56 protein-coding genes, 1 tRNA gene, 2 pseudogenes and 2 riboswitches (1 of these 61 only partly in view) are annotated in these 52593 nt (G+C 70.2%); of the genes and pseudogenes, 21 read left to right on the forward strand and 38 right to left on the reverse strand.

Annotated elements, in window-relative coordinates; translation table 11 throughout:
- Positions 1 to 1971, forward strand: partial view of a DUF3427 domain-containing protein gene (locus ACWFR1_RS16370; RefSeq protein WP_453551409.1) — the 3' portion only. It extends 1167 nt beyond the left edge of the window; 1971 of the gene's 3138 nt are visible here — the last part of the coding sequence; the start codon falls outside the window, past its left edge; the stop codon is at positions 1969 to 1971.
- Between the two features lie 25 nt (positions 1972 to 1996).
- Here ACWFR1_RS16370 and ACWFR1_RS16375 read toward each other — a convergent pair whose 3' ends face one another.
- Positions 1997 to 2785 (reverse strand): hypothetical protein, encoded by a 789-nt coding sequence (locus tag ACWFR1_RS16375; RefSeq protein WP_453551411.1) that lies wholly within the window; start codon positions 2783 to 2785, stop codon positions 1997 to 1999.
- Between the two features lie 198 nt (positions 2786 to 2983).
- Here ACWFR1_RS16375 and ACWFR1_RS16380 point away from each other — a divergent pair, with 198 nt between their 5' ends.
- A complete protein-coding gene (locus tag ACWFR1_RS16380; RefSeq protein ID WP_453551414.1) occupies positions 2984 to 4750 on the forward strand; it encodes a DUF262 domain-containing protein in 1767 nt (588 codons plus the stop codon).
- A 62-nt stretch (positions 4751 to 4812) separates the two neighbouring features.
- Entirely contained in the window at positions 4813 to 5115 is a 303-nt protein-coding gene (locus tag ACWFR1_RS16385) for a hypothetical protein (RefSeq protein ID WP_453551415.1), read from the forward strand.
- A gap of 75 nt (positions 5116 to 5190) precedes the next feature.
- On the opposite strand, the gene ACWFR1_RS16390 is transcribed toward ACWFR1_RS16385, so the two are convergent.
- The 4 genes from ACWFR1_RS16390 to ACWFR1_RS16405 all read right to left on the reverse strand — a co-directional run bounded on the left by ACWFR1_RS16390 (position 5191) and on the right by ACWFR1_RS16405 (position 9275).
- Positions 5191 to 6459: a DUF445 domain-containing protein gene (locus ACWFR1_RS16390; RefSeq protein WP_453551418.1), complete on the reverse strand. Its 1269-nt coding sequence runs from the start codon at positions 6457 to 6459 to the stop codon at positions 5191 to 5193.
- Between the two features lie 22 nt (positions 6460 to 6481).
- Positions 6482 to 7510 (reverse strand): ABC transporter ATP-binding protein, encoded by a 1029-nt coding sequence (locus tag ACWFR1_RS16395; protein ID WP_453551419.1) that lies wholly within the window; start codon positions 7508 to 7510, stop codon positions 6482 to 6484.
- Between the two features lie 9 nt (positions 7511 to 7519).
- Positions 7520 to 8356 (reverse strand): ABC transporter permease, encoded by an 837-nt coding sequence (locus ACWFR1_RS16400; protein WP_453551421.1) that lies wholly within the window; start codon positions 8354 to 8356, stop codon positions 7520 to 7522.
- 115 nt (positions 8357 to 8471) lie between these two features.
- Positions 8472 to 9275, reverse strand: a complete 804-nt coding sequence (locus tag ACWFR1_RS16405; RefSeq protein WP_453551532.1) for an ABC transporter permease — start codon at positions 9273 to 9275, stop codon at positions 8472 to 8474.
- A gap of 172 nt (positions 9276 to 9447) precedes the next feature.
- Here ACWFR1_RS16405 and ACWFR1_RS16410 point away from each other — a divergent pair, with 172 nt between their 5' ends.
- Positions 9448 to 11607, forward strand: a complete 2160-nt coding sequence (locus ACWFR1_RS16410) for a transglycosylase domain-containing protein (RefSeq protein ID WP_453551423.1) — start codon at positions 9448 to 9450, stop codon at positions 11605 to 11607.
- On the opposite strand, the gene ACWFR1_RS16415 is transcribed toward ACWFR1_RS16410, so the two are convergent.
- The 3 genes from ACWFR1_RS16415 to ACWFR1_RS16425 all read right to left on the reverse strand — a co-directional run bounded on the left by ACWFR1_RS16415 (position 11601) and on the right by ACWFR1_RS16425 (position 12778).
- Complete coding sequence (locus ACWFR1_RS16415) at positions 11601 to 11921, reverse strand: DMT family transporter (protein ID WP_028811654.1); 321 nt, start codon at positions 11919 to 11921, stop codon at positions 11601 to 11603. The two genes, ACWFR1_RS16410 and ACWFR1_RS16415, sit on opposite strands and share 7 nt — an antisense overlap.
- A gap of 33 nt (positions 11922 to 11954) precedes the next feature.
- A riboswitch (guanidine-III (ykkC-III) riboswitch) is annotated at positions 11955 to 12023 on the reverse strand.
- A 49-nt stretch (positions 12024 to 12072) separates the two neighbouring features.
- Positions 12073 to 12411, reverse strand: coding sequence for a GroES family chaperonin (locus ACWFR1_RS16420; RefSeq protein WP_317595701.1), 339 nt, complete (start codon positions 12409 to 12411; stop codon positions 12073 to 12075).
- A gap of 46 nt (positions 12412 to 12457) precedes the next feature.
- A complete protein-coding gene (locus ACWFR1_RS16425; protein WP_453551425.1) occupies positions 12458 to 12778 on the reverse strand; it encodes a DUF3618 domain-containing protein in 321 nt (106 codons plus the stop codon).
- A gap of 137 nt (positions 12779 to 12915) precedes the next feature.
- On the opposite strand from ACWFR1_RS16425, the gene bcp reads away from it, so the two are divergent.
- The 3 genes from bcp (at position 12916) to ACWFR1_RS16440 (ending at position 14015) form a co-directional block, all read left to right on the forward strand.
- Positions 12916 to 13383: a thioredoxin-dependent thiol peroxidase gene (bcp, locus tag ACWFR1_RS16430; protein ID WP_453551427.1), complete on the forward strand. Its 468-nt coding sequence runs from the start codon at positions 12916 to 12918 to the stop codon at positions 13381 to 13383.
- A gap of 181 nt (positions 13384 to 13564) precedes the next feature.
- Complete coding sequence (locus ACWFR1_RS16435; RefSeq protein ID WP_453551430.1) at positions 13565 to 13882, forward strand: hypothetical protein; 318 nt, start codon at positions 13565 to 13567, stop codon at positions 13880 to 13882.
- Positions 13883 to 13928: 46 nt separating this feature from the next.
- Positions 13929 to 14015: transfer RNA gene (locus ACWFR1_RS16440), tRNA-Leu, on the forward strand.
- Between the two features lie 59 nt (positions 14016 to 14074).
- Here the strand turns inward: ACWFR1_RS16440 and rdgB are convergent.
- The 4 genes from rdgB to ACWFR1_RS16460 form a co-directional block, all read right to left on the reverse strand.
- Positions 14075 to 14677: an RdgB/HAM1 family non-canonical purine NTP pyrophosphatase gene (gene rdgB, locus ACWFR1_RS16445; RefSeq protein WP_453551432.1), complete on the reverse strand. Its 603-nt coding sequence runs from the start codon at positions 14675 to 14677 to the stop codon at positions 14075 to 14077.
- Between the two features lie 31 nt (positions 14678 to 14708).
- Positions 14709 to 15065, reverse strand: a complete 357-nt coding sequence (locus tag ACWFR1_RS16450) for a hypothetical protein (RefSeq protein WP_453551534.1) — start codon at positions 15063 to 15065, stop codon at positions 14709 to 14711.
- 106 nt (positions 15066 to 15171) lie between these two features.
- Positions 15172 to 15903 carry a ribonuclease PH gene (gene rph / locus ACWFR1_RS16455; RefSeq protein WP_453551434.1) on the reverse strand — a complete coding sequence of 244 codons (732 nt, stop codon included), beginning with the start codon at positions 15901 to 15903 and terminating at the stop codon, positions 15172 to 15174.
- A gap of 106 nt (positions 15904 to 16009) precedes the next feature.
- Positions 16010 to 16282, reverse strand: coding sequence for a glucose PTS transporter subunit EIIB (locus ACWFR1_RS16460; protein WP_453551537.1), 273 nt, complete (start codon positions 16280 to 16282; stop codon positions 16010 to 16012).
- Positions 16283 to 16478: 196 nt separating this feature from the next.
- On the opposite strand from ACWFR1_RS16460, the gene ACWFR1_RS16465 reads away from it, so the two are divergent.
- The gene (locus ACWFR1_RS16465) at positions 16479 to 17777 is read left to right on the forward strand and encodes a PTS transporter subunit EIIC (RefSeq protein ID WP_453551436.1); all 1299 of its coding nucleotides are present in this window, start codon (positions 16479 to 16481) and stop codon (positions 17775 to 17777) included.
- Between the two features lie 298 nt (positions 17778 to 18075).
- Positions 18076 to 19329: a PTS transporter subunit EIIC gene (locus tag ACWFR1_RS16470; RefSeq protein WP_453551439.1), complete on the forward strand. Its 1254-nt coding sequence runs from the start codon at positions 18076 to 18078 to the stop codon at positions 19327 to 19329.
- A gap of 93 nt (positions 19330 to 19422) precedes the next feature.
- Here the strand turns inward: ACWFR1_RS16470 and ACWFR1_RS16475 are convergent, their stop codons facing one another.
- Entirely contained in the window at positions 19423 to 20175 is a 753-nt protein-coding gene (locus ACWFR1_RS16475; protein ID WP_453551441.1) for an MBL fold metallo-hydrolase, read from the reverse strand.
- A gap of 203 nt (positions 20176 to 20378) precedes the next feature.
- On the opposite strand from ACWFR1_RS16475, the gene ACWFR1_RS16480 reads away from it, so the two are divergent.
- On the forward strand, positions 20379 to 20888 hold the full coding sequence (locus ACWFR1_RS16480) for a type II toxin-antitoxin system PemK/MazF family toxin (protein WP_453551443.1): 510 nt from the start codon (positions 20379 to 20381) through the stop codon (positions 20886 to 20888).
- A gap of 52 nt (positions 20889 to 20940) precedes the next feature.
- Here the strand turns inward: ACWFR1_RS16480 and ACWFR1_RS16485 are convergent, their stop codons facing one another.
- The 7 genes from ACWFR1_RS16485 to ACWFR1_RS16515 form a co-directional block, all read right to left on the reverse strand.
- Positions 20941 to 21891: a PLP-dependent cysteine synthase family protein gene (locus ACWFR1_RS16485; RefSeq protein ID WP_453551446.1), complete on the reverse strand. Its 951-nt coding sequence runs from the start codon at positions 21889 to 21891 to the stop codon at positions 20941 to 20943.
- A gap of 5 nt (positions 21892 to 21896) precedes the next feature.
- Positions 21897 to 22175, reverse strand: coding sequence for a MoaD/ThiS family protein (locus tag ACWFR1_RS16490; protein ID WP_453551448.1), 279 nt, complete (start codon positions 22173 to 22175; stop codon positions 21897 to 21899).
- A gap of 100 nt (positions 22176 to 22275) precedes the next feature.
- Positions 22276 to 22392 (reverse strand): putative leader peptide, encoded by a 117-nt coding sequence (locus ACWFR1_RS16495; RefSeq protein ID WP_453551451.1) that lies wholly within the window; start codon positions 22390 to 22392, stop codon positions 22276 to 22278.
- Positions 22393 to 22436: 44 nt separating this feature from the next.
- Positions 22437 to 23222: an ABC transporter ATP-binding protein gene (locus ACWFR1_RS16500; protein WP_453551453.1), complete on the reverse strand. Its 786-nt coding sequence runs from the start codon at positions 23220 to 23222 to the stop codon at positions 22437 to 22439.
- Positions 23219 to 24280: a FecCD family ABC transporter permease gene (locus tag ACWFR1_RS16505; RefSeq protein WP_453551456.1), complete on the reverse strand. Its 1062-nt coding sequence runs from the start codon at positions 24278 to 24280 to the stop codon at positions 23219 to 23221. Before ACWFR1_RS16505 ends, ACWFR1_RS16500 begins: the two co-directional genes overlap by 4 nt.
- The gene (locus ACWFR1_RS16510; RefSeq protein WP_453551459.1) at positions 24277 to 25248 is read right to left on the reverse strand and encodes an ABC transporter substrate-binding protein; all 972 of its coding nucleotides are present in this window, start codon (positions 25246 to 25248) and stop codon (positions 24277 to 24279) included. Before ACWFR1_RS16510 ends, ACWFR1_RS16505 begins: the two co-directional genes overlap by 4 nt.
- Before the next feature lie 60 nt (positions 25249 to 25308).
- A riboswitch (cobalamin riboswitch) is annotated at positions 25309 to 25407 on the reverse strand.
- Between the two features lie 64 nt (positions 25408 to 25471).
- Positions 25472 to 25708 carry a hypothetical protein gene (locus ACWFR1_RS16515; RefSeq protein ID WP_453551540.1) on the reverse strand — a complete coding sequence of 79 codons (237 nt, stop codon included), beginning with the start codon at positions 25706 to 25708 and terminating at the stop codon, positions 25472 to 25474.
- Here ACWFR1_RS16515 and ACWFR1_RS16520 point away from each other — a divergent pair.
- The gene (locus tag ACWFR1_RS16520) at positions 25651 to 26031 is read left to right on the forward strand and encodes a helix-turn-helix domain-containing protein (RefSeq protein WP_453551461.1); all 381 of its coding nucleotides are present in this window, start codon (positions 25651 to 25653) and stop codon (positions 26029 to 26031) included. The genes ACWFR1_RS16515 and ACWFR1_RS16520 overlap by 58 nt on opposite strands.
- Here ACWFR1_RS16520 and ACWFR1_RS16525 read toward each other — a convergent pair.
- The 4 genes from ACWFR1_RS16525 to clpS form a co-directional block, all read right to left on the reverse strand.
- On the reverse strand, positions 26028 to 26450 hold the full coding sequence (locus ACWFR1_RS16525) for a Mov34/MPN/PAD-1 family protein (RefSeq protein ID WP_453551462.1): 423 nt from the start codon (positions 26448 to 26450) through the stop codon (positions 26028 to 26030). The two genes, ACWFR1_RS16520 and ACWFR1_RS16525, sit on opposite strands and share 4 nt — an antisense overlap.
- A gap of 76 nt (positions 26451 to 26526) precedes the next feature.
- On the reverse strand, positions 26527 to 27963 hold the full coding sequence (locus ACWFR1_RS16530) for an amino acid permease (protein ID WP_453551465.1): 1437 nt from the start codon (positions 27961 to 27963) through the stop codon (positions 26527 to 26529).
- 341 nt (positions 27964 to 28304) lie between these two features.
- Complete coding sequence (locus ACWFR1_RS16535; RefSeq protein WP_453551467.1) at positions 28305 to 28886, reverse strand: DUF2017 domain-containing protein; 582 nt, start codon at positions 28884 to 28886, stop codon at positions 28305 to 28307.
- Positions 28886 to 29191 (reverse strand): ATP-dependent Clp protease adapter ClpS, encoded by a 306-nt coding sequence (clpS, locus tag ACWFR1_RS16540; RefSeq protein ID WP_024756388.1) that lies wholly within the window; start codon positions 29189 to 29191, stop codon positions 28886 to 28888. The genes ACWFR1_RS16535 and clpS overlap by 1 nt, the downstream gene beginning before the upstream one ends.
- 101 nt (positions 29192 to 29292) lie before the next feature.
- Here clpS and ACWFR1_RS16545 point away from each other — a divergent pair, with 101 nt between their 5' ends.
- Together ACWFR1_RS16545 and ACWFR1_RS16550 are read left to right on the forward strand one after the other, a co-directional pair.
- On the forward strand, positions 29293 to 30621 hold the full coding sequence (locus tag ACWFR1_RS16545; RefSeq protein ID WP_453551469.1) for a nicotinate phosphoribosyltransferase: 1329 nt from the start codon (positions 29293 to 29295) through the stop codon (positions 30619 to 30621).
- A gap of 87 nt (positions 30622 to 30708) precedes the next feature.
- Positions 30709 to 31305, forward strand: coding sequence for an isochorismatase family protein (locus tag ACWFR1_RS16550; RefSeq protein WP_453551472.1), 597 nt, complete (start codon positions 30709 to 30711; stop codon positions 31303 to 31305).
- Positions 31306 to 31315: 10 nt separating this feature from the next.
- On the opposite strand, the gene ACWFR1_RS16555 is transcribed toward ACWFR1_RS16550, so the two are convergent.
- Together ACWFR1_RS16555 and ACWFR1_RS16560 are read right to left on the reverse strand one after the other, a co-directional pair.
- Positions 31316 to 31627: a hypothetical protein gene (locus ACWFR1_RS16555; protein WP_024756391.1), complete on the reverse strand. Its 312-nt coding sequence runs from the start codon at positions 31625 to 31627 to the stop codon at positions 31316 to 31318.
- 122 nt (positions 31628 to 31749) lie between these two features.
- On the reverse strand, positions 31750 to 34158 hold the full coding sequence (locus tag ACWFR1_RS16560) for an immune inhibitor A domain-containing protein (RefSeq protein ID WP_453551476.1): 2409 nt from the start codon (positions 34156 to 34158) through the stop codon (positions 31750 to 31752).
- Positions 34159 to 34489: 331 nt separating this feature from the next.
- Here ACWFR1_RS16560 and ACWFR1_RS16565 point away from each other — a divergent pair, with 331 nt between their 5' ends.
- On the forward strand, positions 34490 to 34807 hold the full coding sequence (locus ACWFR1_RS16565) for a hypothetical protein (protein WP_453551479.1): 318 nt from the start codon (positions 34490 to 34492) through the stop codon (positions 34805 to 34807).
- Between the two features lie 45 nt (positions 34808 to 34852).
- On the opposite strand, the gene ACWFR1_RS16570 is transcribed toward ACWFR1_RS16565, so the two are convergent.
- Both ACWFR1_RS16570 and ACWFR1_RS16575 read right to left on the reverse strand, forming a co-directional pair.
- Positions 34853 to 35596, reverse strand: a complete 744-nt coding sequence (locus tag ACWFR1_RS16570; RefSeq protein WP_453551482.1) for an RDD family protein — start codon at positions 35594 to 35596, stop codon at positions 34853 to 34855.
- A gap of 92 nt (positions 35597 to 35688) precedes the next feature.
- Positions 35689 to 37329: an RDD family protein gene (locus tag ACWFR1_RS16575; protein WP_453551484.1), complete on the reverse strand. Its 1641-nt coding sequence runs from the start codon at positions 37327 to 37329 to the stop codon at positions 35689 to 35691.
- Between the two features lie 307 nt (positions 37330 to 37636).
- Between ACWFR1_RS16575 and ACWFR1_RS16580 the strand changes: the two genes are divergently transcribed.
- A complete protein-coding gene (locus tag ACWFR1_RS16580; protein ID WP_453551486.1) occupies positions 37637 to 38128 on the forward strand; it encodes an SsgA family sporulation/cell division regulator in 492 nt (163 codons plus the stop codon).
- 8 nt (positions 38129 to 38136) lie between these two features.
- On the opposite strand, the pseudogene ACWFR1_RS16585 reads toward ACWFR1_RS16580, so the two are convergent.
- A pseudogene (locus ACWFR1_RS16585) lies at positions 38137 to 38434 on the reverse strand (FAD-binding oxidoreductase); the annotation flags it as partial.
- Between the two features lie 380 nt (positions 38435 to 38814).
- Here ACWFR1_RS16585 and ACWFR1_RS16590 point away from each other — a divergent pair.
- A complete protein-coding gene (locus ACWFR1_RS16590; RefSeq protein ID WP_453551488.1) occupies positions 38815 to 40257 on the forward strand; it encodes a tetratricopeptide repeat protein in 1443 nt (480 codons plus the stop codon).
- Positions 40258 to 40299: 42 nt separating this feature from the next.
- On the opposite strand, the gene hppD is transcribed toward ACWFR1_RS16590, so the two are convergent.
- Positions 40300 to 41445, reverse strand: coding sequence for a 4-hydroxyphenylpyruvate dioxygenase (gene hppD, locus ACWFR1_RS16595; protein ID WP_453551491.1), 1146 nt, complete (start codon positions 41443 to 41445; stop codon positions 40300 to 40302).
- 121 nt (positions 41446 to 41566) lie between these two features.
- Here hppD and ACWFR1_RS16600 point away from each other — a divergent pair, with 121 nt between their 5' ends.
- The 4 genes from ACWFR1_RS16600 to ACWFR1_RS16615 all read left to right on the forward strand — a co-directional run bounded on the left by ACWFR1_RS16600 (position 41567) and on the right by ACWFR1_RS16615 (position 44389).
- Positions 41567 to 42034, forward strand: coding sequence for an Lrp/AsnC family transcriptional regulator (locus tag ACWFR1_RS16600; RefSeq protein ID WP_453551494.1), 468 nt, complete (start codon positions 41567 to 41569; stop codon positions 42032 to 42034).
- A 168-nt stretch (positions 42035 to 42202) separates the two neighbouring features.
- A complete protein-coding gene (locus tag ACWFR1_RS16605; protein ID WP_453551497.1) occupies positions 42203 to 42784 on the forward strand; it encodes an ArsR/SmtB family transcription factor in 582 nt (193 codons plus the stop codon).
- Positions 42785 to 42803: 19 nt separating this feature from the next.
- Complete coding sequence (locus ACWFR1_RS16610; protein ID WP_453551499.1) at positions 42804 to 43007, forward strand: hypothetical protein; 204 nt, start codon at positions 42804 to 42806, stop codon at positions 43005 to 43007.
- Positions 43004 to 44389, forward strand: a complete 1386-nt coding sequence (locus ACWFR1_RS16615) for an MFS transporter (RefSeq protein ID WP_453551502.1) — start codon at positions 43004 to 43006, stop codon at positions 44387 to 44389. The genes ACWFR1_RS16610 and ACWFR1_RS16615 overlap by 4 nt, the downstream gene beginning before the upstream one ends.
- Here ACWFR1_RS16615 and ACWFR1_RS16620 read toward each other — a convergent pair.
- Positions 44322 to 45116, reverse strand: coding sequence for a S16 family serine protease (locus ACWFR1_RS16620; RefSeq protein ID WP_453551504.1), 795 nt, complete (start codon positions 45114 to 45116; stop codon positions 44322 to 44324). The two genes, ACWFR1_RS16615 and ACWFR1_RS16620, sit on opposite strands and share 68 nt — an antisense overlap.
- 581 nt (positions 45117 to 45697) lie before the next feature.
- Here ACWFR1_RS16620 and ACWFR1_RS16625 point away from each other — a divergent pair.
- Complete coding sequence (locus ACWFR1_RS16625; protein WP_453551506.1) at positions 45698 to 46057, forward strand: ArsR/SmtB family transcription factor; 360 nt, start codon at positions 45698 to 45700, stop codon at positions 46055 to 46057.
- Between the two features lie 81 nt (positions 46058 to 46138).
- Here the strand turns inward: ACWFR1_RS16625 and ACWFR1_RS16630 are convergent, their stop codons facing one another.
- The 7 genes and pseudogenes from ACWFR1_RS16630 to ACWFR1_RS16660 form a co-directional block, all read right to left on the reverse strand.
- Positions 46139 to 46780, reverse strand: coding sequence for an IclR family transcriptional regulator (locus ACWFR1_RS16630; protein WP_017237054.1), 642 nt, complete (start codon positions 46778 to 46780; stop codon positions 46139 to 46141).
- Positions 46781 to 47206: 426 nt separating this feature from the next.
- A complete protein-coding gene (locus tag ACWFR1_RS16635; RefSeq protein WP_453551509.1) occupies positions 47207 to 48997 on the reverse strand; it encodes a DEAD/DEAH box helicase in 1791 nt (596 codons plus the stop codon).
- Positions 48998 to 49101: 104 nt separating this feature from the next.
- On the reverse strand, positions 49102 to 49494 hold the full coding sequence (locus ACWFR1_RS16640; protein WP_453551511.1) for a type II toxin-antitoxin system death-on-curing family toxin: 393 nt from the start codon (positions 49492 to 49494) through the stop codon (positions 49102 to 49104).
- Positions 49491 to 49691 (reverse strand): CopG family transcriptional regulator, encoded by a 201-nt coding sequence (locus ACWFR1_RS16645; RefSeq protein ID WP_453551514.1) that lies wholly within the window; start codon positions 49689 to 49691, stop codon positions 49491 to 49493. The genes ACWFR1_RS16640 and ACWFR1_RS16645 overlap by 4 nt, the downstream gene beginning before the upstream one ends.
- A gap of 43 nt (positions 49692 to 49734) precedes the next feature.
- Complete coding sequence (locus ACWFR1_RS16650) at positions 49735 to 51222, reverse strand: MFS transporter (protein WP_453551517.1); 1488 nt, start codon at positions 51220 to 51222, stop codon at positions 49735 to 49737.
- Positions 51223 to 51475: 253 nt separating this feature from the next.
- The gene (locus ACWFR1_RS16655) at positions 51476 to 52261 is read right to left on the reverse strand and encodes an ABC transporter permease (RefSeq protein WP_453551519.1); all 786 of its coding nucleotides are present in this window, start codon (positions 52259 to 52261) and stop codon (positions 51476 to 51478) included.
- Positions 52258 to 52593: pseudogene (locus ACWFR1_RS16660) on the reverse strand (ABC transporter); the annotation flags it as partial. The gene ACWFR1_RS16655 and the pseudogene ACWFR1_RS16660, both read right to left, overlap by 4 nt.

Raw genomic sequence — 52593 nt, forward strand, 5'->3', positions numbered from 1 at the left:
CGCACGTACCAGGACGTGCTCGTGGACGCGAACTTCGGCGAGGAGCTCCACAGCGGTACCGCACCTACGGAGTGGCGGCACGTCTTCGCGAGCGTGCAGTCTCTGAATCCGCAGCGGCTGGAGCAGCTATCTCCGGACCAGTTCGACGTCATCGTCATCGATGAGTTCCATCACGGTGTCTCCGCGACCTACCGGAAGATCATTGACCACTTCCGCCCGCTGGAGTTCCTGGGGCTCACAGCGACGCCGGAGCGCATGGACGGCCGCAACGTCCAGGACGAGTTCCTCGACGGCCGTGTCGCAGCCGAAATGCGGCTGTGGGAAGCGTTGGAGAACGACCTACTGAGCCCGTTCCACTACTTCGGGATCACCGACAACACCGACATGAGCGCGGTGACCTGGAAGCGCGGGGGCTACGACTCATCGGCTCTCAGCGAGCTCTTCACCGGCAATGACGCCCGGGCACGCCTCGTCCTTCAGGCCGTCCAGGACAAGGTGGCAAACCCGGGAGCCATGCGCGCGCTCGGCTTCTGCGTCTCCGTAGCCCACGCCATGTTCATGGCGGAGTTCTTCCGTCGCGCTGGCCTCAAGGCTGTCGCCCTCTCGGGTGAGACCCCCCGGGAGGAACGGAAGACCGCCCTCGCTGCCCTTCGCGCCGGCGACCTCCAAGTGATCTTCTCTGTTGACCTCTTCAACGAGGGTCTGGACATCCCGGACGTCGACACGCTCCTCATGTTGCGCCCGACGTCCAGCGCCACGGTCTTCCTCCAGCAGTTGGGCCGGGGCCTGCGTCGCACGGAGAACAAGGCAGTGCTCACCGTGCTGGACTTCATCGGGCAGCACCGGAAGGAGTTCCGTTTCGAAGAGCAGTTCCGCGCCCTGACGAACCTGACGCGCAACCGCCTGCTCGCGAGCATTGAGCACGACTTCCCCCAGCTTCCCTCTGGCTGCCAGATCATCCTTGAGTCCAAGGCCAAGGACCTGATCATCAACAACATCCGCAGCCAGATCAGCGTCAACGTCACGCAGCTCGCGCAGGAGGTGAGGCGCTACGGCACCCCCGACCTCGCGGACTACCTGCACGAGAGCGGTCGCGAACTGAAGGAGATCTACCGCGGCAACGGCAACTCCTGGACGGGGCTGCTCCGTCGCTCCGGGCTCCTGCCGAAGGGCGCTCCGGAGGGCGAGGAGTCGCTCCTCAAGCGCGTCTCGGCTTTCCACCACTCTGACGATCCTGAGCGGATCGCCGCCTACTCCAAGATCGTCGAGGACGACGCTCCTCGTTACAGCGAACTGAACGAGCGCGATCAAGCCTTCGCGCGCATGCTCTACTTCTCGCTCTGGCCGCTCAGCGGTTTCACCAGCTACGAAGAGGGCCTGGAGTCTCTCCGCCCGCAGCAGGACTTCCGGAACGAACTCCGTCAGGTACTGGCGCACGCACTGGACCGGCTCGACCACGTCCCGATCAGCCTGAGTGGATCGCTCGCCGGCCTCCCCTTGACCGTCCACGCCTCGTACAGCCGTGAGGAAATCCTCCCCGCCTTGGGTCAAGCGCACGTACACCAAGACCTCCCCGGCCACTTCCGGGAGGGCGTGAAGTGGTGCGAGAACATCACGACAGATGCTCTGTTCATCACCCTCGAGAAGGACGAGAAGGACTTCTCACCGCAGACTCGCTATCACGACTACGCCTTGAACGAGTTCCGCTTCCACTGGGAGTCCCAGAACCGGACCTCGGACACCTCAGCAACGGGACGCCGCTACCAGCGACACAAGGAAGAAGGATCCCACGTCCTCCTCTTCGTGCGCCGCTACAAGAAGACCGATATCGGCGGACCCCAGCCTTGGCTCCTCCTCGGCCCGGCCGAGTACGTGACGCACAAGGGCAGCAAGCCGATGGGGATCACTTGGCAGCTGCGCCATGAGATCCCCGCCGACGTGTGGACGTACTCAACGATCGCAGCAGGCTGACACGGCACCCTACGGGGTCGAGCGCCTATCCCGCCGACCCCGTCACGCTCTCGACGACCTGGGTGATCTCCTGGACTACTCCCGAGCCCGCATCAAGCGCCGTTTGTAGCTGCGTCGCGCCCGTGGCGAACAGGGCCGACGCCGCAACAAATGTCACGAACCCACGCCGCCATCTTCCGCCGTTCTGCGGGTCCTGACCGGTCAGCGCCGTGGATGCCTGCGCAATCGATCCGATGACCGAGGTGGCCTCACGGGAGATCCGAGCAGTGCCGAACAGGAAGGCATTGTCGATCAGCCACAGGAGATGCCGAATCTGCGCTGCGATCTCCTCTCGCAAGGAGGGCGCCAGCTCTCCGTCCGGCGTCTGCGCCAGGAGTTCGAGCCAAGATCCGCAACTATCCCTCAGAGTCTCCAGGTTCGACCCCACGGGAGCGGAACAGGTGCCCCCCAGTGCGCTCTGGAGGAGATCGGCCGCCGACGCCAGGTGGTCGAGTGTTTCCTGTGTCACCAACACGCGGGCCGGCCGCCCCGGGTCCGCCCAGTTGAGGTCCGGCTGGACAACGGCCGTCCACCACTGCGGAAAGTAGCGCGAATACCGATACTGCTGAGTCTCGGGAAGCGCATGAACCTGTTGGATGGTCTCCGCAAGAAGGCCCGCGACCTCGGCATGTCGACGAGCGAATTCAGACGAACCCCACTCCACGCCGAGGGCTTCAGCCCATCCGCTCCGGAAGTTTTGTGCCCCCGACTCCCACACCTGCACAAGAATATCGTGCAAACCATGGGCACTCGTCCTGGGAATCCGCGTCTCCATCCCCCACCCTCACAGCTTGGCCAGCAAGAAGAAACGAAGCTATCAGACCCCCGTGGCGCCAGCGGACGCTTCGATCTCACATAAGCCTATTCGGTATCAATCGGCATAAACTACGCACTTCTTGACGTAGTTGACTCAACCAGCAATGCCAGTGCCACCCACCGAGATAACCTCTGGCGAGACTCGGGAAGGAACAGCATGGCCATCATCAAGAACGCCGCCCGCCAGACGCTCGGCCAGCTCATCGGAGCCAATAACCCGCCGGTCGAGGTGCCGGACGACAGTCAGCGCCAATACGCGTGGGGAAAGCGCGAAGTGGACACGTACTGGGCCGACATTCAGAAGTTCATGCGGGCACGCCGGACAGGTAGCCAAGCTTCCTCCGAGTACTTCATCGGTCCCATCGTCACCATTACAGACGACAAGATCACCACCCGGGCTCTTCTCGATGGCCAGCAGCGGCTGACTACGTCCACCATCCTGATCGCAGCGATCAGAGACACACTTGGCACCATGGCCTCGACCGAGGCTCGCGTGATAGCGAACAACCTACAACGCGACTACATAGCGCGCCGCGACGGCCGCCACTCGGACCCTCAGTACTTCCTCACGCTTTCTCTCTTTGATCGAGATTTCTTCAAGGACTACATCCAAAGCTGGAACGAGGCCACGGGCAGACTCACTCTGACGGAACAGTCCACTCGCCCTTCGCACAAACTCATCCAGGACTCCTACCTGGCCTTCAAGGGGCACATCACCAACGCCTTGGAACACGTCCATTCCGAGGAGGAACGCCTCGATTGGCTGGACGAGCTGGCAGAGTGCCTCGTGAAGGGATTGGTATTCGTCGAGGTCCAGACCCCCACGTCGAGCGACGCCAACGAGGTCTTTGAAACCATCAACTCCCGAGGCAAAGACCTTTCGACCGTCGACCTTGTTCGCAATTTCCTCATGGAGAAGAGCCGAAACGACGAAGAGAAAGAGAGGGTGAACAACGCCTGGCGTTCCCTTCTCGACGGTTTCGAGCGACGCGAGGACATCGAAAAGTTCCTGCGACACTTCTGGGTTGCGCGACACGGCGACGTGCGCTCACACAGCCTGTACACAACCATTCGAAAAGAACTCACCAAGCGGTTCGATTCGGTGACTCCCCGCTACGAAGTGCGTACCTTTGCCGCGGAGCTCCAGAACGCCTCAGGTCGATACATCGAGCTGATCACATCCGGCACGGGGGTCGAATCGCTCGACAGCCTTCTGGACGAGGTGCGGAGCCTCAGCGCCGATGCGGCCTACCCGCTGCTTCTTGCCGTCTCCGAGAAGACCCCTTACGACGAGATGGTCCGAGTGACTCAGGCCCTCATCAGCTACTACGTCCGCTGGACGGTGGTGGGCCGGCGCGAGTCGACCCTGTTGGAAGAGAAGCTGTTCGACCTGGCCAAGCAGATGAGCTCCGGCCTCACCACCGAAGCAGCATTCGAGCAGATCATGCACTGGACTCCTGACGATGCGACCTTCCAGGCCGACTTTGCTCAAGCACCCATCCCGCGGAGCACGCAGGCCCGCTATCTCCTCACCGTCATCGAGCAGCATCTGAGGCGGATCGCCGACGTTGACGACGTCGTCGTGGCTGGTGCAACCGCTGTACACGTTGAGCACATCTACCCCCAGAGCCCCGCGCCGGAGTTTCGCCTCGACGAACACTCTGCATGGGTCAACCGGCTGGGCAATCAGACCCTCCTACACGGCCGAAAGAACCGCATCGCGTCCAACAAGGCATACCCGGAGAAGGTCAACGCCTACAGCTCCTCGTCCCTCCTCATCACGCAGGAGACCGGAATCGAGCGCCTCTGGGACTTCGAGTCCGGCGCCTGGCGCTCGCACGGCATCGAGGAGCGGCAGGCGGACCTCGCCAAGGTCGCGGTCGACGTGTGGCCGGTGGGCGCGCGCAGTGAAGGGGCTCACTGACATCACCCGCGTCAGGGCTCGTAGGCTCAATCCGTAGTCCGCACGCTCACGAAAGGCCCACCATGCCCCGCATCCCCTCCCCCGCCATAGCCGCCGTCGGGCTCGTCGGGGGTTATGCCGTTGCCCGGTGGACCAAGAAGCGGCCGCTCGGTGGGGTCGTGCTCGCCGTTGCCGGCGGGGTGGCCGCTCGGGAGTGGCAGCAGGTCGGTGGAGGGAAGGTGGCCGCCGGGCTCAGCACCGCCTATGTCGCCGCGTTCGCCGGGTCCCATCCGCTCGCGAAGAAGATCGGGGCCTGGCCCGCGGTGTTCTCCGTCGCCGGGGGGATGGCCGCCGCCTCCTGGGCCGTCACCCGCGGGAAGGGCTGACACCGCCCGCTTCGTCAGCCGACCAGAAGGCCTGACGCCCCCGCGGCCGGGGCTGACGCCGAAAGGCCAGGCCCCTCAGCCGCCCAGCGCGTGGCTGAACGTGTAGATCAGGAGGCCCGCCAGGGCGCCCACTACTGTGCCGTTGATGCGGATGAACTGGAGGTCGCGGCCGATGTTGGCCTCGATCTTCTTCGAGGTCTGGGTGGCGTCCCAGCCCGCGACCGTGTCCGTGATCAGCGACGTGATCTCGTACCGGTACGTCGTGACCACGTAGGCCGCCGCGTCCTCCGCCCAGCCGTCGACCTTCCGCTGGAGGCGGGCGTCCGTCGCCAGGCGGCTGCCCAGGGACATCAGCGAGGCGCGGGCGCGCAGGCGGAGTTCGCTGCGGTCGTCGTCCGCCGCCGCGATGATGAGGGTACGGATCGAGGACCAGGCCGAGGCGATGATGTCCTGGATCTCCGGGCGGGCCAGCAGGTCCGACTTCAGGCGCTCGACGCGGGCCCGCGTGTCCGTGTCGCCCTGGAGGTCCGCCGCGAAGTCCGTCAGGAAGCGGTCGATCGCGCCGCGCGCCGGGTGGGCCGGCATGTCCCGCATCTCCGTCACGAAGCGGAGCAGCTCCTTGTAGACGCGCTCGCCGATGCGCTTGTCGACGAAACGGGGGGTCCAGCCGGGCGCCCCGCCCTGCACCGCGTCCATCACCGACTCGCCGTGCGTGACCAGCCAGTCGTGGGCGCGGGTGCAGACGAGGTCCACCGCGCGGTGGTGCGCGCCGTCCGCGACGATCTTCTCCAGCGTCTTGCCTAGGCCCGGGGCGATCTCCGCCGCCTCCGCCCGGCGCGTGATCGCCTCGCCCACGACCGCCTGCACGTCCGAGTCACGCAGGACCGTCAGTGCCCCGCGCAGGGCCGTCGACGCCTCCGCCGTCACCCGGTCCGCGTGCGCCGGGTCCGCCAGCCACGCCCCCAGTCGGCCACCGATGCCGAAGGCCGCCAGTCTGCCCCGTACGACGTCCGCCGACAGGAAGTTCTCGCCCACGAAGGAGCCGAGCGACGCGCCCAGCTGGTCCTTCTTCGTCGGGATGATCGCGGTGTGGGGGATGGGGAGTCCCAGCGGGCGGCGGAAGAGGGCCGTCACCGCGAACCAGTCCGCCAGGGCGCCCACCATGCCCGCCTCGGCGGCCGCGGCCACATAGCCCGCCCAGGGGCCCGCCCCCGAGCTCCGCGCCCAGGTGGCCAGCGCGTAGATCACGGCGACCACCACCAACAGAGCCGTCGCCAGCGTCTTCATCCGCCGGACGCCTCTGCTCTTCTCCTCGTCAGCCGCCGTGTACGAGAAACTCACCATTGGACTCGACCTCCTACGTCCCTCACATCAGGGACTCCCGGCGCTCCTCGCGAGTTCCCCCGTACATCTTCGCGATCACCGTCTCGATGTCGGGTTCCCGCACCGAGAGGTCGATCAGGGGGTACGCGGCGGCGACAGCGGCGACCAGGGGCGCCGCCGAGGACGAGGCGGGGAAGGCCAGCCACTGGCGGGGGCCTTCGCTCCGTACGAAGCGGGCGCCCTCCACCTCGATGGGGGGCAGCTCCCGCTCCAGGTCCACCACCAGGAGCCGCTCGCTCTCGCCGACCGCGTGGAGCCCGGCGAGCTCCCCGTCGTACATCAGCTTCCCGTGGTCGATCACCATCACCCGCGAGCACAGCTGCTCGATGTCGGTCAGGTCGTGGGTGGTCAGGAGGACGGTGGTGCCGTTCGTCGTGTTCAGGTCCTTCAGGAACTCCCTCACCCTCGCCTTCGACACCACGTCCAGGCCGATCGTCGGCTCGTCCAGGTACAGCACCTCCGGGTCGTGGAGGAGGGCCGCCGCGATGTCGCCCCGCATCCGCTGCCCGAGCGAGAGCTGGCGGACGGGTACGTCGAGGAGGTCGCCGAGCTCCAGGAGCTCCACGCAGCGGTCGAGGTTCTCCCGGAAGCGGGCGTCCGGGATGCGGTACATGCGGTGCACCAGCCGGTACGAGTCCTTCAGCGGAAGGTCCCACCAGAGCGTCGTCCGCTGACCGAAGACCACTCCTATCCGTTGCGCCAGGCGTGTCCGCTCGCGATTGGGGCCTCCCCTGCTCGAGCGAAGCCGAGAGCTTGGGGAAGGGTCGATGCCCGCGACCCGCAGCCGGCCCCCGCTGGGCGTGAGGATGCCGGTCAGCATCTTGATCGTGGTCGACTTCCCCGCCCCGTTCGGGCCGATGTAGCCGACCATCTCGCCGCGCTCCACGCCGAAGCTGATCCCGTCGACCGCCCGGACCTCGTGTTTCGTCCGCCGCAGCAGGCCCGCTCTGCGGCGGACCGTGAAGACCTTCTCCAAGGAGTCGAGTTCGATGAAGGGTCTGGTGTCGGGCATGCGCGGGCCTCAGCTTCCTGTCGATCGGTACGAACGGATTCCGGCCCGCCACGCGATCCCCGCCACCCCGCAGCAGACCGCCGCCACCAGCGGCGAGGCGAACGCCGCCCAGTCCGGCACCCCCGCCGGGGCCGGCCGGCCGAGGACGTACAGCGCGGGCAGCCAGTTCACGAACGCCAGCGGTACGACGTACACGACCCCCCGCACCAGGTCCTGCGCGAAGATCGTCGGCGGGTACTGGAGCAGCGTGTTCCCGCCGTACGTGAACGAGTTCGTGATCTCGGCGGCGTCCTGCACCCAGAACAGGGCCGACGCGCCCAGCACCATCACCGCCGCGAAGATCACCGCCCCGGAGAGCAGCGTCACCGGCAGGAGCAGCAGCTTCAGCGGCGTCCAGGACACGTCCAGCAGGACCAGGGACCACACCAGGACCAGCACACCCTGCGCCACCCGCCCGAACCGGCGCAGCGCGAACTTGTCCGCCGCGACCTGCGCGAGCAGCGGCGCCGGCCGCATCAGGAACGTGTCGAGCGAGCCGTCCCTGACCCGCTTCCCCATCCGCTGGAGCGACCCCATCGTCAGGTCCGCGATCCCGAAGGACGTGCCCGCCGTCCCGTACAGCAGCGCGACCTCCGCGAAGGAGAAGCCGCCCAGGCCCTCCACCTGACCGAACATCAGCAGGATCACGACGAAGTCGAAGAAGGTCACGCAGAAGCTGCTGAAGAGCGTCAGGGCGAAGGAGGCGCGGTACGTCATCGTCGACCGGATCCACATCCCGGCCACCATCCGGTACGTACGCCAGGACTCGGCCAGGAGCGGCTCCGGAGGCCAGGACTCCGCCGGCACAGGCGGCTCCCGACGCCAGGACCCGGCCGGCACGGGCGGCTCCGGAGGCCAGGACCCGGCCGGCACGGGCGGCCCCGTACGGTGCCCCGATCCCTCACCCGTACGGGGGACGTCCTCAGCCACCCTGCACCACCACCTTCCGCGTCGCCGCCGCCTGCGCCACCCGCCCCGCCCCGAACAGCGCCAGCGCCCATGACCCCTGGAAGGCGTACGCCCCCGCCAGCTCCCACCCGCCCTCGTACGTCCCCAGGTACACATCGGCCGGCACCTGGAGCATCGACGCCCACGGCAGCACCCGCGCCAGCTCGCCCAGCGCGCCGGGGAAGACGTTCAGCGGGAGGAGCATCCCCGAGAAGAACAGGCCGCCCAGCCAGGCCACCTGCACCACGCCCTGGCCGTCGAGCAGCCAGAACGCGCTCATCGCCACCAGGTACCAGATCGCGAAACTGACGGTCGAGCCGAGCGCCACCGCCACCAGGAACGCGAGCCACGTCCCCGGGCCCGACGGCAGCGTGAAGTCGAAGACGAGCGCGCCCACCGCCATCGGGACGATCCCGCGGCCGAGCAACTGGAAGGCGGCCCGGCCCAGGTTGGCCGAGAACCACCAGGTCTGGAGGTCGGCGGGGCGGTAGAGGTCGACCGCGATGTCCCCGGTCCTGATCCGCTCGATCAGCTCGTCCTCGAAACCGCCGCCCATCATCCCGCAGACGGTGATCAGCGCCTGTCCGATCCACACATAGGCGAGGGCGTCGTCCATGGAGTAGCCGCCGAGCTGCGGCCGTTCGTCCCAGAGGGCGATGTAGGTGTACGACAGGACGAAGCCGAAGACGGTGTTGGTGAACACCCCCGCCGCCGTCGCCACCCGATACGTGGCATGGCGTCGGAAGCCACCCGCGGCCACCGTCGCGTACAGCCGCAGCATGCCTCTCCTCCCCGAATCCCCGGAAGCGTGCCCAATGCGCCGAAAAACGCCGAAGCGCACGACCCTAGCGAGAGGCGACTCCTCACCGCGAGCGGATTTCTCGCCGCCTTCACAGCACTTTCGGGTCGTATTGCGGAGTTTCACCGCCTTACGGGCAATATGAGGTGCCATGCCCCCTTCCTCCGGTACGAGCGACACCCCCCGGCCATCCCGCCCGGGCTGGGAGCCGAGGGACCCCACCCTCTCCGCTCCGCCACCCCCCGCGCCGAAGCGTCCCCGACGCCTCCGACGCTTCCTGCGGACCCTGTTCGGCCTCGGCCTGCTCGGCGCGCTGCTCCTCGCCGGAGCCTTCACCGCCGGCTACCTCCTGGTGGACATCCCGCCCGCCAACGCCGCCGCCGTCGCCCAGTCCAACGTCTACCTCTACCGCGACGGCAGCCCCATCGCCCGCGACGGCGAGGTCAACCGCGAGAACGTCCGCCTCGACCAGGTCCCCCCGGGCGTCCGCCGGGCCGTCCTCGCCGCCGAGGACCGCGACTTCCACACCTCGCGCGCCGTCGACCCCAAGGCCATGGTCCGCGCCGCCTGGAACACCGTCACCGGCAAGGGCCGCCAGTCCGGCTCCACCATCACCCAGCAGTACGTCAAGAACTACTACCTCGGCCAGGAGCAGACCCTCAGCCGCAAGGCCAAGGAGTTCTTCATCGCAATCAAACTCGAACGCGAGAAGACCAAGGAGGAGATCCTCCAGGGCTACCTGAACACCAGCTACTTCGGCCGCAACGCCTACGGCATCCAGGCCGCCGCCCGCGCCTACTACGGCAAGGACGTCGAGCGCCTCGACACCGCCGAGGGCGCGTACCTCGCCTCCCTCCTCAAGGCCCCCAGCGCCTACGACGTCACCACCCACCCCGAGAACCGCGCCAAGGCCGTCGCCCGCTGGGACTACGTCCTCGACGGCATGGTCACCGAGGGCTGGCTCGGCCCCGCCGAACGCGCCGCCGCCCGCTTCCCCCTCCCCCAGACCGCCCGCCCCGCCACCGGCCTCTCCGGCCAGCGCGGCTACCTCGTCCAGGCCGTCGAGGAGTACCTGACCGGACACGGCGTCATCGACGAGAAGACCCTCGCCGGCGGCGGCTACCGCATCACCACCACCCTGGACCGCGCCAAACAGGAGACGCTCGCCCAGGCCGTCGAGGACCGGGTCATCTCCCTGCTCGACCCGGACCGCGCCCCCGCCGACCGCTACGTACGCGTCGGGGCGGCGGCCGTCGACCCGGGCACCGGCAAGGTCCTCGCGATGTACGGCGGCATCGACTACACCCAGCAGTACGTCAACAGCGCCACCCGCCGCGACTACCAGGTCGGCTCCACCTTCAAGCCCTTCGTCTTCACGGCGGCCGTGCAGAGCGGGGCGCAGACCCAGTACGGCATGCCGATCACCCCGTACACCCTGTACGACGGGACCAACCGCCGCCCCGTGGAGGGCTGGAACGGCAGTCCGTACGAACCCGCCAACGAGGACGACGCCAACTACGGCGAGATCGCCGTCGGCGAGGCCACCGACCTCTCGGTGAACGCCGTGTACGCCCAGATGGCCGTCGACGTCGGCCCCGCCCACGTACGCCGCACCGCCGTCGCCCTCGGCGTGCCCGGCTCCACCCCCGACCTCACCGCCTCCCCGTCCATCGCCCTCGGCCCGGCCACGGCCAGCGTCCTCGACATGGCCTCGGCGTACGCGACGCTCGCCGCGCACGGCCGGCACGGCGCGTACACCCTCGTCGAGGGCGTCACGAAGGGCGGCCGGCCGGTGGACCTGCCCTCCCGCCCCGCCCGGCAGGCCGTCACCAGGGAGGCCGCCGACACGACCACGTCGATCCTGCGGAGCGTCGTCGAGACGGGCACGGGCACGGCGGCGCAGGCCGCCGGACGGCCCGCGGCCGGCAAGACGGGCACGGCGGAGGACGACAAGGCCGCCTGGTTCGCCGGCTACACCCCGGAACTCGCGACCGTCGTCGCACTGATGGGCCAGGACCCCGAGTCGGGGCGGCAGGAACCGCTGTACGGGGCGCTCGGCCTGCCCCGGATCAACGGCGGCGGCGCACCGGCCGAGATCTGGGCCCAGTTCACCCGGGAGGCACTGGCGGGAACGACACCCCGCGACTTCGACCTCCGGCTGATGCCGGGAGCGGAGGAGATGCCGCCCGTACCGCCGGTGCCGGACGGCCCGGGCGGCGAGGACGACGCCGCCCTGACGGGCGAGGCGGGCCCGGGGGCAGCGGTGTCCCGCAGCCCCCTGCCCTCACGGCCACCCGGACGGGGTCAGTGACCGGAGGTCGCCTTCAGACCCACCACGGCGACCAGCAGCAGACAGACGAAGAAGATCCGGGCGGCGGTCGCCGGCTCACCCAGCACCACCATGCCGAGCACCGCCGCACCGGCCGCGCCGATACCCACCCACACGCCGTACGCCGTGCCGATGGGCAGCGTCTTGGCGGCGTGCGAGAGCAGCAGCATGGAGGCGACGATCCCGGCGCCGGTGAACACACTGGGCCAGAGCCGCGTGAAGCCGTCGGTGTACTTCATACCGATCGACCAGCCGACCTCGAGCAGACCAGCGACCACAAGAAGAACCCAGGCCATGACGACGACACCTCCGCGAGACGGAACAACAGGAGTGCGTCGTCTTGTCGTCATCCCGGTACGGCGCGTCTCGTCGGGTGTCCCCAGCCTAGCAAAGAACACGCGAAGGCCCTGGTGACAGCGGTCACCAGGGCCTTCGCGCAGCTCGCGCCTACAGGTAAAGGCCGGTCGAATCCGTCGCGCCCTGGAACCGGTCCGCGGCCACCGCGTGCAGGTCCCGCTCCCGCATCAGTACGTACGCGGTGCCCCGCACCTCGACCTCGGCGCGGTCCTCGGGGTCGTACAGCACCCGGTCACCGATCTCGACGGTCCGGACGTTCTGACCGACCGCGACCACCTCGGCCCAGGACAGCCGGCGGCCGACGGCCGCGGTCGCCGGGATCAGGATGCCGCCGCCGGAACGCCGCTCCCCCTCGGGGGAGTCGGTGCGGACCAGGACCCGGTCGTGAAGCATCCGGATGGGCAGCTTGTCGTGCGTGTTCTCGCTCACGGTCCGAACCTACCTGCCTGGGCGTGTCGCCCGCGGCCGGGAGGGGTCATGCCTTGTTTCTGCGGGAGGACGCGGCGATCAGCCCGACCACCGCGACGGCCACGACGGCGGCCGGCACGAGCCGCTCCAGACGGGGCGCGCCGTCCTCGTGGGTGAAGCGGGCCTTCACGTCCGAGACGACCCGGTTGACGGCCACGAAGGCCCGGCCGGCGGTCTGGTCGACCGTCGAGGCGACCCTGGCCTTGGCGTCCCCGATGATCGTCTTCGGGTGCACCCGAATACCGATCTCGTCGAGAGTGACGGCGAGCTGCTCGCGCCGGCGGACGATGTCCGCCTCGATCTGCGCAGGGGTCCTGGCTTCCGACACCGCGCTGCCTCCGTAGTCGTGTATCCGGTCGTTGACGGACAGTCTGTCAGCTCCACCGCCGATGAGCCGCGCCCGACCCCCTTCGGCCGACCGCCATTAGGCTCTGGAGGCGTACGCGAACACCCCCGAGGAGAGCCATGAGCGAGCGACTGCAGCCCGGCGACACCGCCCCCGCCTTCACCCTTCCCGACGCGGACGGCACCGAGGTCTCCCTCGCGGACCACAAGGGCCGCAAGGTCATCGTCTACTTCTACCCGGCGGCCCTCACCCCCGGCTGCACGAAGCAGGCCTGCGACTTCACGGACAACCTGGACGTGCTGGCGAGCGCGGGCTACGACGTCATCGGCGTCTCCCCCGACAAGCCGGAGAAGCTGGCGAAGTTCCGCGAGAAGGAGAACCTGAAGGTCACGCTGGTCGGCGACCCGGAGAAGGCGGTCCTGGAGGCGTACGGCGCCTTCGGCGAGAAGAAGCTCTACGGCAAGACGGTGACGGGCGTGATCCGCTCGACGATCGTCGTCGACGAGGACGGCAAGGTGGAACACGCCTTCTACAACGTGAAGGCAACGGGCCACGTAGCCAAGATCATCCGGGATCTGGGCATCTGAGCCCTCACCCTTCGGTACGGAACGGGCCGCATCGCCTTCCGAGGCGGTGCGGCCTGTTCCGTTTACCGGACGCGACAGTACGCGATATGGCGTAACCGTCCGACATTCGGCTCGTTAGTCCGTGCGAGGCCACGAACGGGTGACCGAGGCGGAGGGGGTCCGGATGCAGGATGGTTCATCCATGTACAGCCGGGAGCGGCTCAGCATCACCGTGTCCGAGTCGAGAGGCTGGGCCGATCTCATGCACCGGCTCGGCGTTAAAGCGGGCGGTGGACGGCGTCGGACGCTCCAGTCGAAGGTCGCCGAGTACGGCATCGACACCGGCCACTTCAAGCAGCAGAGCCCCTGGCGCAAGTACACGGACAACGCCATCGCCGAGGCTGTCGCTTCCTCGACGACTCTCCGTGAGGTCGCGCGGAAACTCGGCGCGCCACCGGCAACCTGTCATTCGGCCACCGATAACTGGTACCGAGGAAGTAGGCGTCGGCGATCTAGCTAGCAACGCCCGCACCTAGTCCGCCGCCTGCCGCTACCATGACAGGCAGGCGGCCGTAGCCAAACTGGTATCGGCGGGTGTTTTAGGGGCATCTGGGAGAAATCCTGTGTGGGTTCGAATCCCACCGGCCGCACCAACCTAGCAATCGAAGGCCCGGTTCGTATCACGAAGCGAACCGGGCCTCGCCGTACCCCCTCAGCCCAGCAGCTCCCGTACCACCGGTACCAGCGCCCTGAACGCCTTCCCCCGGTGGCTGATCGCGTTCTTCTCCGCCGGCGACAGCTGTGCGCAGGTCACCTCGTGGCCCTTCGGCTGGAGGATCGGGTCGTAGCCGAAGCCGTTCGTGCCTACCGGGGCGTGGCGGAGGGTGCCGCGCATCTGGCCCTCGACCACGCGTTCCGTGCCGTCCGGGAGGGCGAGGGCCGCCGCGCAGGCGAAGTGGGCTCCCCGGTGTTCGTCCGCGATGTCGGACAGTTGGGCCAGGAGCAGGTCCAGGTTCGCGCGGTCATTGCCGTGAGTGCCTGCCCAGCGGGCCGAGAAGATGCCGGGGGCGCCGTTCAGGACGTCGACGCAGAGGCCGGAGTCGTCGGCGACCGCCGGGAGGCCGGTGGCCTGGGCGAGGGCGTGGGCCTTGAGGAGCGCGTTCTCGGCGAAGGTGACGCCGGTTTCCTTGACGTCGGGCACGTCGGGGTACGCGTCCGCGCCGACGAGTTCGAGGTCGAGGCCCGCGTCGGCGAGGATCGCGTGGAGTTCGGTGATCTTGCCCGCGTTGCGGGTGGCGAGGATCAGACGGGTCATGTCACCGATTATCGGGGGTCCGAGGGAGCCTCTAGCCCGGCGTGCAGACCTTCGCGATCTCGCTCGCCCCGTCCGTGATCGGCTGGATGTCCGGCGTCGTGTCGCCGTTCTTGACCGCCGTACGGACCGACTCGACGCCCTTCGTGAGGTCGTCGACCGCCTTCGCCAGGTCGGCGTTGTCCGTGGTGTTCTTGAGGTTGCCGAGCTCGGTGGAGATCGAGTTCAGGGACTCCTCGATCTGCGTCGGGTCGTTCGACGCGTTGGAGACGGCCTGCTGGAGCTTGTCGACGGACGTGGCTATCGCGTCGGCGGTCTTGACGCAGTCCATCGCGGTGTCGAGGGCCGAACAGCCGCTCAGGACGGTGGTGAGTGCGGCGGCCGTGGCCATGGCGAGTGCGAGACGGCGCTTCAAGGCATCCCCCAGATACGAACAGACGGACGGGCGGGCGCACGGAGCTTATCCGTACGTCCGCCCGTCATGACGCAGTGCGGTGTCAGAGGGTTCCGTCGAGCGCCTTGCGCTGGATCTCGGCCAGTTCGGCGCAGCCGCCCGAGGCCAGGTCGAGGAGGGCGTTGAGCTCCTTGCGGTCGAAGGGCTCGGCCTCGGCGGTGCCCTGGACCTCGACGAAGCGGCCGTCGCCGGTGCAGACGACGTTCATGTCGGTGTCGGCGCGGACGTCCTCCTCGTAGCAGAGGTCGAGGAGGGGGACGCCGTCGACGATGCCGACGGAGACGGCGGCGACGGTGCCGACGAGGGGCTTGCGGCCGGCCTTGACGAGCTTCTTGCCCTGGGCCCAGGCGACGGCGTCGGCGAGGGCGACGTACGCGCCGGTGATGGCGGCGGTGCGGGTGCCGCCGTCGGCCTGGAGGACGTCGCAGTCGAGGACGATGGTGTTCTCGCCGAGGGCCTTGTAGTCGATGACGGCGCGGAGCGAGCGTCCGATGAGGCGGGAGATCTCGTGCGTGCGGCCGCCGATCTTGCCGCGGACGGACTCGCGGTCGCCGCGGGTGTTGGTGGCCCGGGGCAGCATCGAGTACTCGCCGGTGACCCAGCCTTCGCCGCTGCCCTTGCGCCAGCGCGGGACGCCTTCGGTGACGGAGGCGGTGCAGAAGACCTTGGTGTCACCGAAGGAGATGAGGACGGAGCCCTCGGCGTGCTTGCTCCACGCGCGTTCGATGGTGACGGGGCGGAGCTGTTCGGGGGTACGGCCGTCGATACGAGACATGGGTCGAGCCTAGCCGTGGCGGGCGGGAGGGCGGTACATGACGAAGGGCCCGTCTCCCTGCCGGGACGGGCCCCTGTCGGCGCGAGTCAGTGGCTCGCGCCAGGTCTCACATCAGGTCTTCGATCTCCGCGGCGATCGGGTCCGCGTCGGTGCCGATGACGACCTGGATGGCGGTGCCCATCTTCACGACGCCGTGGGCGCCGGCGGCCTTGAGCGCGGCCTCGTCGACGAGCCCGGGGTCGACAACCTCGGTGCGCAGCCGGGTGATGCAGCCCTCGACCTCTTCGATGTTGTCGATGCCGCCGAGCCCGGCGACGATCTTCTCAGCCTTGGTGGCCATGTGTTTCTCCCTGTCCGTTCCGATCGCGCGAGCGCGAATCTCGGCGCACCTGTGGTCCGCTTTGTCACGGTAACCCACGGTTGGCCCAACTATGCGAGCAAATGCCGCCGTTCTGTCGAATGATGACGATCACCGGCGGCCTGTCCTCAGCGGGCTCCCGGAGCCTACCGCAACTGGTCTACACCAGTGTGCAACGGAATGCGGACCCGGCTTGTTCCGGGCAGGGAGGACGCCGATGAGTACCGACAGCGCCGCGGCACCGCCGAGGAAGTCCGTGTGGAACGGCCTCTTCCAAGGGCTGCAGAAGATGGGGCGCAGCCTTCAGCTCCCCATCGCTGTCCTGCCGGCCGCGGGCATCATCAACCGGCTCGGGCAGCCGGACGTCTTCGGCGCGGAAGGTCTCGGCTGGGACAACGTCGCCAAGGTGATGGCGGGCGCGGGCGGCGCACTCCTCGACGGCAGTCTCGGTCTGCCGCTGCTGTTCTGCATCGGTGTCGCGATCGGCATGGCGAAGAAGTCGGATGGTTCGACCGCGCTCGCGGCCGTCGTCGGCTTCCTCGTCTACTACACGGTGCTGCGTCAGTTCCCGAAGGACTGCCCGGCGGGGACGCAGGACATCAGCGGCGGCTGCCTCGCCGTCGACGACTCCTTCGCCGGTTACACGTACCAGAATCCCGGTGTGTTCGGCGGCATCGTCATGGGTCTGCTCACCGCGTACCTGTGGCAGCGGTACCACCGGACGAAGCTGGTCGACTGGCTGGGCTTCTTCAACGGCCGCCGTCTGGTCCCGATCATCATGACGTTCGTCGCGATCGCCTTCGCCTCGATCTGCCTGTGGATCTGGCCGCCGATCGGTGAGGGTCTGGAGAACTTCAGCGACTGGCTGGTCGGACTCGGCGCGTGGGGTTCGGGCATCTTCGGCCTGGCGAACCGGGCGCTGCTCGTCATCGGCCTGCACCAGTTCCTGAACGTGCCGATCTGGTTCCAGTTCGGCACGTACGAGAAGCCGGACGGTACGACGGTCCACGGCGACATCCCCATGTTCCTCGCGGGCGACCCGAACGCCGGCCAGTTCCTGACGGGCTTCTTCCCGATCATGATGTTCGCGCTTCCGGCGGCCGCGCTGGCGATCACCCACTGCGCGAAGCCGCACCGACGCAAGGCGGTCGGCGGCATGATGCTGTCGGTGGCGCTGACCTCGTTCGTCACCGGCATCACCGAGCCGATCGAGTACTCGTTCCTCTTCATCGCCCCGCTGCTCTACGCGATCCACGCCGTGCTCACGGGTGTGTCGATGGCCGTGACCTGGGCGTTCGGCGTGAAGGACGGGTTCAGCTTCTCGGCGGGTCTGATCGACTACGTGATCAACTGGAACCTCGCGACGAAGCCGTGGCTGATCATCCCGATCGGTCTCGCCTTCGCGGTCGTGTACTACGCGATCTTCCGGTTCGCGATCATCAGGTTCAACCTCCCCACTCCCGGCCGTGAGCCGGAGGAGGTGGAGGAGGAGATGGAGCGGGACAACGTCAAGTGACCCCGCGAGCACGCTTCGGCACGGCCCTCGACGGCTGACCGATTCGGGGCTTTCGACCCCCTTGTAAGCCCTGCAGAAGGCCCCTGGACCTGACGGTCCGGGGGCCTTATGTCGTGCATTTCCAGCTATGGCTGAGCACACAAAATTCGCAGGTTCCTTATCTAAGTCTCACGTGCTAAAACTGGTCTACACCACTCATTGGTGTAGACCACGCGGTCCAGACCACCGCGTTCCACGAGACGTCGCCTCCCCCCGTGTTCACAGTCCCTGGCGGCGCCTTGCCTACTGGAGGAAGTTGATGAGTACGGCAACCGCCCAGGCCGCCGCTCCCGCGAAGAAGCGTGGATCCGGCCTGTTCCAGGGCCTGCAGAAGGTCGGTCGCAGCCTGCAGCTGCCGATCGCCGTGCTGCCGGCCGCGGGTATCTTGCTCCGTCTCGGCCAGCCCGACGTCTTCGGCGCGGACGGCCTCGGCTGGGACAAGGTCGCCTCCGTCTTCGCCACCGCGGGTGGCGCGATCTTCGACAACCTGCCCATGCTCTTCTGCATCGGTGTCGCGATCGGCTTCGCCAAGAAGGCGGACGGCTCCACCGCTCTCGCCGCGCTCGTCGGCTTCCTGGTCTACAGCAACGTGCTGAAGGCGTTCCCCGTCGCCGAGGCGCAGATCCAGGCCGGCGCGGACGTCGCCGCGAAGTACAACAACCCGGGTGTCCTCGGCGGCATCCTGATGGGTCTGCTCTCCGCCGTCCTGTGGCAGCGGTACCACCGCAAGCAGCTGGTCGACTGGCTCGGCTTCTTCAACGGCCGCCGTCTCGTCCCGATCATCATGGCCTTCGTCGGCACCCTCGTCGGTGTCGTCTTCGGTCTGGTCTGGGAGCCCATCGGTGATGGCATCTCCAACTTCGGCGAGTGGATGACCGGCCTCGGTGCCGGTGGCGCCGGCCTCTTCGGCCTCATCAACCGCGCGCTGATCCCGGTCGGCATGCACCAGTTCGTCAACACCGTCTCCTGGTTCCAGATCGGTGACTTCACCAACGCGGCCGGCGAGGTCGTCCACGGTGACCTGAACCGCTTCTTCGCCGGTGACCCGAGCGCCGGAATCTTCATGTCGGGCTTCTTCCCGATCATGATGTTCGGCCTCCCGGCCGCCGCCATCGCCATCGCCCACGCCGCTCGCCCCGAGCGCCGCAAGGCCGTCATGGGCATGATGGTGTCCCTCGCGCTGACCTCCTTCGTCACCGGTATCACCGAGCCGATCGAGTTCACGTTCATGTTCATCGCGCCGGTCCTCTACGCGATCCACGCGGTCCTGACCGCCGTCTCGATGGCCGTCACCTGGGCGTTCGGTGTCCACGCGGGCTTCACCTTCTCCGCCGGCCTCATCGACTACGGCATGAACTGGAGCCTCTCGACCAAGCCGTGGCTGATCATCCCGATCGGTCTCGTCTTCGCGGCGATCTACTACGTGGTCTTCCGCTTCGCGATCACCAAGTTCAACCTCCCCACGCCGGGTCGCGAGACCGACGAGGAACTCGAGGACCTCACCAAGGCGTGAGCCTCACCCGCACGGAACCCGTACGGAACCCGTACGAAAGGGAAGGCCCCGGAACCGAGAGGTTCCGGGGCCTTCCCCGTACGTGGCGGGGCGTCAGATCTCGTACACCGCGCCCGGCCGCGCCAGTTCCGACGGGCCCTTGTACACCTCGCGCGCGTCCGACAGGTTCTGTTCGCCGTCCGTCCACGGCGGGATGTGCGTGAGGACGAGCCGGCCCACCCCCGCCCGGTTCGCCTCCGCGCCCGCCTCGCGGCCGTTGAGGTGGAGGGCCGGGATGTCCTCCTTGCCGTGGGTGAAGGAGGCCTCGCAGAGGAAGAGGTCGGTGCCCTCGGCGAGCTCGTGCAGCGCTTCGCAGACCCCGGTGTCGCCGGAGTACGTGAGGGAACGGCCGCCGTGCTCGACGCGGATGCCGTACGCCTCGACCGGGTGGCACACCTTCTCCGTACGGACGGTGAAGGGGCCGATCTCGAAGGTGGCCGACTTCAGCGTGCGGAAGTCGAAGACCTCGCTCATGGAGGTGGGTGACGGGGTGTCCGCGTACGCCGTGGTCAGCCGCTGCTCGGCGCCCTCCGGCGCGTAGACGGGGATCGCGTCGCAGCGTCCGCCCTCGTGCCGGTAGTAGCGGGCGACGAAGTACCCGCACATGTCGATGCAGTGGTCCGCGTGCAGATGGCTGAGGAAGATCGCGTCGAGGTCGTACAGACCGATGTGTCGTTGCAGCTCGCCCAGGGCGCCGTTGCCCATGTCGAGGAGCAACCGGAAGCCGTCGGCCTCGACGAGGTAGCTCGAACAGGCCGAATCCGCGGACGGGAACGACCCGGAGCAACCGACGACGGTGAGCTTCATGGAGCGTGAACCTCCGTGGACGGGTGCGGAAAGCGCGCTGAGGGAGGGGGAGGCTGTGCGGTCTGTCGAGCGTAAGGCGCACCTGGGCCTGTCGCTCCTTCGTGGCGGCCCGTTGTGGGCGAACTCACGGGCTCTGTCACCGGTTCGGATGGATGGCGGGGCGCCACGGCGGAGTGGACCACGCGCCGGTACCGTCTTGAGGTATGGACACGTCGTGGTGGCCCGCGCTGGTCGCGGTCGTGGTGATCGCGCTGGTCGTGGTGGTCGCCGGCGGGCGGAAGGGTTCGTCGGGGAGGCCCTCGGGCGGCAGGTCTTCGGGCCGGCGCCCCTCGAGGCGGGGCCGGGCACCGGAGCGGACGCGGCCGCCCGGCCGGCCCGCCGGGCCGCGGAAGGCTCCGTCGCTGCTGCCGCGGGCGGGCGAGATCTGGTGGGCCGACGTGTCCTTCGAGGACGGGCCCGGTTCGAAGGACCGGCCGTGTCTCGTGCTCTCGCTCCGGGGTGACAACGCGCTCGTCGCCAAGATCACCAGCAAGTACCACGACGAGAGGCCGGGCGTGATCGCGCTGCCGCCGGGGGCGGTGGGCGACGCTCAGGGGCGGCCGAGCTTCCTGGAGACGGACGAGCTACGGGACGTGCCTGTGGTGGACTTCCGCCGGAAAGCGGGAACGGCGGACCCGGTCGTCTGGGACCAGGTCCGCCATCTGGCGCGTTGACTTCTCGTGGACCCGCGCGAGGTCCGTCGACTTCTCGTGGGCCCGCGGGGGCTCACGCCCAGAGCTGGCCCTGGACCGTCTCGATCGCCTCTTCCGTCGTCGCGGCCGTGTAGAGGCCGGTCGACAGGTACTTCCAGCCGCCGTCGGCGACGACGAACGCGATGTCGGCGCTCTCGCCGGCCTTGACGGCCTTGTTGCCGACGCCGATGGCCGCGTGCAGGGAGGCGCCCGTCGAGACGCCCGCGAAGATGCCCTCCTGCTGGAGGAGTTCGCGGGTGCGGGTGACGGCGTCGGCGGAGCCGACGGAGAAGCGGGTGGTGAGGACGGAGGCGTCGTACAGCTCGGGGACGAAGCCCTCGTCGAGGTTGCGCAGGCCGTAGACGAGGTCGTCGTAGCGCGGTTCGGCGGCGACGATCTTGACGTCGGGCTTGTACTCGCGCAGGTAGCGGCCGACCCCCATGAGCGTGCCCGTCGTGCCGAGGCCGGCGACGAAGTGGGTGATCGAGGGGAGGTCGGCGAGGATCTCGGGGCCCGTGGTGGCGTAGTGGGCGCCCGCGTTGTCCGGGTTGCCGTACTGGTAGAGCATCACCCAGGACGGGTTCTCGGCCGCGATCTCCTTGGCGACGCGTACCGCCGTGTTCGATCCGCCCGCCGCGGGGGACGAGACGATCTCCGCACCCCACATGGCGAGCAGCTGGCGCCGCTCCTCACTGGTGTTCTCGGGCATGACGCAGACGATGCGGTAGCCCTTGAGCTTGGCGGCCATGGCGAGGGAGATGCCGGTGTTGCCGCTGGTCGGCTCCAGGATGGTGCAGCCGGGCGTGAGCCGGCCGTCCTTCTCCGCCTGCTCGATCATGTGGAGCGCGGGGCGGTCCTTGACCGAGCCGGTCGGATTGCGGTCCTCCAGTTTCGCCCAGATGCGGACGTCGTCCGAGGGCGAGAGCCGGGGGAGGCGGACCAGCGGCGTGTTGCCGACCGCCGCCAGCGAGGAGTCGTAGCGCATGTGGATCAGACCATGCCGCCGGCGACGGCCGGCAGGATCGTGACGCTGTCGCCGTCGGTGAGCTTGGTGTCGATGCCGTCGAGGAAGCGGACGTCCTCGTCGTTCAGGTAGACGTTGACGAAGCGGCGGAGCTTGGCGCCGTCGACGATGCGGGCCTCGATGCCGGTGTGACGGGACTCGAGGTCGGCGAAGAGGTGGGCGAGGGTCTCGCCGCTGCCCTGGACGGCCTTCTCGCCGTCGGTGTAGGTGCGGAGGATGGTGGGGATGCGGACCTCGATGGCCATGGCGTGGGCTCCTGTCGGAAGTGGCGTGATCGGCGCGTGGCTGGGGCCCCCGCGCGGAGGGGGGTCGTACGAGAGGTGCGCTCGGCGCCTCGGGGGTCGCTCAGAACGCGGCGCGGGACGTACACATCGCGCTGGAGAGGCGGCACAGGTCGACGTGCAGACGTGCCACGAGCAGGGGTGTGCCCGGAGTCTCTTCGCTCACGTCGTGGGAAACCATGGGCTCATCGTATCGATTCCCGGTCCGGGTTTCGGAATGTGATCTCACATGATGGATAGTTTCTGACCGCCTGCCGGACTGTGCAGATAGACGACGGTCGGGCTGCCGGTCCTCGGATGCGGGATGACCTCGGCATCGACCCCGTAGACGGCGTCGAGGAGCGCCGGGGTGAGGACCTCGGCGGGAGTGCCGCCGGTGACGACCCGGCCCCGTTCCAGGACGTAGAGGCGGTCGCAGTACGCCCCCGCGAGGTTGAGGTCGTGCAGGGCGAGCAGGTTGGTGGTACCCAGGGCCCGGACGAGGCGGAGGACGTCGAGCTGGTGGCGGATGTCCAGGTGGTTGGTGGGCTCGTCGAGGACGAGGAGGGCGGGCTCCTGGACGAGGGCGCGGGCGACGAGGGCGCGCTGGCGTTCGCCGCCGGAGAGGGTGGGGTACGGGCGGTCGGCGAGCTCCGTGAGGCCGACGCGGGCGAGGGCGGCCTCGGCGCGCTCGCGGTCGGCGCCGGTGTCGCCCTCCCAGAACCGTTTGTGCGGGGAGCGGCCGAGGGCGACGAGTTCGCGGACGGTGAGTTCGAACTCGGTGGCGCTGTCCTGGGGGACGGTGGCGACGCGGCGGGCGCGGGCCTTGGGGCCGATGCCGTGGAGGTCGTCGCCGTCGAGGGTGGCCCGTCCGGCGGTGGGGACGAGGGTCCCGTAGACGCAGCGCAGGAGGGTGGTCTTGCCGCTGCCGTTGGGGCCGATGAGGCCGACGGTCTCGCCGGGGCGGACGGTGAGGTCGACGGAGCGGAGGCGTTCCTCGTACGAGAGGCCCTCCAGGACCAGTTCCGTCACAGGGGTGCTCCTTCGGGGCGGCGGCGCATCAGCCAGAGGAAGAACGGGCCGCCGGTCAGGGCGGTGAGGACGCCGACCGGGATGTCCTGGGGCGCCGCGACGGTCCGGGCGGCGAGGTCCGCGAGGACGAGGGCGAGCGCCCCGCCGAGCGCGGCGACGGGGAGGAGCCGGCGGTGCGGGGCGCCGACGGCGAGCCGGGCGGCGTGCGGGGCCATGAGGCCGACGAAGCCGACGGCGCCGCTGGCCGCCACCATCACGGCGGTGACCAGGGAGGCGAGGACGAAGACGGCGGCGCGGAAGCGGGCGGTGTCCAGGCCGAGGACGGTCGCTCCTTCCTCGCCGACGAGGAGCAGGTCGAGCGGGCGGGCGAGGGTGAGGAGGACACCGACGCCGAGGGCGAGGACGGCGGCGGGCAGGACGAGGGTGTCCCAGCGGGCGCTGCCGAGGCCGCCGAGGGACCAGTAGAGGGCTTCCTGGAACTGCTCGGGCCGGCCGGCGACGACGAGGAGCAGGGTGGCGAGGGCGGAGAGGACGTACGAGACGGCGACTCCCGCGAGGACGAGCCGGGCGCCGGTCAGGGTCCCGCCGCGGCGCGCGAGCCCGTAGACGAGGACGAGGGCGAGGAGGGCGCCGGCGAAGGCCCCGCCGGGCAGGGCGAGGGTGGTCGTGACGCCTCCGCCGACGCCCAGGACGAGCACGAGGACGGCTCCGGCGGAGGCGCCGGAGGAGATCCCGAGGAGGAAGGGGTCGGCGAGGCGGTTGCGGACGAGGGCCTGGAGGACGGCTCCGACGACGGCGAGCCCGGCACCGACGACGACGCCGAGGAGGACCCGGGGCAGCCGGACGTCGAGCACGATCGTGCGGTACGGGGACGGGGCCGCCCGCCCGGTCAGGGCGTCGAGCACCTGGCCGGGCGGGATGCGGACGGAGCCGAGGGCGAGGGAGGCGAGCCCGGCGAGGACCAGGGCGAGGACGAGTCCGGCGACGACGAGGACGTACCGCGACGCCCCTGCGGGCGCCTTCGCCACCGGCAGCGCGGGAACGGCGGTCGTGGTCATCGGGCCGGGTGGAGCTGGGCGGCGAGCTTGTCGACGGCGGCGGGGACCCGGACGCCGAGGACGGTGTCGGACAGGGGCAGGACGGCGAAGCGGCGGTTCCTGACCGCGGGCACGTCCTTGAGGGCGGGGTCGTCGAGGAGCCGCTTCTTCTTCTGCTCGACGGTGGTGGAGCCGTAGTCGTAGATGACGATCACGTCGGGCCGCCGGTCGACGACCTGTTCCCAGGTGGCGTCGCCGAAGGCCTTGTCGAGGTCGGCGAAGACGTTCCGGCCGCCGGCCCGGGTGATGAGCTCGTTGCCGATGCCCTGTCCGCCCGCCGTGAAGGCGGTCTTGTCGCCGCTGTCGTAGACGAAGACGGAGACCGGCGGGGTGCCCTTGAGGCGCTTCTCGGTGGCGGCGACGGTGGTGCGCGCCTGCCGGGTCCAGGCCTCGGCCCGGTCGGCGACGCCGAAGGTCCCGCCGACCTCGCGGACCTCGCGGTAGAGGTCGTCGATCGAGGTCGAACCGGTCGGGCAGTACTCGGTGTTGAGGCGGGTGGCGATGCCGGAGCGCTTGAGGTCGTCGCGGCCGCGGCCGTCCTTGGCGTCGAAGGCGGAGGAGTAACCGCCGTACACGAAGTCGGGGTTCGCGGCGAGGAGCGCTTCCTTGGAGGGGTACTCCTTGGCGAGGACGGGGACGGAGTCGTACGCCTTCTTGTACGCGGGCAGGACCGCGTCGTCGAGGTAGGCGGTGCCGACGAGCGACTTCTCCAGGCCGAGGGCGAGCATCACCTCGGTGACGTGCTGGTTCATGGTGACGACGCGCTTCGGCGGGGCCTGGTAGGTGCTCTTCACGCCGCAGTTGTCGACGGTGTACGGGAAGCCGGGTGCGGGCTTCGCCGAGGGGGTCCGCTCCGCGGGGGCCGAGCAGGCGGCGAGGAGCGGGACGAGGGCGAGCGCGGGCAGCAGGGTACGGCGGCGCCAGGACATGACGGTCGAGCCTCCTCCGGGGATTTCCACGTCCCCGATCGGTGGTGAGAGGCGGCAGGTCAGTTCCTGGCTCCCGGCGCCCGGGTGCCTGTCCGGCGGACAGGGTCTGGGGCGCCGTTCACAGTGGCGGGACCGCACCGGATTCGCACCGGTTTCCTGGTTCCTGCCGCCCGTTGGTCCGGGCCAGTCTCTCACCCGGACCGTCCGCCGGCCGGGCGGTCCCTCACTCCGGCCGGGCTGAGTTCCGGATCGTCTCCACGAAGTCCCCGGGCGTGAAGCCGGGGACGTAGTGGCGCAGGTCCGGCTGCTCGACGTCTCCGCGCCCCCGGAGGTGTTCTCCACGGCGGGCGCGGGCTACGAGGTACGGGTGTGCTCGCCCGGCGGTCGGGACGTCCGTACCTCGTGCGGGCTGCGCATCGGCGCCGACGTCGCGGCCGAGGTGACGGCGGACGCGATCCATGTGCGGATCCGGCGGCTGACCACATCGCGTCGACGCTCGCGCGACGGGCGGGGGTCAGTGCCCGGCACCTGGCCCGGCTGTTCCGGGAGCAGATCGGGGCGACCCCGGCGGCGTACGTGGAGCGCCTACGGGTGGAGGCGGCGCGGATCCTGCTGGAGGGCGGGGCGAGTGTGACGGGGGCGGCGGCGCGGAGCGGGCTCGGCAGCGACGAGAGCCTGCGGAGGGCGTTCGCCCGGCACTTCGGGGTGACGCCCTCCGCCTACCTGGCCCGTTTCCGTACAGCGACCTACTGGTACGCGTACCAGTGCTCGTACGGGTACTAGTACGCCTCGACGATCTTGACGTCCTCCTCGGTCACGACGCCCTCGACGATCGTGTACGAGCGGAACTGGAAGGGGCCCGCGCCGTCGGTGTCGGCGGTGGAGACGAGGACGTAGTGGGCCTGCGGCTCGTTCGCGTACGAGATGTCCGTGCGGGACGGGTAGGCCTCGGTGGCGGTGTGCGAGTGGTAGATGACGACGGGCTCCTCGTCCCGGTCGTCCATGTCGCGGTAGAGCTTGAGCAGGTCCGCCGAGTCGAACTCGTAGAAGGTGGGCGAGCGGGCGGCGTTCAGCATCGGGATGAAGCGCTCGGGGCGGCCGCTGCCGGCCGGGCCCGCGACCACGCCGCAGGCCTCGTCGGGGTGGTCCGCGCGGGAGTGCTCCACGATCTGGTCGTACAGGGCCCGGGTGATGGTCAGCATGCCGACAGGATAAGCAGACGGGCCGTCCCGTACCGAGGAGTGGTACGGAACGGCCCGGATGCTGGACAGGAGCCTGTCAGGAGCGCTGGGCGAAGGCCGCGCCCTCGGGGTTGCGGGACTTCAGGACCAGGTACGAGACGGCGAGGAGCAGGCCCCACACCGGTGCGCCGTACAGGGCGACCCGGTTGCCCTCGTCCATGGCCATGGTCACGATGACCATGGCGATGAAGGCGAGCGAGAAGACGCTGAACCAGATGCCGCCGGGCGCCTTGAACGGCGACTGCGGCAGCTCGCCCCGGTCGGCCTTGAGGCGGTAGCGGATCTGGCAGATGAGGATGACGATCCAGGCCCACATGCCGGAGATGGTGGCGAAGGAGACGACGTAGTTGAACGCCTCGCCGGGCCACTGGTAGTTGATCCAGACGCCGACCATCATCAGCCCGGCCGAGACGGTGGTGCCGATCAGCGGGGTGCCGGACCTGGTCAGCTTGGTGAAGGCCTTCGGGCCCTGGCCGTTGAGCGCGAGGTCGCGCAGCATGCGGCCGGTGGAGTACATGCCCGAGTTGCAGGAGGAGAGGGCCGCGGTGAGCACGACGAAGTTGACGATGGCGGCGCCGACACCGAGGCCCATCTCCTCGAAGGCGGCGACGAAGGGGCTGACGCCCGGCTTGAACTCGGTCCACGGGACGACCGACAGGATCATGATCAGCGCGCCGACGTAGAAGACGGCGATGCGCCACGGCACGGTGTTGATGGCCTTGGGCAGGACCGTCTTCGGGTCCTTGGACTCGCCTGCGGCGACGCCGACCAGCTCGACCGCGAGGAACGCGAACATGACCATCTGGAGGGTCATCAGGGTCGAGAAGATGCCGTCCTCGCCGGCGAAGAAGCCGCCGAGGTCCCACAGGTGGGTGACGGAGGCGGTGTCGCCGGCGTCGGAGAAGCCGAGGGTGAGGATGCCGGCGCAGATCAGGATCATGCCGACGATCGCGGTGACCTTGACCATGGAGAACCAGAACTCCAGCTCACCGAAGAGCTTCACGGAGATCAGGTTGGCGCCGTAGAGGATGACGGTGAAGACGAGCGCCGAGATCCACTGCGGGATGTCCCACCAGTAGGTCATGTAGGTGGCGGCGGCGGTGACCTCGGTGATGCCGGTGACGACCCAGAAGAGCCAGTACGTCCAGCCGGTCGCGAAGCCCGCGAAGGGGCCGATGAACTCGCGCGCGTACTCGGAGAAGGAGCCCGACACCGGGCGGTACATGAGGAGCTCGCCGAGCGCCCGCATGATGAAGAAGATGACGAGTCCCGCGACGGCGTACGCGAGGATCAGGCTCGGTCCCGCGATGGAGATGCCCTTGCCCGCACCGAGGAACAGTCCGGTGCCGATGGCACCGCCGATCGCGATCATCTGGATCTGGCGGGCGCCGAGTGCCCGGTGGTAACCCTCGCCCGATGCGGAGTCCTCGGCCTCATTGCCGTCGTGCTGCTTGTCGACCTGCACTGAGGTCATGGTGGTGCGCCTTTCTCCATGCTGATCCGCGCGACTGCGAGTGCGTCGGCCGCGAATCAGGTCCTGATCCCCCCGGATGTGGAATGGAGTGCCACCGGCGGTCAGCCGGTCGAAGCGCCCTCGGGGACATGGGTGGCGTCCCCGAGCGGTCGTGAAGATCTATCACGGCGTGCGGGGCGATCGACGGGGGCGCATGCGGCGCAAACCACACAAAAAGACGGACAAAAGGGCTTCAACAGAGCAAAGACTGACGCTCGGATAACGTATTCGTTATCCGGATTTGAGCGTCCGCTGAGCGAACACCGCACATCCGCGCGGTGTCGCCGGGAGGCGGGACGCCCCTACGGCATCAGGGTCTCGACGAGCGACTCCTGGAGCGCGCCGAGCCAGAGATACGCCATCACCATCGGCTTGCGCGGGTCGGAGTCCGGCAGCCGGTACAGCTGCTCGCTGTCGTCGTCCGTGACCTCCAGGCGGATCCCGATGGTCAGCCGGAGGTCGTTGAGCGCGCCGAGCCAGGCCCGGGACTCGTCCGGGGTGAGCTTCAGGACGGCCCCGCCCTCGCCCACCGAGTCGCCGGAGAGCGAGTCCAGGGCGCGCACGACCACGAGGGCGTCCTCGCGCTTGCGGGCCCGCAGGTCGTTCTCGGTGTAGCGGCGGAAGTCGGCGGCCGACGCCCGCAGTTCCTCGCTCTCGTCCCCGTACGCGTCGGGGAAGAGGCGCCGGAGGGCGGGGTCGGACGGGGGCTCGCTCGGCCCCTCGGCGAAGAGCGCGGCCAGCGGGTCGGCGTCGGCGGCGGGCTCGTCGCCGGGGCCGATCATCTCCAGGAGCTGGACGGCGAGGGAGCGGAGGATGGAGACCTCGACCTCGTCGAGGGCGACGGCCGCACCGCCGCCGGGCAGGTTCTCGAAATGGGCGGCCATCAGAAGCGGTCCTGGGAGAGGGTCGCCCAGAGTCCGTAGCCGTGCATCGCCTGCACGTCCCGCTCCATCTCCTCGCGGGTACCGGCGGAGACGACCGCCTTCCCCTTCTCGTGCACGTCGAGCATCAGTTTGTGCGCCTTGCCCTTGGAGTATCCGAAGTACGACTGGAAGACGTAGGTCACATAGCTCATCAGGTTGACCGGATCGTTGTGCACGAGGGTCACCCAGGGCACGTCGGGTTCGACGACCGCGGAGACCTCCTCGGCCGATTCCGTACGTTCGATCTCAATAGGCGCGACGCTCACTCACACCATGCTGCCACCCTCGGGGGCCCATCGCACAAACGGGTCACCCGCACCGCCCCCCTATTCGTCACTCTGACGATTTCTGCGCTAGCATCGCTGACATGAACGCTGCGGACCTTGGGCTGCCGGTGGACGTGCCGTCGACCGCGCTCTTCACCGACCAGTACGAGCTGACCATGCTCCAGGCGGCCCTCAGGGCCGGCACCGCCGACCGGCACTCGGTCTTCGAGGTCTTCACCCGGCGGCTGCCCGAGGGGCGCCGCTACGGCGTCCTCGCGGGCGTCGGCCGGGTCCTGGACGCCGTCGAGAACTTCCGTTTCGACCCCGCCGTCCTCGGCTTCCTGCGCGAGCGCGGCATCGTCGACGAGCGGACCCTCTCCTGGCTGGCCGGCTACCGCTTCTCCGGAGACATCTGGGGCTACCCCGAGGGGGAGGTGTACTTCCCCGGCTCGCCCGTCCTGCGCGTCGAGGGCTCCTTCGCCGAGTGCGTGCTCCTGGAGACGGTGATCCTCTCCATCCTCAACCACGACTCGGCCATCGCGGCCGCCGCCTCCCGCATGTCGGCCGCGGCCGGCGGGCGCCGCCTGATCGAGATGGGCGCCCGGCGCACCCACGAACTGGCGGCCGTCGCCGCCTCCCGCGCCGCGTACGTCGGCGGCTTCGAGGCCACCTCGGACCTCGCGGCCGGCTTCCGCTACGGCATCCCGACCGTCGGCACCTCCGCCCACGCCTTCACCCTGCTCCACGACAGCGAGCGGGACGCCTTCCAGGCCCAGGTCGAGACCCTCGGGCGGGGTACGACCCTGCTCGTCGACACCTACGACGTGGCCGAGGCCGTGCGGACGGCCGTGGAGGTGGCGGGGCCGGAGCTCGGGGCCGTCCGGATCGACTCCGGCGACCTGCTGCTCGTCGCGCACCGGGTGCGGGCGCAGCTCGACGAGCTGGGCGCGCGGGACGCGAAGATCGTCGTCACCTCGGACCTCGACGAGTACGCCATCGCCTCGCTCGCGGCGGCGCCGGTCGACGCGTACGGGGTGGGCACGCAGCTGGTCACCGGCAGCGGCCACCCGACCTGCTCCATGGTCTACAAGCTGGTCGCCCGGGCCCGCTCGGCCGACCCGAAGGCACCGCTGGTGCCGGTCGCGAAGAAGTCCCTGGGCGGCAAGGCCTCGGTCGGCGGACGCAAGTGGGCCGCCCGGCGGCCCGACGCCTCGGGCATCGCCGAGGCGGAGGTCGTGGGCACGGGCCCGGTCCCGCCGGAGCTCGTCGGCCACCAGCTCCTGGTCGAGCTGGTCAAGGGCGGCGAGGTGGTGGCCCGCGAGCCACTGGAGGCGGCCAGGTCCCGGCACATCGAGGCCCGCTCCGGGCTGCCGATGTCGGCCATCCAGCTCTCGCGCGGCGAGCCGGTGCTGCCGACGGAGTACGTGTAAAGGCGCCGGGGACGCCCCCCTCCCGCAGGAGGGGCGGAGTCTCTAGGCTCGATCCCACCCCTATCCGACGCGCTAAGGACACCCGCCATGCACCGCGCATTGATCGTTGTGGACGTTCAGAACGACTTCTGCGAGGGCGGCAGCCTCGCGGTGACGGGCGGCGCGGACGTCGCCGCCGCCATCACCGACCTGGTCGGCCAGACGGCGGGCACCTCCTACCGGTACGTGGTGGCCACCCGTGACCACCACGTCGATCCGGGCGCGCACTTCGCTCCGGAGGGCGAGGAGCCGGACTACGTCACCTCCTGGCCGGTGCACTGCGTGGCCGGTACGGAGGGCGTCGGCTTCCACCCGAACTTCGCGCCGGCCGTCGCCAGCGGGGCGGTCGACTCCGTCTTCGACAAGGGCGCCTACGACGCGGCGTACAGCGGCTTCGAGGGTCTCGACGAGAACGGGCGGACGCTCGCGGGGTGGCTGCGGGAGCGGGACGTCACCGAGGTCGACGTGGTCGGCATCGCCACCGACCACTGCGTCCGGGCGACCGCCCTGGACGCGGCGCGGGAGGGCTTCCGGACCCATGTGCTGCTCGACCTGACGGCCGGGGTCGCGAAGGCGACGACGGAGACGGCCCTGCGGGAGCTCCGGGCGGCCGGCGTGGAGCTGACGGGCAAGCCGGTGGTGTGAGCCGCCCGGATCAGGCCGCGGGCTCCTTCGGGAGCGTGCGGACCGGGTGCCAGAGCTCCTGGGCGGCGCCCGGGGCGGATCTCCAGAGCAGGCCGTCGGGGTGGTGCAGGACGGCCGTGATCTCGTCCGGGGTGGGCGGCTCGGAGTTGCCGCGGAGGTAGACCGCGCGCAGGCCGAGGTTCCGCAGCCGGGTCAGGGCGCGGGCACGGTTGGCGGCGTGGACCAGGAAGCGGACCGAGGCCCCGTCGCGGGCCGGGCTGGGCAGCCCTATCGCGACGACCACACTGCCTCCCGGCAACTTGCAGAACCCTCCGTTGGGCATGCGGAACCACTCCCCCGTGGATCAGATGTCAATAAGAACCGCGTCAGACGCACCTAAACACGATCGGCCGCCGCCCGCTAGAGGGCGACGGCCGATCATGCTTTGACCTGCAGTTTTACCGATTACTTGGTCGAGGGACCGACCTGAACCGTGATCGTCTGGCCATCCTTCGGCTCCTTGACGACCTGGATCTTGGTGTTGGTGTCAGTTACCTGGACACCAGCACGCGGGGTCTCGGCGAACCAGTAGGTGCCCTTGCGGTCGTCGAAGACCGGGTTACCGGCCTGCGACGGGACCCAGGTGCCCACGCCCGCCTTGTGCAGCTGGAAGCCGTCCGTGCGGGAGATGCTGAAGGGGGCGTCGTACGACTGGACGCGGTTGCGCATCAGCGTGCCGTCGGACCACTTCAGCGGGCTCGGGTGCGCGTCGATCGGAAGGACCAGACCGGCGCCCGGGTGCTGCGAGGTGTTGTTGTCCTTCTGGGACAGGTCCCACTTCCAGATGAGCAGACCGTTCTGGTACGGGTAGTGCTCGACCCAGCCGGACTTGTCACCCGTGAACCCGAAGTTGTACGGGCCGACCTTGAGGGTCGAGTCGTACGAGACGTACTGGCGGTTCTCCGCGATGTAGTACTGCTCGTACTCCTTGGTGAAGCCCTTGGCCACACGCGAGAAGCCCTTGGCGACCCAGCCGTTGTCACCGTTCTCGGCGCCGTCCGAGAAGACGGGGGCACCGTCGGCGGTCAGCGTGATGGCGTCGGCGGTGAAGCCCTTGCCGCCGGCGCCGCCGTCCGTCTGGTAGCGGAAGCGGAGGTCGAACTTCTTGCCCGCGTAGGCGTCGAGGCCGTAGACGAGCTTCTTGTGCGCGCCGGAGACGTCGGTCAGCGCCGGGGAGCCGGCCGCGTCACGCGGGAGGGCCACGCCGTCGGCGGTGCCGTCCAGGGCCGTCCAGTTGGCGCCGCCGTCGGTCGACACCTCGGTGTAGAGGTAGTCGTACTCGGCCTCGATGTCGTACCAGCCCTGGAGCTCCAGGGAGGCGGACGTCTTGCCCGTGAGGTCGACGGAGCGGGTCAGGGTGTTCTTGAGGTCGTCACCCATGTTGCTCCACCACTGCGACGCACCCTCGGCGGGGGCGACGATGTCCGTGGTGACCTGCTTCTTCGGCAGCTCGACGAGGAGCGCCTGCGGGTTCTTGGTGTTGTACTCCGAGACGCCCAGCTTGTGGGTGGTCTTGGTGCCACGCTGCCAGTCGTTGACCTTGGCGTAGTTCAGCCAGCCGAGCTGGAGCTTGTCCCAGGCGGTCATGTCGCCGGGCAGGTCGCCGATGGCGTCCTTGCCCTGGCCGAGCCAGGAACCGGACGACATGAGGGTCCAGAACCCGGTCGAGTTCTCGCCGCCCGAGGTGTCGTAGTGGTCCGGCAGACCGAGGTCGTGGCCGTACTCGTGCGCGAAGACGCCGAGGCCGCCGTTCTCCGGCTGCATCGTGTAGTCGCCGACCCAGATGCCGGTGTCACCGATCGGGGTGCCGCCGGCCTTGTTGTTCTCGGGGCCGGTCTTGCCCGCGTTGGTGCCGTAGGCGTACCAGCGGTGGGCCCACAGGGCGTTGGTGCCCTCGGCGCCGCCGCCGGCCGACTCGTCCTCGCCGGCGTGGACGATCTGGAAGTGGTCGACGTAGCCGTCGGCCTCGTTGAAGTTGCCGTCGCCGTCGAAGTCGTAACGGTCCCACTGGTCGTACGTGGCCAGCTGGGCCTTGATCTGGGCGTCCGTCTGGCCCTTGGCCTTCTGGTCGGCGACCCAGGCGTTGAGACCGTCGCGGACGGTGTCCCAGACGTTGGCGCAGTTGGTCTGGCCGCAGTAGTTCGAGCCGTAACGGGCCTCGTTGTACGGGACCTTGACCCAGTCGGAGACCGTGCCGTCGACCGAGTAGCGGCCGGACGAGGTCTTCTCGTAGTAGGTCTTCAGCGACTGCTTGGGCTGTCCCTTGGCGTCCTTGCCGGTGCCGAAGTACAGGTCCTGGAAGTGCTGCTGGTTGTAGTCCGCCTGCCAGGCCGTGGAGTTGTCGTTCGCACGGTCCGGCTGGGCTATCGCGTTGTGCAGCGGCCCGGGCGTGCCACCGAACTTCGGCTTCAGGTCCGGGGTGTCGTCGTCCTTGCGGTCGACCAGGGTGGTGTTGTCCACCTGGTCGCCGAACTCGACGAGGATCGTGAAGATCTTGTCGGTCTTCTCCCGGCCGAGCTCGACGTACTTCTTGCTGCCGAGCTTGACGACCTTCGAGCCGTTGCGGCTCTCGACCTTGGCGTCGCCGTTGAGCACCTGCTCCAGGGCAGCCTTGCGCTGCTGGTCCTGCTGCTCGCTGAACGGGCCTTCGAGGTCGTGGTCGACCGTCGTCTTGTCGACGGTCTGGATGCCGGCCGGCTCCACGTTTCCGTGGCTGACGGCCCAGGCGGTGCTGAAGGTCGAGGCGGTGGCGGCGGTGGCCGCGAGCGCCACGACGACTGCGGACGCTCTGATCGTCCGTCGTCTGTTGGTCACTTGATGTGTTCCTCCCCGGCGACCACCGCCCTCGGACCGAAACGGTGGGGTGTCCGTCCGGCGGGGTCGCGCGTCACAAGTGACGACATTTGACCGGAGTGGCGCAAGAAAAGACAGATCTTGACTTGGACAGACCAACTGCACTATGTGGGAGTGGATTTCCGATAATCGGTCACCCCATGGGCGCATTGCGGCGGGTGACAGGGCGTCGCGTGACTCCGTGCGCCCCCTGTGCACCGGCACGGTGGGTTAGGTCACGCTTACCGCTGGTTCCGTCGGGGCATCCACCGTCATAGAGTCGAACCGAAGTCCTGAGGGGGCGGTACCTGTCATGCAGCGACCGAACGCCGCACAGCTCGCCTACGGTTCGGCCACCGTCGTCCTCGCGACCGTCGCCCTGCTGTTGCTCTCCCGTACGACGACGCCCCTCGGCATCGCGGTGATCTGCGCCGCGGGCCTGCTGCTCGGCGTGCTCGTGGCGGTGACGATGCCGGTAAGGGCGAGGCCCGTCAAGAACTTGGCGGCGCCGGTTCCGGTCGCCCCCTCCACCCCTTTGACCCCTTCCGCCCCTTCGGCCCCCGGGAACGAAGAGATCCGGATACCGGCCGCGCGCGTGGGCGCGGGGGCCGATACCCGGATCGGTTCGTGACACTTCGTCCGTACGCGTACCGGACGGCTTCCTGCCGTACGACTTCTACTGGGCGGTGACGACCACCGTCTTCGCCGCCTTGTCGTGCAGGCCCTGCTTGTACGGCTTGTCGACCAGGATGAGGACCAGCAGGAGCAGCGGCCACAGGCAGGCGCAGCAGATCAGCGCGGGCAGCCACAGCACGACGGCCCGCAGCAGCGACTGGCTCATCGGGGGCGTCGTGCCGTCGTTGAGCATCGCGACCCGGAGCTTCATCAGCTTCTTGCCGATGGTCTGGCCGTTCCTGGCCGTCATCACCGTGTCGTAGGCGACGTACGCGACGATCGTGATGAGCTGGAAGACCAGCTGACTGCCGCCGTTGAGGCTGTTGACCGTGTCGCCGAAGTCGTTGCCGTCCTCGGTCGCCCGCGTGTAGATGTCGAACGGGATGCCGATGATCGCCAGCGGCACCGCGATGATCACCCAGTCGATCAGACGGGCCAGGATGCGCCGGCCGGACTCGGCGAGCGGCGGCATCCCGGAGAGCGGATCGGTCCCGCCGTACCCACCGCCGTAACCGCTCCCGTACGGAGGCGGGGGCGGCGGCATGTTGTCGTACGGGGAGCCGGGCGGGGGACCGTAGGGGTTGCCGGGCGGGGGGCCGCCAGGAGGCCCCGACGGGGGCGGTCCTGGCGGGGGTGTTCCGTTGGGCGGTGGCTGGCCCCCGGAGGGCGGTGTGGGCCCCTGCGGCCCCTTGAGGAAGGGGTCCTCCTCGGGCGGCTGGCCGGGCGGCGGCTGGTCGGTGCTCATGGGGGCAGTGCATCCCGGGGGCGACCACCCCGCAAGGAATCGTGGCCCGTTCGGGGGACCGCCCCGAACGGGCTCCTGCCCTGCTCCGCCCGCTACCGCGCGACGAAGGTACGGGCCGCCTTGTCGTGCCAGCACTGGCGCCACGGCCGGTCGAAGAGGCACCACAGGACGTTGAGGACACCGATGGCCAGGATCCCGAGGACGCTGTAGACGAGCCATCGCCGCAGGGCGGCGCCGAACCGCGGCGGCTGGTGCGACTCGATGTCCCGCACCTCGAGACCGCACAGCTTCTTGCCGAGGGTGCGCCCCCACTTGGCGGTGGGCAGCGCCTCGTACAGGACGCCGATGACGAACAGCGAGGCGAGCGCGATGCCGAACTGCACGGAGGTCGTCGAGTCCAGGAGCCAGACCTGGACGGTCGTGCCGGACTGCTTGGCCGCCTCGATCTTGCCGTCGATGTGGTCGAGGGCGGCGGTCACGAAGGGGAAGCCCGCGGCGCCGACGAGCGCGCCCAGGACGAGGGTGTCGATCAGCCGGGCCAGCAGGCGCCTGCCGAGCCCTGCGGGGCGGGCGGAGGCCTGGGCGCGGGCCGCCTGCTGGAACACGTCCTCGACGGGCGGCTTCCACGGCAGGACGGGCTGCTGTTCCTGCTGTTCCTGCTGTTCCTGCTGTTGCTGCTGTTGCTGCTGTTGCTGACGCGGTTCCTGGGGCTGGGGGTGCGGCTGCTGTGCCCAGGAGGGGGTGGCGGGCGCGGGGGCAGGTGTGGGGGCGGGCGTGGGGGCCTGGGCCACGGGCTCGGGGGCCGGTCGCGGCTGCGGCTGCGGCACCGGGGCGGGCGCGGGGGCAGGTGTGGGGGCGGGCGTGGGAACGCGGGTGACGGGCATTCCACCGAGGCGTGCGGCTCCCCCGGTGGCCCGGGGGTCCGCCGCCAGGGCGGGAGCGGGGGCCGGGGCGGCCGCGCGGGGCTCGGCCGGCTCGCTCGCGCCCGCGACGGGCCAGTCTGCCGGGGTGCGCGGGTCGGGGACCGCGGGGGCCTGCGGCTGGGCCTTGGCCTGGTCCTTGGCCTGGGCCTCGGGCTGTTCCTGGGGTGTACCCCAGGCGACCCGCTGGTCGCGGTCGCCGCCGAAGCCGGTCTGCAGGGAGGTGGTCGCCTGCCAGGCCGAGGAGGGCTCCGGTGTCACCGGCTCCTCGGTGAAGTCGTCGAAGAAGACGGGCCCCGTCTCCTCGACCGCCGGCACGGGGGCCGCGGGAAGGGCCGCGGGGACGGGTGCGGGGGCCAGAGCGGGACTGTGGGAGGCCTGGATCCGGCCCTGGCCCTGGCTGCTCTGGCCATGGCTGCTCTGGCCCTGACCCTGACCCTGGATCTGGCCCTGACCGCCCTGACCGCCCTGGCCCTGGCCGCCGCCGGGGAACCGGCTGGGGTCCTGGCTCGGGTCCTGGCTCCGGGTCGGGTGCGGCACGGGTGCCTGGCTCTGTGCCGGCGCGAGGTTCTGCGCCGCTCCCGGGTACTGCGCGACCACCGGCGCCGGCGCCGGGCCGGAGGCCAGGATCGGACCCGCGGGGATCGCTCCGGCGGGCGGGGTCGGCGTGCCCTCGCCGTCCGCCGGGGCGGGCCGGCTCGTGCCGGGCACCCAGGCGCCCCCGTTCCAGTACCGGATGTACCCGGGAATGGACGGGTCCGGGTAGTACCCCGCCTGCGGTACCTCTCCGCCGCCTCCAGGAGGAGTAGCCACTGCCCCGACTCCGTTCAGTCACAACGCCTTTGATCCCACGGCCGCACCCCCGGGCGTGCCGCGCTCAAGGAGGACAGTAACGAAGAACGTCCCCAAGGGAAGAAAGAGCCCACGAGAAAGACCGCCTTCGAGCGACAGAGACCGGAATCAGTCACTCCTGGTGATGTTCGGGCCGACGCATCCCCGCCTGGCGGCCGCTCGGAAACTTTCCGAGAAAAACTTCCCGAAGTCGCGTAATGAACGGCGTGGACCCCGCTCTCTCCTGGTGAAGGCCCGTCCGGGGCCCGTAGCGAGAGGACGTACGACCATGCAGAACACCGACAACACCACCGTCGAGCGCGAGCTGGAGCTCAAGCTGGTGCTCTCCCCCGAGCGCGCCGTTCCCGTCCCCGCCCGGCTCGCCTACCGCACCGACGACCCGTACGCCGTCCACATCACCTTCCACGTCGGCTCGGACCACCCGGTCAACTGGACGTTCGCGCGCGAGCTGCTCGTCGAGGGCGTCTTCCGGGCCTGCGGCCACGGCGACGTCCGCATCTGGCCGACGAAGGTCGAGGGCCGCAGCGTCGTCCTGATGGCGCTCTCGTCCCCCGACGGCGACGCCCTGCTGGAAGCGCCCTCCGCGCAGGTGTCCGCCTGGCTGGAGCGGACCCTGCTCGCGGTGCCGCCCGGCACCGAGTCCGAGCGGCTCGGCATGGACGAGGGGCTCGCCGAGATCCTGGCGACCACCGTGATCACCGACGAGCTGTGGCTGCGCGACCCGTGGCCGTCGGACGAGTCGCAGGACGGCGAGCTGTGAACCGCGCGCCCTGACCAGGGAGAGCACGATGCAGCCGTCGGAGGCGTTGGCGCCGCCCGACAGGCCCGTGCGGGCTCCCTGGGGTACGACGGGGACACGGAGTTCGGTCGCGGTCCGCATGACGTGCTGGACCTGTTCGACGGTGCGCGGGAGCACGACGACCGCGGGGGTGCCGGCCGCGCAGAAGCTCGCCATGTCGCGCACGTAGGAGACGGTGACGTCCGGGTCGGTCAGGACGGCGTCGGCGGGAAGTCCGGCGCGCAGGGCCGCGTGGAGGGCTGTGTGGGGCGTCTGGAGATCGTCCATGGTCCCAGCGTGGCAGCCGGGGCCATCGGTGTGAACCGTTCCTGGCGATGCGGGCCGGTGTTGGCCGAATGCCCGGTCCGACCACTCCTCCCGCCGGTGCGAGAGGGCGACCGAACCGGTGAGCCGGTACCGGCCTCTGGGGGCGTTCGCCAGACTCCTGCCGCGCTTGCGCGCCGCTGCCCAGCCCCTCCCCTGGTCGCATCGAACCCCACTGCCACCACCGATCATCCGTGCCACACGGCGCAAGATCCCGGGAACCACCCCCGTTCACCCCATCGAGGGACACCCCGACCAACCACGACCGACAACCGAGCCAACAGTCGCCGACCCGCCGGGACGGACGCTTCGTATGCGTCTCCGGCGGGCGCACAGTGAGCGCCATGAAGACCCAGAACGTGTCGAGGACGGTCCTGGCGGCGGGCGTGGGCGCGGTCCTCGCGGCGACGGCCCTGCTGTACGTCCCCGAGCTCGTCGGCCAGGGGCCGCCTCCCGCGCCCGGTCCCGCGGAGCGGGCGACGATCGCGGCGCACGCCGGCGCGCAGGCCGCGCTGCCGGATCTGGCCGCGCTGATCACCGACCGGGAGAAGTGGCTGCGGGCCCACCCCGACGACGACGCGAGCTGGGCGGCGCTCGGCGCGGCGTACACGGAGCGCGGGACGCGGCTCGGAGACGTACGGGACTACCCCAGGGCCGAGCGGGCGCTGAAGCGCTCGCTGGCCGAACGGCCCGCCGCCCGGGGCAATGTGGACGCCCAGCTGGGTCTCGGGGCGCTCGCGGGGGCGCGCGGCGACTGGCGGTCCGCCAAGGAGTGGGGCGAGCGGGTGCGGAAGGCGCAGCCGGGGCGCTGGCCCGCGTACCCGGTCCTGATCGACGCGTACAACGGCCTCGGGGAGTACGGGGCCGCCCAGGAGGCGACGGAGAAGCTGGCGGAAGTGCACGGCGGCACGGTGGTGCGCGCGCGTGCGGCCCAGACGTACCGGGACCGGGGCTGGCGCGAGGACGCCGACGCGGCGGCCCTCGACGCGGCGGCGCTGGCGGAGACGGACGCGGACAAGGCGGCGTCGCTCGCGCGGCTCGGGGACCTGGCGTGGGAGCGGGGCGAGGCGGAGGAGGCCCTCGCCCGGTACGGCGCGGCGCTGCGGCTCGTACGGGACCACGGGCCGTCGCTGGCGGGGCGTGCGCGGGCGCTCGCGGCCCTGGACCGCCCGGACGAGGCGCTGCGCGACTGGCGGGCGGCGCTGGCCCGGCTGCCGCTGCCGGAGTACGTCCTGGAGGCCGGTGAGCTGTACGAGGCGATGGGCCTGGACGGGGACGCGCGGGCGCTGTACGAGCGGCTGCGGACGGGTACGTGGGTGCGGGGCGAGGTGGCCCTGGGGCTGCTCGACGCGGACCACGGCGACCCGGCGGCGGCGGTCACGCGGTTGCGGGCGGAGTGGGCGCGCGGGCACCGCTCGGTGACGGTGGCGGACGCGCTGGGGTGGGCGCTGTACCGGGCCGGGGAGCCGAAGGAGGCGCTGGAGTTCGCGAAGCGGGCCACGGACGAGGGGCTGCGGAGCGCGCTGTTCACGTACCACCGGGGCGAGATCGAGAGGACCCTGGAGCAGGCCGGTCCGGCCCGTCGCCATCTGGCGGAGGCGCTGCGGATCAACCCCCGCTTCTCGCCGCTGCTCGCGCCGAAGGCGGCGGAGGCGGTGGCGGCCCTGGGCGAGCCGTCTGACGAGCTCCCTAAGGAGCTGCGCCCGGAGAAGGCCGAGAAGGGGACGGCGAAGGCCGTACGGGAGGAGGGGGCCCGGAACTGGACCCCCTCCTCTCCTGGCGACTAGGCGGCCCGTCGACCAGGCCACCACGCCACCGAGCGACCTCGGCTACAGGTTGCCGCGCTTCTCCTGCTCGCGCTCGATCGCCTCGAACAGGGCCTTGAAGTTGCCCTTGCCGAAGCCCATGGAGCCGTGGCGCTCGATCATCTCGAAGAAGACGGTCGGGCGGTCCTGGACCGGCTTGGTGAAGATCTGCAGCAGGTAGCCGTCCTCGTCGCGGTCGACGAGGATCTTCAGCTCGCGCAGGGTCTCGACGGGCACGCGGGTCTCGCCGGCCCACTCGCCGAGGGTGTCGTAGTACGAGTCGGGGGTGTCGAGGAAGGCGACGCCCGCGGCCCGCATCGCGCGCACGGTGGCGACGATGTCGTTGGTGGCGAGGGCGATGTGCTGGACGCCGGCGCCGCCGTAGAACTCCAGGTACTCGTCGATCTGCGACTTCTTCTTCGCGATCGCCGGCTCGTTGATCGGGAACTTCACCTTGAGGGTGCCGTCCGCGACGACCTTCGACATCAGCGCCGAGTACTCGGTCGCGATGTCGTCGCCCACGAACTCCTTCATGTTCGTGAAGCCCATGACCTTGTTGTAGAAGCCGACCCAGTCGTTCATCTTGCCGAGCTCGACGTTGCCGACGCAGTGGTCGATGGCCTGGAAGGTGCGCTTGGCCGGCGGCTCGACGATCGGGTTCGCGGAGACGAAGCCCGGCAGGTACGGGCCGTCGTAGCCGGAGCGCTCGACGAGGGTGTGACGGGTCTTGCCGTAGGTGGCGATGGCGGCGAGGACGACGGTGCCGTTCTCGTCCTTCACCTCGTGCGGCTCGGTGAGGCCGGTGGCGCCGTGCTCGACGGCGTAGGCGTACGCGGCACGCGCGTCCGGCACCTCGATGGCCAGGTCGACGACGCCGTCACCGTGCTCGGCGACGTGGTCGGCGAGGAAGCGGCCCCGGTCGGTCGAGACCTTGATGACGGAGGTGAACACGAAACGGGCGGCGCCGTTGGTGAGGACGTAACTGGCGGTCTCGCGGCTGCCGCTCTCCGGTCCGGAGTAGGCGACCAGCTTCATGCCGAAGGCCGTGGAGTAGAAGTGCGCGGCCTGCTTGGCGTTGCCGACGGCGAAGACGACCGCGTCCATTCCCTTGACCGGGAAGGGATCGGCCTTACGCGCGGTGGAAGGGGTGTGATCGAGGGTCTCAGTCATGGCAGCAATGTCCCGCCGTTCGGCAAGGTGCGCAAGAGTTCGCTGATCCGCTGGTCATCTTGCACAGCGAGCGGCGAAGATGGCGGTGCGACTTGTACATCATGACCACGAGGAGACCGCTGTGGCGATCGATCATTTGGACGGCCGGCTGATCACGCTTCTCGCACGCGAGCCGCGCATCGGGGTCCTGGAGGCCTCCCGGCGCCTCGGGGTGGCGCGCGGGACGGTGCAGGCGCGCCTCGACCGGCTCCAGGCGAGCGGGGTGATCCGCGGCTTCGGACCGCAGGTGGACCCGGAGGCGCTGGGCTATCCGGTGACGGCCTTCGCGACCCTGGAGATCAAGCAGGGCCAGGGGGCGGACGTGCGGGGGCACCTGGCGACGGTGCCGGAGGTGCTCGAACTGCACACGACGACGGGCCACGGCGACATGCTCTGCCGGCTGGTCGCCCGCTCGAACGCCGACCTCCAGCGGGTGATCGACAAGGTGGTCGGCTTCGAGGGGATCGTACGGGCGTCGACGGCGATCGTCATGGAGAACCCGGTACCGCTGCGGATCATCCCGCTGGTGGAGCAGGCGGCGGCGGAGTAGGGCGTCCCTCCAAGGGATTGACCCACGCAAGGGATCGACCCCACGCAAGGGATCGACCCCACGCAAGGGATCGACCCATGCACAAAGACCTCTGCAAAAAGAACTCTGCAAAGAAGTAGTTGCAAAGAACCCCTTGCAACTACTTCTTTGCAACTCTAGGCTTCTGGCATGCCCGAGCCCGAGAAGCACCTGAGCCGCACCCTGGACCCCCGCTCCCTGCGCGGGCTCGCCCACCCCCTGCGCATCCAGCTGCTGCGCGCCCTGCGTCGCCACGGGCCCGCCACCGCCTCCCAGCTGGCCGAGCGGCTCGGCGAGTCCAGCGGCGCGACCAGCTACCACCTGCGCCAGCTCGCGGCCGTCGGGTTCGTCGAGGACGACCCGACGCGCGGCAAGGGCCGGGAGAGGTGGTGGAAGGCGGCCCAGCAGGGAACGCGCCTGGACGAGACGCTCCACAAGAACCCCGACCCCGAGGTGCAGGGTGCCATTGAGGTCTTCCTGTACGAGCTGGCGACCATCCACACGCAGGAACTGAACACCTACCTCGGCACGCGGCACGAGTGGGACGAGGAGTGGCACGGCGCCTCGGACATGAGCGACTTCACGCTGCGACTGCCGGCCGAGAAGCTGCGCGAACTGAGCGGGAAGCTCCACGAATTGATCGACAGCTACCGCGACACCGCCGACGCGGACGCGCCGGGCGCCGAGCGCGTACGGGTGCACCTGCACGCGTTCCCCCAGCAAGAGGACTGACGGAAGGAATCACGGAGTCATGCACGCCGATATTCACCACCAGATCCATCAGTTGCACGCCGCCGAACTCCACCACGAGGCCGCCGCCTCGGCCCGGGCGCAAGCCGCCTCGCACGCTCTCACCCCCACCCCGCCCCTCCGCGTCCAACTCGGCTGGATGCTCGTCGAGTTGGGGCTGCGCATGGCCACGCCGGCGGACCGCCCGATCACCCTGGCCGCATGACCGTTCCGGGGGGAAAAGAAGCTGATGCGACACAGGGGTCCCGTGGCCCGCTCGCCACCGTCCTGACCGCCAACGCCATCTCGATCACCGGCAATTCACTCACGCTCATCGGCGTCCCGTGGTTCGCGCTCGACACCACGGGAAGCCCCGGCAAGGCAGGGCTCGTCGCCTTCTGCGCAGCCCTCCCCGTCCTCCTCTCCACACTCGCCGGCGGCCCGGTCATCGACCGCCTGGGCCGCCGCCGGATCAGCATCGCCTCCGACCTGGTCTGCGGCCTCGCACTCGCCACGATCCCCCTGCTGCACCGCCTCGGCGTCCTCGAGTTCTGGATGCTGTGCGCGCTGATGGCGGTCAACGGCCTGTGCCACGCGCCCGGCGAGATGGCCCGGCACGTCCTCGTACCCGACCTCGCGCAGCGCGCCGGGACCGCGCTCCCCCGGGTGGCGAGCCTGTACGACGCCGTGGCGCGCGGCGCGCGGATGGCGGGCGCCGCGCTCGCCGGACTGCTCGTCGCCTTCATGGGCGCCGACACGGTCCTGCTCCTCGACGCGGCCACCTTCGGCCTCTCCGCGCTGCTCGTGACCCTGGGGCTGCGCGGGGTGCCGTCGGCGGAGCCGATGCGCGACGGGCCCCGGCTCTCCCCCGCCCGCTACCGGGCCGACCTGCGCGAGGGGTACGCCTATCTGTTCCGGTCCCGGCTCCTGCTCGGGATCATGGTCATGGTGATGGTCACCAACGGGCTGGCCCAGAGCTGGAGTTCGGTCCTGCTGCCGGTCCACGCCCGGGAGGAGCTGGGCGGGGCGGCCGCACAGGGCCTGCTGGTCTCGGTCTTCGGCGGCTGCGCGCTCGCCGGGGCGCTGCTGTACGGCGCGATCGGGGAGCGCTTCCCCCGCCGGGCCGTGTTCACCGCGGGGTTCCTCGTCGGCGGCGCCCCGCCGTACGTGGTGGCCGCGCTCACCGACACCACGGCGCCGCTGCTCGTGACGATGGCGGCGGCCGGTTTCGGCGTCGGCGTCCTGAACCCGATCCTGACGACGGTCATGTACGAGCAGGTGCCGGACGCGCTGCGCAGCCGGGTCGTCGGCGCCAGTACGGCCGGGGTGCTGCTCACGACCCCGCTCGGGGGTCTGGCGGCCGGCCTCCTGGTCGAGCGGGTGGGGCTGACGTCGACGCTGCTCGGGATCGGCGGGCTCTACTTCCTCGCGACGCTCGCCCCGATGCTGTTCCCGGCCTGGCGGGGCATGAACGCCGCACCGCCGGCGCCGGTGTCCGACGGCGGGCCGGCGAGCGACGGGCCGGCCGGCTCCGGGCCCGTCAGCAGCTCGGAACCTTCGACTCCTGTCCCTGCTCCAGGGCCCGGAGGGACGCCACGGCGTCGCTGAGTGCGGTGACGGGGACGAGCCGCAGGCCCTTCGGCTGTTCAGCCTGGGCGTCGGAGCACTCCGCCTTCGGTACGAGGAAGACGGTGGCCCCGTCACGCGCGGCGGCCTGGGTCTTCAGGGAGACGCCGCCGACGGCGCCGACCGTGCCGTCCGCCTCGATCGTCCCCGTACCGGCGACGGTCCGGCCGCCGGTGAGCTCGCCGCCGTCCCCGTCGCCGTCGAGCTTGTCGACGATGCCGAGGGAGAAGAGCAGCCCGGCGCTGGGCCCGCCGACGTCGGCGAGGTGCAGGGTCACCTTCACCTGCTCGGGATCGAGCTTGAGGTAGCCGAGGGCGGCGAGGGCCGCCGCGTCCTGGGACTGCTTCATCTGGCCGAGGTTGCGCTTCTCGATCTCGGCGTCGGACTTGCCCGACGGGTAGACGGATTCGCGCGGCAGGACGGCCCGGTCGGTCCGGAACCAGGCGTCGGCCACGTCCCCGAGGTCGACCTCGGTGGACGGCCCGGTCGCGAGGATGGTCGTCATCCGCAGCTCCCCCTTGGTCGGCCGGACCGGGGCGCCGGTGATGGTGATGATCTCCCGCCCCTTGTCCTCGCCGAGCACGTCGGCGGTCGTGCCGGGCTGCGCGATCGCGTACGGCAGCGGCGCGAGCCCGACGACGGCGAGGAGCGCGGCGACGGGCAGGGCGCAGAGCGCGAGGGCGCGGTGACGAGGAAGGCTGGAGAGCACGCCCCCAATCTACTGGGAGGCGTACGCCCCCGGGCCGGGGGCGCGGGCGCCGGCAGGTGGCGGCCGAAGAAGGACCGCGTCCCGCACCGCACGGCGCCGACCGCCGGTCATGCACGGCATCCTTGGGCGGGACGGGGCCGCGCGCGAAGGTCCAGGACCTGCACCGGGCGGAGTTCACCCGGCACGCCCTGGAGACCGCGGAGCATGGCCTCGGCGCCGCCCTGACGGCCGCGGCCCCGGGCTCACGGCTGCGGGACGGGGTGTGGGAGTGGGGACGGGGGCGGCCTGGTGCCGCGGGCGGCCCCGGCGTCCCGGGCGGCCGCGATGTCCGGGTCTCTGGTGTCCCTGGCGTCCTGGGCGTCTCTGGTGTCCCGGACGTCTCGGGCATCTCTGGTGTCCCTGGTGTCCCGGGCGTCCCTGGCGTCCTGGGCGTCTCTGGTGTCCCTGGCGTCCCTGGCGTCCTGGGCGTCTCTGGTGTCCCTGGCGTCCCTGGCGTCCCGGGCGTCCCGGGCGTCTCTGGTGTCCCGGGCGTCTCTGGTGTCCCGGGCGGCCGCGATGTCCGCCTCGGCGGACGGGGGCTTGTGCTGCTGCCGACCTTCCACTGGCGGGGCGGACCGCTGGTCCAGGACCTGCCGGGGCGCCCGGTGGTCCTGGCCTACCCGGCGGGCCGGGGTCTGCCGCCGGCCCCGGACGGCGGCGGCACGCCCGAGGAGGCCCTCGCCGGGGTCCTGGGCAGGACCCGGGCGGAGCTGCTGCACGCCCTGGACGAGCCCAGGACGACGACGGGCCTGGCCCGCCGTCTGGGCGTCAGCAACGCGACGGCCTCGGCCCACGCCCAGGCGCTCCGCGCGGCGGGTCTGATCACGACGACCCGCACGGGCAGGTCGGTCCACCACGAGCGGACCCCGCTGGGCGGCCTCGTCGCGGGCGACCGCCCCTGAGACGGCGGCCCGGCCCACGGGCATGGCCCCCCTGACAGGTCGAAGTCGCCCCCGGTTCGGCGCGATGCCCCAACGGGCCGCCTACCGCAGCGCGTCGGCGACCTCGCGGGCCGCGTCCACGACCCTCGGGCCCACTCGTTCCGGTACCGCGTCCGCGAGCATCACGACGCCGACGCTGCCCTCGACGCCCGTGACGCCGACCAGCGGCGCGGCGGCGCCGCTCGCGCCGGCCTCCAGCTCACCGTGGGTGAGGGTGAAGCCGGGTTCGATCAGGGAGCCCTGGCGGGCGGCGAGGATCGCGCGGCCGGCCGCGCCCCGGTCGAGCGGGTGGCGGAAGCCGGCCCGGTAGGCGACGTGGTAGTCGGTCCAGGTCGGTTCGACGACCGCGACGGCGAGCGCCTCCGCCCCGTCGACGAGCGTCAGGTGGGCCGTGGCCCCTATGTCCTCGGCGAGCGAGCGCAGCGCGGGCAGGGCGGCCTCGCGCACCAGCGGGTGCACCTGACGGCCGAGCCGGAGCACACCGAGGCCGACGCGGGCGCGCCCGCCGAGGTCGCGGCGGACGAGGGCGTGCTGTTCGAGGGTGGCCAGCAGGCGGTAGACCACCGTCCGGTTGACCCCGAGTTTGTTGGACAACTCGGTGACGGTCAGGCCGTGGTCGGTGTCGGCGAGCAGTTTGAGGACTCTGAGTCCCCGGTCGAGCGTCTGGGAGGTTTCCGCGGTCACGACGCCCTCTCCTTCGGAGTGAGTGGCGGCGGGCTCTCACGGGATTGCGACGCCGGTCCCGTCGGCGACGCACGTCAGAGGCCGCCGGCAGGAAGGGGTACACCGGCTGCGCTCCGCGGCGGCGCTGCCACGGGGCGATTGCTTTTGAGCCGGGACAGTAGCGACCCGCTCCGCTCAGCGGAAGACCTCGTCCAGAATCCGGGCGTCGGGGCCCGGAACGAGACGGTTCGGGACTTTCGTCGGCCGGTCGAAGGACTTTGGCTGACAAGATCGGCTTTGTCGTGTGTCTAGCTTGGAAGGTGCCCGGAGGCCGACCGTGGGGGCCTGCCTCCGGGCCGTGTTCCGTCTCGGCGGGACGCGTGAGGCCCGTACGCGCAGACTCGTACGGGCCTCTTCGACGTCCGGCGGCGACTCGCCGCCGAGGGGTCACCGCATGCGGGTGGCCCACTCCTGGACCTTCTTGATCCGCTCACGGATCTGGCCGGCGGTGGCCTCGGCGCTCGGCGGTCCGCCGCACACCCGCCGCAGCTCGGTGTGGATCACACCGTGGGGCTTGCCGGTCTGGTGGACGTACGCGCCGACCATCGTGTTGAGCGACTTGCGCAGCTCCAGGAGCTCCTTGTGGGAAACGACAGGGCGCCGCTCCGCGGGCAGCTCCAGGAGGTCCGCCTCGTCGTCCGGCTTCTTGCGGCTGTGCGCGATCTGCCGGGCCTGGCGCTTCTGCAGCAGCAGCTGGACCTGGTCGGGTTCGAGGAGGCCGGGGATGCCGAGGTAGTCCTGCTCCTCGGCGCTGCCGGGGTGGGCCTGCATGCCGAACTCGGCGCTGTTGTACAGCACCCGGTCGAAGACAGCGTCGGACTCCAGCGCCTCGAAGGGCAGCATGTCCTGCTCGCCGGTGTCCTCGTCCTGCTGGCGCTCGGCCTCGGCGAGCTCCTTCTCGGACTCGGCGTACGGGTCCTCCTCGCCCTGCTTCTTCGGCTTGTCGAGGACGTGGTCGCGCTCGACCTCCATCTCGTTGGCGAAGCCGAGGAGGCTGGGGATCGTCGGAAGGAACACGGAGGCGGTCTCGCCGCGCCTGCGTGAACGCACGAAGCGGCCGACGGCCTGGGCGAAGAAGAGGGGGGTCGAGATGGTCGTCGCGTACACGCCAACCGAGAGGCGGGGGACGTCGACGCCCTCGGACACCATGCGGACGGCGACCATCCAGCGGTCGGTGTTCTCGCTGAACTCGTCGATGCGGTTCGAGGCGCCGGTGTCGTCGGAGAGGACGACGGTGGCCTTGGTGCCGGTGATCTCGCGGATCAGCTTGGCGTACGAGCGGGCCGAGTCCTGGTCGGAGGCGATGACCAGCCCGCCCGCGTCGGGGATCGACTTCCGGACCTCGGTGAGGCGCTGGTCGGCGGCCCGGAGGACGTTCGGCATCCAGTCGCCCTTGGCGTCGAGTGCGGTGCGCCAGGCCTGCGAGACGGCGTCCTTGGTCATCGGCTCGCCTAGCCGGGCGGCGATCTCGTCGCCGGCCTTGGTGCGCCAGCGCATGTTGCCGCTGTAGGAGAGGAAGATGACGGGCCGGACGACGCCGTCGCCGAGGGCGTTGCCGTAGCCGTAGGTGTAGTCCGCGGAGGACCGGCGGATCCCGTCATTCCCCTCCTCGTACGTGACGAAGGGGATGGGGTTGGTGTCGGAGCGGAACGGGGTGCCGGTGAGCGCGAGGCGCCGCGTGGCGGGCTCGAAGGCTTCCAGGCAGGCCTCGCCCCAGGACTTGGAGTCTCCGGCGTGGTGGATCTCGTCGAGGATGACGAGGGTCTTGCGCTGCTCGCAGCGGTTGCGGTGGAGCATGGGCCGGACTCCGACGCCGGCGTAGGTGATGGCGACCCCGTCGTACTCCTTGCTGAGCGGCCCGGCGCTGTAGTCCGGGTCGAGCTTGATCCCTATCCGCGCGGCGGCGGCGGCCCACTGTTTCTTGAGGTGCTCGGTGGGCGCGACGACGGTGATCTGCTGCACCACGTGGTGGTGCAGCAGCCAGGACGCGAGGGTCAGGGCGAAGGTCGTCTTGCCGGCGCCGGGGGTGGCGACGGCGAGGAAGTCTCGGGGCTGCTCCTGGAGGTACCTGTCCATGGCGCCCTGCTGCCAGGCACGCAGCTTGCCGGCGGTACCCCAAGGGGCCCGTCCGGGGAAGGCGGGAGAGAGGTGGTGGGAGGAGGTGGTGGTAGTAGTCACGATCTCCGGGTTCGACGCTCGTCCAGATATGACAACCGGGCCACCTTACCGGCGGCCCGGTCGGAACCTCGTATGAAACGGGGTGGGGAAGGCGCGGTTGCGATTCAGCTCACGTCGGCGACGACCAACTCGCGGAGCCCGCGTGCGATCTCCGCGACCTCGTCGGTCTCCCCGGTCGCCACGGCGATGACCAGGCGCTCCGCGGCGTCGATGTCCGGCCGCAGCTGGACGCCGTTCATGGCGAGGAAGGTGACGCAGGACAGCCAGGCCGTGCGCTTGTTCCCGTCGACGAAGGGGCGGTTGATCGCGAGGGACTGGAGTAGCGCGGCGGCCTTGTCGACGATGTCCGGGTAGGCCTCCTCACCGAACATCGCGGCCGAGGGGCGGTGCACCGCCGAGTCGAGCAGTCCGGCGTCACGGACGACGATCTTCTGATCGTCGACCGCGTGCTCGGCGATGACCAGGACGTCCTCGGCCGAGAGATAGACGCAGGTCACTTGAGCCGCTCCATCAGCTCATGCCACTTGGTCGCCTGCTCCATGGCCGTCTTGCGCACGATCGCCTCCTGCGCGGTACGCGCCAGGTAGTCGTCGACAGCCCGCAGCAGTATGGCGTGCATGCTGGTGCCCTCCTGGTCGGCGCGGAGCTTGAGGGCTTCGGTCTGGTCGTCGCGGAGACGCAGGTTCATAGCCATACCAGAACGGTACCACCATGGGGTCATTCCGGTACCACCGTAATCACCCTCGCGCCGTATCCGTCTCCAGCCGCGTAGCGACCCACGCCCCCACCGCCGCCACCCCCGCCATCGGCAGGAAGACCGCGGCGAAGGCCCCCGGGTGGGAGCCCGTGGCCGCGTGGGAGCTCACCGCGTGGCCCACCGCGCCGCCGCCGAGGGCCGCGAAGGCCGCGCCGCCCACCGCGAGGAGCAGGACGTTCGAGAGGCCGTCCGAGATCTGGAGGGCCGCCGAGTTCGCGCCCGCCTCCTCCGGGGCCGAGAGCTTCATGAGGAGCACGCTCGTCGAGGCGATCACCGCGCCCATGCCCAGACAGCCGAAGGCCCAGGCCACCGCGACCACCCACACCGGCACCGCCGTGACCAGCACGCTCGGCGCGGCCGCGATCGCGAGGGCGACGAGGACCATCCCGAGGACGACCAGGCGTTCGCGGTACGGCTCCGTCCACGGCCGGGACTGGATCCACGAGCCGAGCGCCCAGGTCAGGCCGCCGACGGCGAGGGAGAGCCCGGCCAGGGTCACGCTCAGACCGCGCTGGGTGACCAGCATCAGCGGGACGAAGGACTCGGCCGCGATGAAGGACCCGGCGGCGATGCCGCGCAGCAGGACGACCGAGGGCAGGCCGCGCGCCGCCCGGACGGTGCCGCCCGGCAGCAGCCCGCGTACGGCGGGCACGAGGAGCGCGACGCCGGCGGCGGCCGGGAGCAGGGAGAGCCAGCGCAGCTCCTGCCCCGCGTACTGGAGCAGCCCCGCGCCGGCCGAGATGGCGAGAGCCAGTCCGATCTGCCGCCGGTCCCAGGGGGCGACGGGCACGGTCGGGTCGGCGGGGCCCGACGCGGTCCTGCGTATCGCGGGGAGGGCGAGGGCGAGCGGGAGGACGACGAGGACGGGGATGCCGACGAAGACCCAGCGCCAGCCGAGGTGCTCGGTGATCGTTCCGGCGGCGAGCGGTCCGACGACGGAGGGGACGACCCAGCTCGCGGCGAACGCGGCCATGATCGCGGGCCTGAGGTGTTCCGCGTACGCCCGGCTGACCACCACGTACAGCGCGACGATGACGAGGCCGCCGCCCAGGCCCTGCACGGCTCTGCCGAGGATGAACATCCACATGGAGGCGGCGGTGCCGGAGAGGAGCAGTCCGGCGGCGAATGCGGTCATTCCGGTGGCGAGGGAGCCGAGCGGCCCGCGCCGGTCGGACCACTGGCCGGCCAGGACCATGCCGAAGAGGCTGGTGGTGAAGTACGCGGAGAAGGCGAAGGCGTAGACGGAGACGCCGTTCAGCTCGCGGGCGGCGACGGGCATCGCGGTGCCGACGGCGGTCGCCTCGAAGGCGATGAGCAGGACGACGGAGACGATGCCGATACTGAGCGCCCGGTGGTCGCCGTCGAGGACGGACCCCTTGGTGTCGTCGTGTGCGGCACGGGGTCCGGGGCCGGGGGCGGTGACGACATCGACGTCGGCGTCGGCGTCGCGGGGTTCGAGGGCGCTCATCCCCCCAGAGTAAGAGGTCAATCGCCGGATGACCCCTGTCACGTCCCTCGGTCTTCGGTCCTCGGTCTTCGGTCCACGCTCCTCGGTCCATGGTCTTCGGTCCGCGGCCTCTGGTACCGAGCGCGCCGGAAACACCGGGGACGCCGGGAACGCCGGGAACGCCGAGGGCGGCGCACTCCGACGTGGTGTCGGTGTACGCCGCCCTGGAGCGGAACGGGTGGGGCGGGGAGGCTCGCACGGTCACACCGGCCGCTTACTTCGACTCGCTGTTGAACTTCGAGGTCGACCAGAAGTAGCCGAGGACCGTGAGGCCGGAGCACCAGGCGACCGCGAGCCAGCCGTTGTGGCCGATCTCGGTGCCGAGGAGGAGGCCGCGGAGGGTCTCGATGGCCGGGGTGAAGGGCTGGTACTCGGCGATCGGCTGGAACCAGCCGGGCATCGAAGCGAGGGGGACGAAGGTGCTGGAGATCAGCGGGAGGAAGATCAGGGGCATCGCGTTGTTGCTGGCGGCCTCGGCGTTCGGGCTGATCAGGCCCATGCCGACGGCGATCCAGGTGAGGGCGGTGGCGAAGAGGACGAGCAGCCCGAAGGCGGCCAGCCACTCCAGGGCGGTCGCGTCGGTGGACCGGAAGCCGATGGCGACGGCGACGGCGCCGACCAGGACCACGCTCATCACGCACTGCAGGACGCTGCCGACGACGTGTCCCACGAGGACCGAGGGGCGATGGATCGCCATGGTGCGGAAGCGGGCGATGATCCCCTCGGTCATGTCGTTGGAGACGGACACCGCGGTGCCGATGGTCGTACTGCCGATGGTCATCAGGAGCAGACCCGGGACGAGGTACGCGATGTAGTCGGAGCGGTCGCCGCCGCCGATGCCCGCGCTCATCGTGTCGCCGAAGATGTAGACGAAGAGCAGCAGGAGCATGACAGGCGTGAGCAGCAGGTTCAGGGTGAGGGACGGGTAGCGCCTGGCGTGCAGGAGGTTGCGGCGCAGCATCGTGGACGAGTCGCGCACGGCGAGGGAGAGGGAGCTCATCGGACGTTCTCCTCGGTCTGGTGGGGGACGGTGGCGGCGGCGGTGAGGGCGAAGAACACGTCGTCGAGGTCGGGGGTGTGGACGGTCAGCTCGTCCGCCTCGATGCCGGCGGAGTCCAGCCGGCCGAGAAGGGAGCCCAGTGCGCGCTGGGTGCCGTCGCTGGGGATCTGCAGGGACAGCGACTCGTCGTCCCTGGCGGCCGTGCCGAGCGCGGCGGCGGCCCTCTGGTACGCGGCCGGGTCGGTGAAGCGGAGGCGTACGTGTCCGCCGGGGACGAGGCGCTTGAGCTCCTCGGCGGTGCCTTCGGCGGCGATCCTGCCGTCGTTCAACAC

Source organism: Streptomyces sp. NPDC055103, from assembly GCF_053607625.1.

Bases quoted from the DNA above. Each gene is read 5' to 3' on its own strand.
- ACWFR1_RS16375 (WP_453551411.1), bottom strand. From the start codon at position 2,785: ATGGAGACGCGGATTCCCAGGACGAGTGCCCATGGTTTGCACGATATT.
- ACWFR1_RS16380 (WP_453551414.1), top strand. From the start codon at position 2,984: ATGGCCATCATCAAGAACGCCGCCCGCCAGACGCTCGGCCAGCTCATC.
- ACWFR1_RS16385 (WP_453551415.1), top strand. From the start codon at position 4,813: ATGCCCCGCATCCCCTCCCCCGCCATAGCCGCCGTCGGGCTCGTCGGG.
- ACWFR1_RS16390 (WP_453551418.1), bottom strand. From the start codon at position 6,459: ATGGTGAGTTTCTCGTACACGGCGGCTGACGAGGAGAAGAGCAGAGGC.
- ACWFR1_RS16395 (WP_453551419.1), bottom strand. From the start codon at position 7,510: ATGCCCGACACCAGACCCTTCATCGAACTCGACTCCTTGGAGAAGGTC.
- ACWFR1_RS16410 (WP_453551423.1), top strand. From the start codon at position 9,448: ATGCCCCCTTCCTCCGGTACGAGCGACACCCCCCGGCCATCCCGCCCG.
- ACWFR1_RS16415 (WP_028811654.1), bottom strand. From the start codon at position 11,921: ATGGCCTGGGTTCTTCTTGTGGTCGCTGGTCTGCTCGAGGTCGGCTGG.
- bcp (WP_453551427.1), top strand. From the start codon at position 12,916: ATGAGCGAGCGACTGCAGCCCGGCGACACCGCCCCCGCCTTCACCCTT.
- ACWFR1_RS16435 (WP_453551430.1), top strand. From the start codon at position 13,565: ATGTACAGCCGGGAGCGGCTCAGCATCACCGTGTCCGAGTCGAGAGGC.
- rdgB (WP_453551432.1), bottom strand. From the start codon at position 14,677: ATGACCCGTCTGATCCTCGCCACCCGCAACGCGGGCAAGATCACCGAA.
- ACWFR1_RS16450 (WP_453551534.1), bottom strand. From the start codon at position 15,065: ATGGCCACGGCCGCCGCACTCACCACCGTCCTGAGCGGCTGTTCGGCC.
- rph (WP_453551434.1), bottom strand. From the start codon at position 15,903: ATGTCTCGTATCGACGGCCGTACCCCCGAACAGCTCCGCCCCGTCACC.
- ACWFR1_RS16465 (WP_453551436.1), top strand. From the start codon at position 16,479: ATGAGTACCGACAGCGCCGCGGCACCGCCGAGGAAGTCCGTGTGGAAC.
- ACWFR1_RS16470 (WP_453551439.1), top strand. From the start codon at position 18,076: ATGAGTACGGCAACCGCCCAGGCCGCCGCTCCCGCGAAGAAGCGTGGA.
- ACWFR1_RS16475 (WP_453551441.1), bottom strand. From the start codon at position 20,175: ATGAAGCTCACCGTCGTCGGTTGCTCCGGGTCGTTCCCGTCCGCGGAT.
- ACWFR1_RS16480 (WP_453551443.1), top strand. From the start codon at position 20,379: ATGGACACGTCGTGGTGGCCCGCGCTGGTCGCGGTCGTGGTGATCGCG.
- ACWFR1_RS16485 (WP_453551446.1), bottom strand. From the start codon at position 21,891: ATGCGCTACGACTCCTCGCTGGCGGCGGTCGGCAACACGCCGCTGGTC.
- ACWFR1_RS16490 (WP_453551448.1), bottom strand. From the start codon at position 22,175: ATGGCCATCGAGGTCCGCATCCCCACCATCCTCCGCACCTACACCGAC.
- ACWFR1_RS16495 (WP_453551451.1), bottom strand. From the start codon at position 22,392: ATGGTTTCCCACGACGTGAGCGAAGAGACTCCGGGCACACCCCTGCTC.
- ACWFR1_RS16505 (WP_453551456.1), bottom strand. From the start codon at position 24,280: ATGACCACGACCGCCGTTCCCGCGCTGCCGGTGGCGAAGGCGCCCGCA.
- ACWFR1_RS16510 (WP_453551459.1), bottom strand. From the start codon at position 25,248: ATGTCCTGGCGCCGCCGTACCCTGCTGCCCGCGCTCGCCCTCGTCCCG.
- ACWFR1_RS16515 (WP_453551540.1), bottom strand. From the start codon at position 25,708: ATGGATCGCGTCCGCCGTCACCTCGGCCGCGACGTCGGCGCCGATGCG.
- ACWFR1_RS16525 (WP_453551462.1), bottom strand. From the start codon at position 26,450: ATGCTGACCATCACCCGGGCCCTGTACGACCAGATCGTGGAGCACTCC.
- ACWFR1_RS16530 (WP_453551465.1), bottom strand. From the start codon at position 27,963: ATGACCTCAGTGCAGGTCGACAAGCAGCACGACGGCAATGAGGCCGAG.
- ACWFR1_RS16535 (WP_453551467.1), bottom strand. From the start codon at position 28,886: ATGGCCGCCCATTTCGAGAACCTGCCCGGCGGCGGTGCGGCCGTCGCC.
- ACWFR1_RS16545 (WP_453551469.1), top strand. From the start codon at position 29,293: ATGAACGCTGCGGACCTTGGGCTGCCGGTGGACGTGCCGTCGACCGCG.
- ACWFR1_RS16550 (WP_453551472.1), top strand. From the start codon at position 30,709: ATGCACCGCGCATTGATCGTTGTGGACGTTCAGAACGACTTCTGCGAG.
- ACWFR1_RS16555 (WP_024756391.1), bottom strand. From the start codon at position 31,627: ATGCCCAACGGAGGGTTCTGCAAGTTGCCGGGAGGCAGTGTGGTCGTC.
- ACWFR1_RS16565 (WP_453551479.1), top strand. From the start codon at position 34,490: ATGCAGCGACCGAACGCCGCACAGCTCGCCTACGGTTCGGCCACCGTC.
- ACWFR1_RS16570 (WP_453551482.1), bottom strand. From the start codon at position 35,596: ATGAGCACCGACCAGCCGCCGCCCGGCCAGCCGCCCGAGGAGGACCCC.
- ACWFR1_RS16580 (WP_453551486.1), top strand. From the start codon at position 37,637: ATGCAGAACACCGACAACACCACCGTCGAGCGCGAGCTGGAGCTCAAG.
- ACWFR1_RS16590 (WP_453551488.1), top strand. From the start codon at position 38,815: ATGAAGACCCAGAACGTGTCGAGGACGGTCCTGGCGGCGGGCGTGGGC.
- hppD (WP_453551491.1), bottom strand. From the start codon at position 41,445: ATGACTGAGACCCTCGATCACACCCCTTCCACCGCGCGTAAGGCCGAT.
- ACWFR1_RS16605 (WP_453551497.1), top strand. From the start codon at position 42,203: ATGCCCGAGCCCGAGAAGCACCTGAGCCGCACCCTGGACCCCCGCTCC.
- ACWFR1_RS16610 (WP_453551499.1), top strand. From the start codon at position 42,804: ATGCACGCCGATATTCACCACCAGATCCATCAGTTGCACGCCGCCGAA.
- ACWFR1_RS16615 (WP_453551502.1), top strand. From the start codon at position 43,004: ATGACCGTTCCGGGGGGAAAAGAAGCTGATGCGACACAGGGGTCCCGT.
- ACWFR1_RS16645 (WP_453551514.1), bottom strand. From the start codon at position 49,691: ATGGCTATGAACCTGCGTCTCCGCGACGACCAGACCGAAGCCCTCAAG.
- ACWFR1_RS16650 (WP_453551517.1), bottom strand. From the start codon at position 51,222: ATGAGCGCCCTCGAACCCCGCGACGCCGACGCCGACGTCGATGTCGTC.
- ACWFR1_RS16655 (WP_453551519.1), bottom strand. From the start codon at position 52,261: ATGAGCTCCCTCTCCCTCGCCGTGCGCGACTCGTCCACGATGCTGCGC.